Origin of the sequence: Thermoflexus sp., from assembly GCF_034432235.1 — a bacterium.
GTDB lineage: Bacteria > Chloroflexota > Anaerolineae > Thermoflexales > Thermoflexaceae > Thermoflexus.
Map to the genome: position 1 here is coordinate 1 of NZ_DAOUCJ010000086.1, position 49,722 is coordinate 49,722.

The 49,722-nt window shown below is 64.4% G+C and carries 46 protein-coding genes, 3 tRNA genes, 2 rRNA genes and 1 other RNA gene; 38 read left to right on the forward strand and 14 right to left on the reverse strand.

Annotation, left to right across the window (positions count from 1 at the left end):
• Nucleotides 1–173 (reverse strand): helix-turn-helix domain-containing protein (locus tag VAE54_RS14640; RefSeq protein ID WP_416223797.1); only part of this gene is annotated, 173 nt, incomplete at its 3' end.
• A gap of 447 nt (nt 174–620) precedes the next feature.
• Here VAE54_RS14640 and VAE54_RS10575 point away from each other — a divergent pair.
• The 3 genes from VAE54_RS10575 (at nt 621) to VAE54_RS10585 (ending at nt 3,836) form a co-directional block, all read left to right on the forward strand.
• Nucleotides 621–1,838, forward strand: a complete 1,218-nt coding sequence (locus VAE54_RS10575; protein WP_322801932.1) for an acyl-CoA dehydrogenase family protein — start codon at nt 621–623, stop codon at nt 1,836–1,838.
• Between the two features lie 163 nt (nt 1,839–2,001).
• Nucleotides 2,002–2,796, forward strand: coding sequence for an electron transfer flavoprotein subunit beta/FixA family protein (locus VAE54_RS10580; RefSeq protein WP_322801933.1), 795 nt, complete (start codon nt 2,002–2,004; stop codon nt 2,794–2,796).
• Between the two features lie 50 nt (nt 2,797–2,846).
• Nucleotides 2,847–3,836, forward strand: coding sequence for an electron transfer flavoprotein subunit alpha/FixB family protein (locus VAE54_RS10585; protein ID WP_322801934.1), 990 nt, complete (start codon nt 2,847–2,849; stop codon nt 3,834–3,836).
• Nucleotides 3,837–3,998: 162 nt separating this feature from the next.
• Here VAE54_RS10585 and VAE54_RS10590 read toward each other — a convergent pair whose 3' ends face one another.
• From VAE54_RS10590 to VAE54_RS10600, 3 genes are all read right to left on the reverse strand, one after another.
• Entirely contained in the window at nt 3,999–4,229 is a 231-nt protein-coding gene (locus VAE54_RS10590) for a hypothetical protein (RefSeq protein ID WP_322801935.1), read from the reverse strand.
• Nucleotides 4,230–4,320: 91 nt separating this feature from the next.
• Nucleotides 4,321–4,394 (reverse strand) — tRNA-Arg (locus VAE54_RS10595).
• A gap of 4 nt (nt 4,395–4,398) precedes the next feature.
• Nucleotides 4,399–4,474 (reverse strand) — tRNA-His (locus tag VAE54_RS10600).
• 121 nt (nt 4,475–4,595) lie between these two features.
• On the opposite strand from VAE54_RS10600, the gene VAE54_RS10605 reads away from it, so the two are divergent.
• From VAE54_RS10605 to VAE54_RS10655, 11 genes are all read left to right on the forward strand, one after another.
• The gene (locus VAE54_RS10605) at nt 4,596–5,417 is read left to right on the forward strand and encodes a class I SAM-dependent methyltransferase (RefSeq protein ID WP_322801936.1); all 822 of its coding nucleotides are present in this window, start codon (nt 4,596–4,598) and stop codon (nt 5,415–5,417) included.
• Nucleotides 5,418–5,596: 179 nt separating this feature from the next.
• Nucleotides 5,597–6,322: a polyprenol monophosphomannose synthase gene (locus tag VAE54_RS10610; RefSeq protein ID WP_322801937.1), complete on the forward strand. Its 726-nt coding sequence runs from the start codon at nt 5,597–5,599 to the stop codon at nt 6,320–6,322.
• A 105-nt stretch (nt 6,323–6,427) separates the two neighbouring features.
• Complete coding sequence (locus tag VAE54_RS10615; protein WP_322801938.1) at nt 6,428–7,342, forward strand: class I SAM-dependent methyltransferase; 915 nt, start codon at nt 6,428–6,430, stop codon at nt 7,340–7,342.
• 227 nt (nt 7,343–7,569) lie between these two features.
• Nucleotides 7,570–7,959: a glycine cleavage system protein GcvH gene (gene gcvH, locus VAE54_RS10620; RefSeq protein ID WP_322801939.1), complete on the forward strand. Its 390-nt coding sequence runs from the start codon at nt 7,570–7,572 to the stop codon at nt 7,957–7,959.
• A gap of 110 nt (nt 7,960–8,069) precedes the next feature.
• The gene (gene gcvPA, locus VAE54_RS10625; RefSeq protein ID WP_322801940.1) at nt 8,070–9,458 is read left to right on the forward strand and encodes an aminomethyl-transferring glycine dehydrogenase subunit GcvPA; all 1,389 of its coding nucleotides are present in this window, start codon (nt 8,070–8,072) and stop codon (nt 9,456–9,458) included.
• A 79-nt stretch (nt 9,459–9,537) separates the two neighbouring features.
• On the forward strand, nt 9,538–11,022 hold the full coding sequence (gene gcvPB / locus VAE54_RS10630) for an aminomethyl-transferring glycine dehydrogenase subunit GcvPB (RefSeq protein WP_322801941.1): 1,485 nt from the start codon (nt 9,538–9,540) through the stop codon (nt 11,020–11,022).
• A gap of 400 nt (nt 11,023–11,422) precedes the next feature.
• Nucleotides 11,423–12,992: ribosomal RNA gene (locus tag VAE54_RS10635) — 16S ribosomal RNA — on the forward strand.
• Between the two features lie 170 nt (nt 12,993–13,162).
• Nucleotides 13,163–13,279, forward strand: a 5S ribosomal RNA gene (rrf, locus tag VAE54_RS10640).
• 12 nt (nt 13,280–13,291) lie between these two features.
• Nucleotides 13,292–13,363: transfer RNA gene (locus tag VAE54_RS10645), tRNA-Met, on the forward strand.
• Nucleotides 13,364–13,564: 201 nt separating this feature from the next.
• On the forward strand, nt 13,565–14,641 hold the full coding sequence (locus tag VAE54_RS10650) for a sigma-70 family RNA polymerase sigma factor (RefSeq protein ID WP_322801942.1): 1,077 nt from the start codon (nt 13,565–13,567) through the stop codon (nt 14,639–14,641).
• 108 nt (nt 14,642–14,749) lie between these two features.
• Nucleotides 14,750–15,526 (forward strand): enoyl-CoA hydratase/isomerase family protein, encoded by a 777-nt coding sequence (locus VAE54_RS10655; protein ID WP_322801943.1) that lies wholly within the window; start codon nt 14,750–14,752, stop codon nt 15,524–15,526.
• 45 nt (nt 15,527–15,571) lie between these two features.
• Here VAE54_RS10655 and cas4 read toward each other — a convergent pair whose 3' ends face one another.
• Genes cas4 through VAE54_RS10670 form a run of 3 tightly spaced genes read right to left on the reverse strand, consistent with a single transcriptional unit; the run spans nt 15,572 to nt 16,853 of the window.
• Entirely contained in the window at nt 15,572–16,081 is a 510-nt protein-coding gene (cas4, locus tag VAE54_RS10660; protein WP_322801944.1) for a CRISPR-associated protein Cas4, read from the reverse strand.
• 43 nt (nt 16,082–16,124) lie between these two features.
• Nucleotides 16,125–16,385 (reverse strand): hypothetical protein, encoded by a 261-nt coding sequence (locus VAE54_RS10665; protein ID WP_322801945.1) that lies wholly within the window; start codon nt 16,383–16,385, stop codon nt 16,125–16,127.
• 57 nt (nt 16,386–16,442) lie between these two features.
• Entirely contained in the window at nt 16,443–16,853 is a 411-nt protein-coding gene (locus VAE54_RS10670; protein WP_322801946.1) for a DUF3054 domain-containing protein, read from the reverse strand.
• Nucleotides 16,854–17,016: 163 nt separating this feature from the next.
• Between VAE54_RS10670 and VAE54_RS10675 the strand changes: the two genes are divergently transcribed.
• A complete protein-coding gene (locus VAE54_RS10675) occupies nt 17,017–17,472 on the forward strand; it encodes a GatB/YqeY domain-containing protein (protein ID WP_322801947.1) in 456 nt (151 codons plus the stop codon).
• 120 nt (nt 17,473–17,592) lie between these two features.
• Here VAE54_RS10675 and VAE54_RS10680 read toward each other — a convergent pair whose 3' ends face one another.
• Complete coding sequence (locus tag VAE54_RS10680; protein WP_322801948.1) at nt 17,593–18,369, reverse strand: SIMPL domain-containing protein; 777 nt, start codon at nt 18,367–18,369, stop codon at nt 17,593–17,595.
• Nucleotides 18,370–18,680: 311 nt separating this feature from the next.
• Complete coding sequence (gene murJ, locus VAE54_RS10685; protein ID WP_322801949.1) at nt 18,681–20,279, reverse strand: murein biosynthesis integral membrane protein MurJ; 1,599 nt, start codon at nt 20,277–20,279, stop codon at nt 18,681–18,683.
• Nucleotides 20,280–20,661: 382 nt separating this feature from the next.
• Between murJ and VAE54_RS10690 the strand changes: the two genes are divergently transcribed.
• Complete coding sequence (locus VAE54_RS10690) at nt 20,662–21,588, forward strand: HAMP domain-containing sensor histidine kinase (protein ID WP_322801950.1); 927 nt, start codon at nt 20,662–20,664, stop codon at nt 21,586–21,588.
• Nucleotides 21,589–21,715: 127 nt separating this feature from the next.
• Here the strand turns inward: VAE54_RS10690 and speD are convergent, their stop codons facing one another.
• A complete protein-coding gene (speD, locus tag VAE54_RS10695; RefSeq protein ID WP_322801951.1) occupies nt 21,716–23,239 on the reverse strand; it encodes an adenosylmethionine decarboxylase in 1,524 nt (507 codons plus the stop codon).
• A gap of 135 nt (nt 23,240–23,374) precedes the next feature.
• On the opposite strand from speD, the gene VAE54_RS10700 reads away from it, so the two are divergent.
• Complete coding sequence (locus VAE54_RS10700) at nt 23,375–23,521, forward strand: hypothetical protein (RefSeq protein WP_322801952.1); 147 nt, start codon at nt 23,375–23,377, stop codon at nt 23,519–23,521.
• A gap of 58 nt (nt 23,522–23,579) precedes the next feature.
• On the opposite strand, the gene rlmB is transcribed toward VAE54_RS10700, so the two are convergent.
• Nucleotides 23,580–24,332 carry a 23S rRNA (guanosine(2251)-2'-O)-methyltransferase RlmB gene (rlmB, locus tag VAE54_RS10705; RefSeq protein WP_322801953.1) on the reverse strand — a complete coding sequence of 251 codons (753 nt, stop codon included), beginning with the start codon at nt 24,330–24,332 and terminating at the stop codon, nt 23,580–23,582.
• 84 nt (nt 24,333–24,416) lie between these two features.
• Complete coding sequence (locus VAE54_RS10710; protein ID WP_322801954.1) at nt 24,417–24,881, reverse strand: GNAT family N-acetyltransferase; 465 nt, start codon at nt 24,879–24,881, stop codon at nt 24,417–24,419.
• Nucleotides 24,882–25,141: 260 nt separating this feature from the next.
• Here VAE54_RS10710 and ffs point away from each other — a divergent pair.
• From ffs to VAE54_RS10725, 3 genes are all read left to right on the forward strand, one after another.
• Nucleotides 25,142–25,410, forward strand: an RNA gene (ffs, locus tag VAE54_RS10715) — signal recognition particle sRNA large type.
• A 105-nt stretch (nt 25,411–25,515) separates the two neighbouring features.
• On the forward strand, nt 25,516–26,955 hold the full coding sequence (locus VAE54_RS10720; RefSeq protein ID WP_322801955.1) for a ubiquitin-like domain-containing protein: 1,440 nt from the start codon (nt 25,516–25,518) through the stop codon (nt 26,953–26,955).
• 115 nt (nt 26,956–27,070) lie between these two features.
• A complete protein-coding gene (locus VAE54_RS10725; protein ID WP_322801956.1) occupies nt 27,071–28,228 on the forward strand; it encodes a pyridoxal phosphate-dependent aminotransferase in 1,158 nt (385 codons plus the stop codon).
• Nucleotides 28,229–28,309: 81 nt separating this feature from the next.
• Here VAE54_RS10725 and VAE54_RS10730 read toward each other — a convergent pair whose 3' ends face one another.
• On the reverse strand, nt 28,310–29,518 hold the full coding sequence (locus VAE54_RS10730) for an alanyl-tRNA editing protein (protein WP_322801957.1): 1,209 nt from the start codon (nt 29,516–29,518) through the stop codon (nt 28,310–28,312).
• 159 nt (nt 29,519–29,677) lie between these two features.
• On the opposite strand from VAE54_RS10730, the gene VAE54_RS10735 reads away from it, so the two are divergent.
• From VAE54_RS10735 to mutL, 14 genes are all read left to right on the forward strand, one after another.
• Complete coding sequence (locus VAE54_RS10735) at nt 29,678–30,034, forward strand: nitroreductase/quinone reductase family protein (RefSeq protein ID WP_322801958.1); 357 nt, start codon at nt 29,678–29,680, stop codon at nt 30,032–30,034.
• Between the two features lie 213 nt (nt 30,035–30,247).
• Nucleotides 30,248–32,800, forward strand: a complete 2,553-nt coding sequence (gene recG / locus VAE54_RS10740) for an ATP-dependent DNA helicase RecG (RefSeq protein WP_322801959.1) — start codon at nt 30,248–30,250, stop codon at nt 32,798–32,800.
• A 97-nt stretch (nt 32,801–32,897) separates the two neighbouring features.
• Nucleotides 32,898–33,416, forward strand: a complete 519-nt coding sequence (gene coaD, locus VAE54_RS10745) for a pantetheine-phosphate adenylyltransferase (protein ID WP_322801960.1) — start codon at nt 32,898–32,900, stop codon at nt 33,414–33,416.
• 126 nt (nt 33,417–33,542) lie between these two features.
• The gene (locus tag VAE54_RS10750) at nt 33,543–34,019 is read left to right on the forward strand and encodes a hypothetical protein (protein WP_322801961.1); all 477 of its coding nucleotides are present in this window, start codon (nt 33,543–33,545) and stop codon (nt 34,017–34,019) included.
• Nucleotides 33,979–34,632, forward strand: coding sequence for an RdgB/HAM1 family non-canonical purine NTP pyrophosphatase (gene rdgB, locus VAE54_RS10755; RefSeq protein ID WP_322801962.1), 654 nt, complete (start codon nt 33,979–33,981; stop codon nt 34,630–34,632). The genes VAE54_RS10750 and rdgB overlap by 41 nt, the downstream gene beginning before the upstream one ends.
• 458 nt (nt 34,633–35,090) lie before the next feature.
• Nucleotides 35,091–35,402: a hypothetical protein gene (locus VAE54_RS10760; protein ID WP_322801963.1), complete on the forward strand. Its 312-nt coding sequence runs from the start codon at nt 35,091–35,093 to the stop codon at nt 35,400–35,402.
• A 76-nt stretch (nt 35,403–35,478) separates the two neighbouring features.
• The gene (locus tag VAE54_RS10765; protein WP_322801964.1) at nt 35,479–37,170 is read left to right on the forward strand and encodes an aldehyde dehydrogenase family protein; all 1,692 of its coding nucleotides are present in this window, start codon (nt 35,479–35,481) and stop codon (nt 37,168–37,170) included.
• Nucleotides 37,171–37,279: 109 nt separating this feature from the next.
• Nucleotides 37,280–38,008, forward strand: coding sequence for an alpha/beta hydrolase family protein (locus VAE54_RS10770; RefSeq protein ID WP_322801965.1), 729 nt, complete (start codon nt 37,280–37,282; stop codon nt 38,006–38,008).
• Between the two features lie 7 nt (nt 38,009–38,015).
• Nucleotides 38,016–39,869 carry a histidine kinase N-terminal 7TM domain-containing protein gene (locus VAE54_RS10775; protein WP_322801966.1) on the forward strand — a complete coding sequence of 618 codons (1,854 nt, stop codon included), beginning with the start codon at nt 38,016–38,018 and terminating at the stop codon, nt 39,867–39,869.
• Nucleotides 39,870–40,005: 136 nt separating this feature from the next.
• Nucleotides 40,006–41,124 carry a glycosyltransferase family 1 protein gene (locus VAE54_RS10780; protein ID WP_322801967.1) on the forward strand — a complete coding sequence of 373 codons (1,119 nt, stop codon included), beginning with the start codon at nt 40,006–40,008 and terminating at the stop codon, nt 41,122–41,124.
• Between the two features lie 22 nt (nt 41,125–41,146).
• Nucleotides 41,147–42,388, forward strand: a complete 1,242-nt coding sequence (locus tag VAE54_RS10785) for a glycosyltransferase (RefSeq protein WP_322801968.1) — start codon at nt 41,147–41,149, stop codon at nt 42,386–42,388.
• Between the two features lie 58 nt (nt 42,389–42,446).
• Nucleotides 42,447–43,451: a metal-dependent hydrolase gene (locus VAE54_RS10790; RefSeq protein ID WP_322801969.1), complete on the forward strand. Its 1,005-nt coding sequence runs from the start codon at nt 42,447–42,449 to the stop codon at nt 43,449–43,451.
• Nucleotides 43,452–44,363: a patatin-like phospholipase family protein gene (locus tag VAE54_RS10795; protein WP_322801970.1), complete on the forward strand. Its 912-nt coding sequence runs from the start codon at nt 43,452–43,454 to the stop codon at nt 44,361–44,363.
• A gap of 217 nt (nt 44,364–44,580) precedes the next feature.
• Nucleotides 44,581–46,269 carry a DNA mismatch repair endonuclease MutL gene (mutL, locus tag VAE54_RS10800; RefSeq protein ID WP_322801971.1) on the forward strand — a complete coding sequence of 563 codons (1,689 nt, stop codon included), beginning with the start codon at nt 44,581–44,583 and terminating at the stop codon, nt 46,267–46,269.
• Between the two features lie 69 nt (nt 46,270–46,338).
• Here the strand turns inward: mutL and VAE54_RS10805 are convergent, their stop codons facing one another.
• Entirely contained in the window at nt 46,339–46,998 is a 660-nt protein-coding gene (locus VAE54_RS10805; protein ID WP_322801972.1) for a hypothetical protein, read from the reverse strand.
• Between the two features lie 223 nt (nt 46,999–47,221).
• Between VAE54_RS10805 and VAE54_RS10810 the strand changes: the two genes are divergently transcribed.
• The 4 genes from VAE54_RS10810 to VAE54_RS14645 all read left to right on the forward strand — a co-directional run.
• Entirely contained in the window at nt 47,222–47,776 is a 555-nt protein-coding gene (locus VAE54_RS10810; RefSeq protein ID WP_322801973.1) for a sigma-70 family RNA polymerase sigma factor, read from the forward strand.
• Nucleotides 47,776–48,804, forward strand: coding sequence for a hypothetical protein (locus VAE54_RS10815; protein ID WP_322801974.1), 1,029 nt, complete (start codon nt 47,776–47,778; stop codon nt 48,802–48,804). The genes VAE54_RS10810 and VAE54_RS10815 overlap by 1 nt, the downstream gene beginning before the upstream one ends.
• Before the next feature lie 130 nt (nt 48,805–48,934).
• A complete protein-coding gene (locus tag VAE54_RS10820; RefSeq protein ID WP_322801975.1) occupies nt 48,935–49,462 on the forward strand; it encodes an HIT domain-containing protein in 528 nt (175 codons plus the stop codon).
• A gap of 47 nt (nt 49,463–49,509) precedes the next feature.
• Nucleotides 49,510–49,722, forward strand: a 213-nt coding sequence (locus VAE54_RS14645) for a helix-turn-helix domain-containing protein (protein WP_416223796.1), incomplete at its 3' end; no start/stop codon positions are given.

Consider the following 49,722-nt stretch of genomic DNA (forward strand, 5'->3'; position numbering starts at 1 on the left):
TCCTTGTGGAGCCGAAGGGCAGAGGGGATCGGCTCTCCGCGTTCGATCGCTTCCAGGCAACGCGCCAGGCCCCAGTTGTAGGCAAAGCGAGCGGCCCCCACGTGCCGGGCCAGGGTCACCCGCTGCGCCCCGTTCGGATCCCGCTCGAAGCGAAACGCCTGCATCCCCCGCATCCCACCGCCTCCAGCCCTCGCCTGGCGCGGTTCCGCGCGGAGAGTTTCACGGTTGCAGCCGGTCGTCAGAACTTGCAATAAATCTAATAAAATGGGCAACTGCTGTCAACCCTGAGGGCCTGGATTCCATCTCGGATCCTCACGCCATGATTACGGAGCTTTTCAGAAAGGCAACTCCTGCTCACAATCCGGACGATTCGGCACACTGCTGATTTTGTGATGATCTTACCACAGGCGATGTGAATGTCAATAAATGCGTCTCCTCCCTTCCAAAGTCACTTCCCTTTTTTTAAAACAGCCCCACTATAGAGAAAGTCCCGTGTCCATCCCCCAGATAATCCCCAGGACTTCAATGGGACGCAGGGTGGGGGAATCCAACGTATAATTCACGGGAAGCGGATTCCGTTCGCCGAGCCCCAGATCTGCGCTCTTCCAGAGGAGGCCCCCATGGATTTCCGGTTGAGCGATGAGCATCGCATGGTGCAGCAGATGGTCCGCGAGTTCGCCGAGCGGGAGATCCGGCCGGTCATCAAGGAGCACGACCGGGCTCAGAAACCGATCCCATGGCTCTTCGAGCGGATGGCCGCCCTGGGGCTCCTGGGGATCTGCATCCCCGTGAAATACGGCGGCGCGGGGATGGACTACATCGCCCTGGGCCTGGCCTGCGAGGAGCTGGAGCGGATCGACAGCTCCCTCCGGGTGGTGATGTCCGTCCACGTGGCCCTCAATTCCCTCTCCCTCCTTCAGTGGGGAACAGAGGAACAGAAGCGACGATACCTGGTTCCTCAGGCGAGGGGAGAGAAGATCGCTGCTTACGCCCTCACCGAGCCCGGCGCCGGATCCGACGCGGCCGCCATCCGCACGACCGCAAAACGCCAGGGAGATGTCTACATCCTGAACGGGGAGAAAACCTGGATCAGCCTGGCGGATGTGGCGGATCACTTCCTGGTGATCGCCAAGACCGATCCGGAGAAAGGCCACCGGGGCATGTCGGCCTTCATTGTGGAACGCTCGTTCCCCGGTGTAAAAACCGGCACCATCCACGGCAAGCTGGGGGTCCGCGCGGGCAACACCGGATGGATCGTCCTGGAGAACACCCCGGTGCCGGTGGAGAACCGTTTGGGAGAGGAAGGGGAAGGCTTCTATATTGCCATGGCGGCCCTGGACAACGGGCGTTACACGGTGGCGGCGGGGGCCACCGGGCTGATCCGGGCTTGCCTGGAAGCCTCAGTGAAATACGCCAACGAGCGGATGACCTTTGGCCGCCGGATCGGGGAGCATCAGCTGGTCCAGGAGATGATCGCGAAGATGGCCGCCAATTATGAGATCGCCCGCCTGCTCTATCTGCGGGCCGGGTGGATGAAGAACATGGGGATGCGCAACACCCGGGAGACCAGCCTGGCCAAATGGTTCGCCACCGAGGCGGCCGTTCAGGCGGCTCTGGATGCGATCCAGATCCATGGAGCCTATGGCTACAGCGATGAGTATGATGTGGAGCGTTACCTGCGCAACGCGAAAGGGGAAGTGATCTACGAGGGCACCAGTCAGATCCACACGATCCTGCAGGCGGAATACGCCCTGGGCTATCGCAAGGATCGCCCCCTGCGCTGCGAGTTGCCGGCCTACGATCCGGAGATCTGGCGCGCCGAGCCGGCGATGGCCTGAACCTGTCCTGAACACCTCCTGCTCAGAATTCAGAATGGCGAGGAGTGACGCCGCTGCCTCTTCCTGAAGGCTTTCGGGAAAGGGATCCTCCCACCTCCTGGAATGGGAGCGCGACGGGGGATGTCCTGTAAGCGAACAAAGAATATCCCTGCCGGAGGGGACCATGCACATTGTGGTGCCCATCAAGCAAACCCCAGATACGACCGCCACGTTGACCGTCGACGCATCGGGACGGATATCCTGGGGCGATGCCCCGCTGATCGTGAATCCATGGGATGAATTCGCCATCGAGGAGTCCCTGCGGTTGAAGGAGAAGTTCGGAGGGAGGGTCACGGTCATCACGATGGGCCCGGAATCCGCGAAGGAGGCGCTGAAGCAGGCCGTGGCCATGGGATGCGATGAGGCCATTCTTCTTCACGATCCCGCCTTTGAGGGCTCCGATGCGGTGGTCACCGCCGCCATCCTGGCCGCGGCCATCCGCAAACTGGGTGCGGTAGACCTGGTCTTCATGGGCAAAGAGAGCGTGGACGGGAACTCCGCCCAGGTCCCGCCGGCCCTTGCCCGTCGCCTGGGCTGGCCATTGCTGGCCTATGTAGGGAAGATCCGTGAGATCGATCCGGCCGGGCGGACGATCGTGGTGGAGCGGATCCTGGAGGAGGGCCGCCAGGTGGTGCGGGCGCCGCTCCCGGCGGTTCTCAGCGCGATGCAGATGAACGAGCCGCGATATCCCTCCTTTATGGGGATCCGGAAAGCGGCCCGCATGTCGATCCCGGTCTGGACCGCAGCGGATCTGGGGCTGGCGCTGGAGCAGGTCGGCGCGTCCGCCTCGGCGGCCCGCTGGCCTGTCGTCTTCGCCCCGCCGAAGCAGGAGGTCCGGTGTGAGTTCATCCAGGGGGAGTCGCCCGAGGAGATCGCCCGCCTCCTGGTGGATCGGTTGCTGGCGGAGAAGGTCCTGTGAGCTTTCCCTTCGCATAGCTCCTGAGAGATCCCGGCTTACGGAGGATATCCATGAGCCATGTCTGGGTCTGGCTCGAGCAATTCCAGGGGAAGATCCCCTCGATCGTGTGGGAGACCATGGGAGTGGCCCGGCGGCTGGCGGATGCCCTGGGAACCGGAGTGACGGCTGTGTGGATCGGGGGGACGATCGCCGATCAGGCTGGGGAGGCCATTGCCATGGGCGCCGATGTGGTCCAGGTGATCGAACACCCGGCGCTGGCCGATTTCCGGTTCGAACCTTATCTGACTGTCCTGAGCCATTTGGTGAAGGAAGGGGCCCCTCAGGTTATCCTCATCGGTTCCACCGCCCGCGGCCGCGAGCTGGCCGGGGGGCTGGCGGCGGAACTGGGGACGGCGGCGCTGGTCGATGCGCTGGAGGTCTCTGTGGAAGATGGGCGTGTCATTGCGATCCGGCCGATCTATGAAGGCAAGCTGTTCGCCCGGACCTATGTCGAGCGCTCTCCCGCGATCGTAACCATCCGGGGGCGTGCCTTCCCCAAACCCGATCCCGATCCCGGTCGAAAAGGGGAGATCCGTCGGGTTTCCATCGAGCTGGATCCCCTGGCTTTCCCCACAGAGGTCCTGGAGTGGATCCAGGAAACAGAGGGGGAGATCAGCCTGAACGAGGCCCGTATTGTGGTGGGCGGCGGGCGCGGGGTTGGTGGGCCGGAGGGGTTTGAGCCCTTGCGGGAGCTGGCTCGCGCATTAGGGGCTGCCCTGGGAGCCACGCGGGCGGTGGTGGATGCGGGCTGGATCCCTTACAAGTACCAGGTAGGCCAGACCGGGAAGACGATCAGCCCGGATCTCTACATCGCGTGCGGGATCTCCGGTGCCATCCAGCATCTCTCTGGCCTGCGGGGGGTGAAGGTCATCGTAGCGATTAATAAGGATCCCGAGGCCCCGATCTTCAAGGTGGCCCGTTATGGTGTGGTGGACGATCTTTTCAAGATCGTCCCGGCCCTTACAGCGGAGCTCCGTCGTCGCGGGCTCGCGAAAGGGTGAGCCTTCTATCTCCTCGGATCACGGACCATTTTCCGCTCGCTCCTTGCGCTTCGGCGGGCGTGTTGGGCTGCCTGCCGTTTGATCTCCTGCCGCAGAGCCTTCGTGGGCGCGGGCCAACTATCTCCTCGGCCAGCGGCACGAGAGCGGATCGTCCAGCGGAGGCTATACATTGCGGGATGGCTTCGAGGGGGAGGGGGGGAGGCTGGCCGAGAAGCCCAGGACGGCTCCCAAGATCATGGCGGTTACAGCTTCCCACAGCGGAAGAGGGATTCCGGAAACCAGTGAGAACAACCAGGCGACAGCCAGCCCCAGGATCGCACCGCTGAGGATCAGCAACGGGCGGGCCCGGAGAGTAGAAGGAGTTGTCGGCGTTCGCTCGGAAGGCGGAGTCATCGGCAGCTCCCACGGTTTTGTCAGGCGGCCGACGACCGAAAAGCCGACTACAAAAAAACGGTGTGGGGAAAACCCCACACCGGCCGTGTAGCGCCCCCGGCGCGACTCGAACGCGCAACCACTGGATCCGAAGTCCAGCGCTCTATCCAATTGAGCTACGGGGGCCCTTTGGGGAGGGCGACGGGGTTCGAACCCGCGACCTCCTGATCCACAGTCAGGCGCTCTCACCGCTGAGCTACGCCCTCCACGCGCTTTTAATTTTACTGTGTTCTCCCCACCCTCGCAATCCGCCGGGTCCTGGGGAGTTGGATGATCGGCCGGACGGTGATGGATTGATCCCCATCATCCGAATTCGGAGTTTTCCCCATGGATCCTGGAAAGCAAGCGCAGGAGTTCTTCTCCCGTTATGCCCCAGCTTACACGGTTAGCCCTTCCCACCGGGCTGGCGAGGATTTGCACCGGTTGGTGGCCCTGCTGGCTCCAGCTGGTCGAGGGCGCCTCCTGGATGTCGCCACAGGTAGTGGTCATACCGCCCTCGCCATGGCCTCGTGGGTAGACGAAGCGGTAGGCCTGGATCTCACCCCGGCGATGGGAGCCGAGTTCATGCGCCAGGCCCGGGCCCATGGCTTCCTCGGGATGCGGTTCGTGGTTGGGGCGGTGGAGGCCCTTCCCTTTCCGGATGGCGCTTTCCAATGGGTCACGTGCCGCCGGGCCGCTCATCATTTCCCCGATCTCCCCCAGGCCCTGGCCGAGATGAAACGGGTCTTGGCGCCTAACGGACGGATCGGTATAGTGGATATGATTGCTCCGGCGGATCCGGAGGCAGCGCGCTTTCTGAATGAACTCGAACGGATCCGGGACCCTTCCCATCAACGGGCGCTTGGTCTGAAGGAGTGGAGGGAGCAAATGCAGGGGACAGGGCTATCGCTGATCGCTGTCGAAGTCGTCGAGGAAATCCAGTCCTGGGAGCAGTGGTGGTTCCCTGTCCCTCTCGACAGCGCGGCAGCAGAACGGGCCCTCGCATATGTCTCTCAGGCAGGCCCAGAAGCCGGGGAAGTCTTGCTTCCACATCCGAAAGGGGTGATGATCCGGAAGCGACGGGGAATCATGGTAGCGATCCGCCAGCCCTCATCGACATCCCTTCCGGGCTCGCCCGTAGATGTCGCAGATCCGCTCCAGGGGGCCTGAAAAGCGGAGGGCCAGTCCCCCCTCTCCCAATCGAAGGCGAACCCAGCGGCGCAAATCCCAAATCGGATCTCATGGTTGGCGTTCTCACGGGCTTTTGAGGTCCCCGGGATGCCTCCGGCACCCTGGGCTCTTGAACGGGAGTGCAATCGATTCATCGTCCAGGGGGAGCGGTTGCTTCCATGAATTTGCGTTGCCTGGTGATCATCCCGACTTACAATGAGCGGGAGAACATCGAAGGGCTCATCCGGGCGCTCCTGGCGCTTCCTCTTTCGCTGGATGTGTTGGTGGTGGATGACCATTCGCCGGATGGAACAGGGGAGCTGGTGGCGGCAATGGCCGCGGGGGATCCCCGCATCCATATTCTCCGCCGGCCCGCCAAGCTGGGGCTGGGGACCGCTTATGTGGCCGGGTTCCGGTTTGGGCTGGCCCATGGTTATGGGCGCATCCTGACGATGGATGCGGATTTCTCCCACGATCCGGCGTATGTGCCGGCGTTGATCGAGCGAAGCCAGGAGGCGGATTTGGTCATCGGCTCCCGATATGTTCCGGGCGGAGAGGTGGTGGACAGCCCGTGGTATCGGCGGCTGCTCAGCCGGGGGGCCAACCGGTTTGCCCGGACGCTACTGGGCTTAACCCCGAGGGATGTGACGGCGGGCTTTCGCTGTTATCGCCCGGCGGTTCTGGAGGCGATTGCTCCAGAAACCATCCGGGCGGAGGGGTATGCGTTCCTGATTGAGATCACCTATCGGGTGCAGCGGGCAGGCTTTCGGATCGCCGAGGTTCCCATCCGGTTTAGGGACCGCCGCTATGGGCGATCCAAGGTGTCGCGACAAGAGATCGCGCGGGCGCTGTGGACGGTTCTCCGGCTCGCGCAGGATCGGAAACGCGTTCGCCGGAAGCCATGAATGTCCGCCGGCCTGGGCGAGAGGGCGGGCCGTCTCATTCTCATGCGCTTGGGGGTGTGGTCGGACAGCTCGCTTTTCCCATCCTGGAATCCGGAGGCGGACGCCGTGGAGTTTGTCGTCTGCAACCTCTGCGGTTCCTCCCGGACTCGTCTGCGCTTTCCCAGCACCCTGTCGCGCCGTCGGGATCGAGCGCCGGATTTCCGCTGCACCAGCAACGGCTACGGGATCCATCCCCCGATCGTCCAATGCGTGGACTGTGGCCTGGTCTACGCCAATCCCCGTTATGCAGCGTCAGAGATCACGGAGACCTATCGGGCGATCGAAGATCCTCTTTATGTGCTGGAGCGGGAAGGACGAGTCCTTACATTTGAGCGTCATCTCCAGCCCATCGAACAGCTCGCCGGACCTGGGCATGGTCGGCGCTTGCTTGATGTGGGCTGCCATATCGGGATCTTCTTGGAGATCGCCCAGGCTCACGGCTGGGAGGCCTGGGGGGTGGAGCCCTCGCGCTGGGCGGTGGAGATCGCGCGGGCCAGAGGGCTTCGGGTAATTGAGGGGACGCTCCGGGAGGTGGGGTTCCCCAATGCCTGGTTCGATGTGGTCACGCTGTGGGATGTCATCGAGCATCTGGGCGATCCGATGGGCGAGCTTCGCGAAATCTATCGGATCCTGAAACCCGATGGCTGGGTGGTGATCCATACGATGGATATTGAGAGCCCCTTCGCTCGGCTCCTGGGCGCGCGCTGGCCATGGCTGATGGAGATGCATCTTTACTACTTCTCCCGACGCACGCTGCGGAGCATGCTGGAGCGCGTTGGGTTTCGAGTTCATCATATGGCGGCGGAGGGACGATATCTGCGCCTGGGATATCTGGCCACACGGGTCCGTGCGCTCTTTCCCCGCCTGGGCGCGCTTCTGGTCTGGCTGGTCCAGCGAGCCCATTTAGCCGCGCGGGCCGTTTATATCGATCTGGGGGATCTGTTCACCGCTTATGCTCAGAAGCCTGAGTCCCCCCAATGATCCCGCCTTGTTCATCGAGATCCCGAGGGCCCCAACGAATAATGAACCCATCGGAGAGCGCACCGATATCGCCGTAAGCTATATCACCACATTATGGAAAGCAGCGGTTGCCCTCCTGGGTCAGGCCGCTTACAATGAGACAGGAATAGCGCTCTGTATTCCCTCAAATTGTCCCTTGCGATTGGCATGCCACGCAAAGGTCGGATCTCTGACCGAAGGGGGTCGCTATGCACATCCCGCCCGATCTGCGCTACACGGAATCCGACGAATGGGTTCGCCTGGAAGGCGAGGAAGCGGTGTGCGGCGTCACCGATTACGCCCAGAGCCAGCTCTCCGATGTCGTTTACGTGGAGCTGCCCGAGGTGGGTCGCACATTTCAGAAAGGCGAGGTCTTCGGGGCGATCGAGTCGGTGAAGGCGGCGGCCGATCTCTATATGCCGATGAGCGGAACCATCACAGCGGTGAACACCGACTTGGTTCAAAACCCGGAGTGGGTGAATCAGGACCCCTATGGGCGGGCCTGGCTGATCCGATTCCGGCCCAGCAACCCCGCGGAGTATGAAACCCTGATGGACGCCGAGGCATATCGGGCCCATTGCGAGGCCCGCGCACATTGAGAGACGATCGCCTGAGCCATGTGCCGTTTCCCTTTCCCTGCGAACAGAACGGGCAGGGGATGGAGAACGGGTTTGCCGGAGAAGAACGGGCTCTGCTCTCGGAGGTGCCCATGCGCTTTGTTCCGCACACGGAGGAAGAGCGTCGCGAGATGCTCCGGGCCATCGGCGTGGAGCGGATTGAGGATCTCTTCGCCGATGTGCCGGAAGCTTATCGCTTTCCCCCTTTGAACCTCCCTGAGCCCCTGACGGAGCTGGAAGTTCGCTGGGAGCTGGAGGCCCTGGCGGAAGCCAACATCCACACCGGTCAATATGCGTGCTTCCTCGGCGCCGGGGCTTACCGGCACTTCATCCCGGCGGTTATCGATGAGTTGTTGCGCCGCGGGGAGTTCTATACCGCTTACACTCCTTACCAGCCGGAGGTCAGCCAGGGCACCCTCCAGGCGATGTTCGAGTTCCAGTCCATGATCTGCGCCCTTACTGGAATGGAGGTGGCCAACGCCAGCCATTACGACGGCTCCTCCGCCCTCGCGGAAGCGGTGCTGATGGCCTTGCGGCTGACCCGGGGGGAGCGGCCGAAGGTGCTTTTGTTCCCCACCATCCATCCAGAATACCGGGCGGTGGTCCACACGTATGTCCAGCACCTGGACGTCCGCCTGGAGGGAGAAAGCGGATGGACCCTTGACCAGTTGCGGAGGCCGATTCTCCTTGTGGAAGAGCTGGAAGCCCGCCTGGACGCGGAGACAGCGGCCCTGGTGATCCCTTACCCCGATTTCCTGGGTCGGGTGCTCCCCCCTTCGCGCCTGCGGGAGACGGCGGATCGGGTCCACCAGGCCGGCGCGTTGCTGATCGCCGTGGTTAACCCTATCGCCCTGGCTCTCTTCGAGCCCCCAGGGAGCTGGGGGGCGGATATCGTGGTGGGCGAGGGGCAGCCCCTGGGGATCCCCCTGAGCTTCGGGGGTCCCTATCTGGGGATCATGGCCACCCGTATGGCGTTCGTGCGTCAGCTGCCCGGCCGCATCGTGGGAGAGACGGTGGATCTGGAGGGCCGCCGGGGATATGTCTTGACCCTCTCCACCCGTGAGCAGCATATCCGCCGGGAGAAGGCCACCAGCAACATCACCACGAACGTCGGCCTGATGGCCCTGGCGGCCACGATCTATCTTTCCGTGATGGGCAAGCACGGGCTCCGTCAGGTCGCCTCGCTCTGCTATCATAAGGCCCACTACCTGGCGGAACGGATCGCCTCTCTTCCGGGCTACGAGGTCTGGCGCGAGCATCCATTCTTCCACGAGTTTGTGGTTCGAACCCCGCGCCCGGTTGCCGAGATCAACCGGATCCTTTACGAGGATTATCAGATCCTGGGCGGCTATGATCTGGGCCAGGCGGATCCTGTGCTGGCTGGCCATATGTTGCTGTGCGTCACAGAGATGAACACGCGGGAGGAGATCGACGCGCTGGTGGAGGCCCTGGGCGAAATCGGGCCGGCCTATGAGGGCTGAGAACAGGAATCGGGGATGAGCCGTTTCCCCGTCACCTGATCTCCCAGATCCTGTTCCAACTCCAGGCTGGAGGTGTGAGATGCAGGAGCCTCTGATCTTTGAATACTCCGTTCCCGGTCGGCGGGGCGTGGAGATGCCCGAGCCGGACGTCCCGGAGGCTCCTTTCCCGGAAGGCTTTCTTCGAGAGGATCTTCCCCTTCCGGAGGTAAGCGAGATCGATGTGGTCCGTCATTTCCTCCGCCTCTCCCAGATGAACTACGGGGTGGACAAAGGCTTCTACCCCCTGGGCTCCTGCACGATGAAATACAACCCCAAGATCAACGAAGAGATGGCCCGGCTTCCCGGCTTCGCCCAGCTTCATCCTTATCAGGATCTCGACACAGTGCAGGGAGCACTGGCCCTGATGTATCACCTCCAGGAATTTCTGAAGGAGATCGGAGGATTCGCCGCAGTCTCCCTTCAACCAGCGGCGGGCTCCCAGGGCGAGCTGGCAGGCATCTTAATGATCCGGGCGTATCACCGGGACCGCGGGGAAGGGAAGAAGCGGATCAAGATGCTGATCCCGGATTCCGCCCATGGCACAAACCCGGCCTCCTCGGCCATGGCCGGCCTGCAGGTGGTCAACATCCCGTCGGACCGGCGGGGAAACATCGATCTGGATGCTCTGCGCCGGGAATGCGACGAGACCGTGGCGGGCCTGATGATCACCAATCCCAACACCCTGGGGCTCTTCGACGAGAACCTGATGGAAGCCATTGAGCTCGTCCACCGCTGCGGAGGGCTGATCTACGGCGATGGGGCGAACATGAATGCCCTGATGGGGATCTGTAAGCCCGGCGAGATGGGCTTCGATGTCATGCATTACAACCTGCATAAGACGTTCAGCACCCCCCACGGCGGCGGGGGTCCGGGGGCAGGACCGGTGGGGGCCAGCGAGCGGCTGGCTCCGTATCTGCCCGGGCCCATTGTGGCCATCGACCGGGAGCGGACTGTGCGCCCGGACGAGCCGGTCTACACGCTGGTGTGGCCGGAGCGCAGCATCGGCCGGGTGCGGGCCTTCTATGGCCATTTCGGGGTCTTCGTCCGGGCTTACACCTATATCCGGATGCATGGCCCCCGCTTGCGGGAGGTCTCTGAGGCGGCGGTCCTGAACGCCAATTACCTGCTGGCGCGGCTGCGGAGCGTTTACCCGGTGCCCTATGATCGTTTGTGCAAGCATGAATTCGTGATCATGGGGAAGGTGCCGGGCACGCCTATCCGGGCCCTGGATATCTCCAAGCGTTTGATGGATTATGGCTTCCATCCGCCGACGAATTATTTCCCGCTGATCGTGCCGGAAGCTTTGATGATCGAACCGACGGAAACCGAAAGCAAGGCCACCCTGGATGCCTTCGCGGAGGCGATGCGGCGGATTGCGGAGGAGGCGCGGCAGGATCCGCAGCGGGTGCAGCAGGCGCCTCATACCACTCCAGTGCGCCGCCTGGATGAGGCGCGAGCCGCCCGCCAGCTCATCCTGCGCTATCTCCCGGCTTCCGAGCCCCGTCCCACCCTCGCTCAGGCGTAGTCCGCTCGCAGGCTGCGGATGGAGCGGGGGATGCCCGATCCCACCCAGGGTTTCGTCTGATGTTGACAGGGAGGAGAGGATCCGGTATATTAAGGAAGGGATGGTTTGGGGTGACCGGGATCCTGGGGTGATCTCCCCTGGGAGTCTTGACAAACCCGGGGGGTTGTGCTATAAAATAAGGTGCGTTTGGATCCTGGACAGGCGAAAGCTGGCGGGGCGCATGGCCGGTGGACGTTGACGCAGGCCCGCCCCACCGTTATGGGGACTGATTCCCATAGCGGCTTGTGTTGTCTTCCGCACCTTAACAACTGAATTGTGGCAGGAAGTCCGGGGACGTCTGGCAGAAGTCTTGCGGTCGGACCTTACACCCCGGGAGGTCAACCTCCTGGGGATAGGAGAGCCGACGGAGAGTTTGATCCTGGCTCAGGGTGAACGCTGGCGGCGTGCCTAACACATGCAAGTCGAGCGGGGAGGGGGTAGGCGCAAGCCGAGCCCTCCTAGCGGCAAACGGGTGAGTAACACGTGGGTGACCTGCCCCGGCGTGGGGGATAACCCTCCGAAAGGGGGGCTAATACCGCATACGCTCGGCGGGGGCGGCCCGTCGAGGAAAGGCCCGGGGAGGAGACGAACCGGGTCGCGCCGGGAGGGGCCCGCGGCCCATCAGGTAGTTGGTGGGGTAATGGCCCACCAAGCCGATGACGGGTAGCCGGCCTGAGAGGGTGACCGGCCACACGGGCACTGAGACACGGGCCCGACTCCTACGGGAGGCAGCAGTGGGGAATCTTGGGCAATGGGCGAAAGCCTGACCCAGCGACGCCGCGTGCGGGAAGAAGCCCTTCGGGGTGTAAACCGCTTTTGCCGGGGACGAGAAAGGACGGTACCCGGCGAATAAGGCCCGGCCAACTACGTGCCAGCAGCCGCGGTAATACGTAGGGGCCGAGCGTTACCCGGATTTACTGGGCGTAAAGCGCGCGTAGGCGGGGCTCTAAGTCGGGCGTGAAAGCCCCGGGCTCAACTCGGGGAGGCCGCTCGATACTGGAGCCCTTGAGGGCGGGAGAGGGTGGTGGAATTCCCGGTGTAGCGGTGAAATGCGTAGATATCGGGAGGAACACCAGTGGGGAAGCCGGCCACCTGGCCCGTCCCTGACGCTGAGGCGCGAAAGCGTGGGGAGCGAACCGGATTAGATACCCGGGTAGTCCACGCCCTAAACGATGCGCACTAGGTATGGGGGGCTGACCACGCTCTCCGTGCCGAAGCTAACGCGTTAAGTGCGCCGCCTGGGTAGTACGGCCGCAAGGCTGAAACTCAAAGGAATTGGCGGGGGCCCGCACAAGCAGCGGAGCGTGTGGTTTAATTCGATGCAAAACGAAGAACCTTACCCGGGCTTGACATGCCGGTGGTACCGACCCGAAAGGGAAGGGACCCCGCAAGGGGAGCCGGCACAGGTGCTGCATGGCTGTCGTCAGCTCGTGCCGTGAGGTGTCGGGTTAAGTCCCGCAACGAGCGCAACCCCTGCCCCTAGTTACACGTGTCTAGGGGGACTGCCGGCGACAAGCCGGAGGAAGGTGGGGATGACGTCAAGTCAGCATGGCCTTGATGCCCGGGGCTACACACACGCTACAATGCCCGGTACAATGGGTTGCCAACCCGCGAGGGGGAGCCAATCCCATCAAAGCCGGGCTCAGTTGGGATTGCAGGCTGCAACCCGCCTGCATGAACGCGGAGTTGCTAGTAACCGCCGGTCAGCCATACGGCGGTGAATACGTTCCCGGGCCTTGCACACACCGCCCGTCACGTCATGGGAGTCGGCAACGCCTGAAGCCGGTGGCCCAACCCTCCCCCACTCAGGGCCTCTCCCTGGAGGGACCTTGAGTGGGGGAGGGAGGGAGCCGTCGAAGGCGGGGCCGGCGACTGGGACGAAGTCGTAACAAGGTAGCCGTAGCGGAAGCTGCGGCTGGATCACCTCCTTTCTAGGGAGTGTTGGTCGAGGGCGATCTCCCGGCGTGAGCCGGATGCCCTTCGACCCACCCCATGGTGGTCCGTCAGAGGCGTTGCCTCTGGCGTCCCAACGCCGGACGCCCGGCCCTTCCTGCCACAATTCAGTTGTTAAGGTGCGTCATGCGTGGAGTCCTCCCATTCCCCTGGTGACTGGAGCGGCGGGGAAACACCCGGTCCCATCCCGAACCCGGAAGTTAAGCCCGCCAGCGCCGATGGTACTGGAGGGGCGACCCTCTGGGAGAGTAGGCCGTTGCCAGGGGAATGGTTGCGCCGCGGGGTGGAGCAGCGGTAGCTCGCCAGGCTCATAACCTGGAGGTCGCGGGTTCGAATCCCGCCCCCGCAACTGTCTGGATACGGCACGGTGTGATTTCACGCTGTGCCCTCATCTGTGGGTTCCGCCAGATCCTCCTCCTGCACCCCTGTGGGAAGGGCGGACGGTAAAGCGGCCGCTCGCCCCTTTTTCTCTTTACGTTCCCACTGTGCCTGTAGGGGATATCGGTGCATGGGATTCCCAATGGGTCTTGGCGACCCGAAGGAGGTTGCCATGGAGCGTCGAAACCGCCCCATCCTCCCGGACGAGGAGGAGGAGCTGGAAAACGAGGAGCTCTGGGCCGAGCCCTGGGAGGAGGAGGCCCCTCTGGAGGAGCTCGACCTGGAGCCTGAACTGGATGAGGAAACGTCCCTCCCGGTCCTGGGCGAACTGGCGGAGGATCGGGATCTGATCTCCCTTTACTTCCGGGAGGTCACCGATCATCCCCTGCTCACCGCCGAGGAGGAAAAGGAGCTGGCCACGCGGATGGCCCGCGGGCGAGAGGCCGCTCGTCGCCTGGCCCGCGATGGAAATCTTCCGCCCGAGGTCCGCCAGCGTCTGGAGCGGCTGGTGGAGGAAGGCCGCCAGGCTCGCGAGAAGCTGATCACCTCGAACTTCCGGCTGGTGATCAGTGTGGCCAAGAAGTATCAGGGCCTCGGGGTACCCCTGCTGGATCTGATCCAGGAGGGGAACCTGGGCCTGATGAAGGCCGTGGAGCGCTTCGATCCCAAGCGGGGCCGTCGCTTCTCGACCTATGCCACGTGGTGGATCCGCCAGGCGATCACCCGGGCGCTGGCGATGCAGGCCCGCACGATCCGCCTGCCGATCCATGCTCAGGAGCAGCTGCGAAAGGCCCAGCGGATCGCCCATCAGATCGAGCAGGAGGCTGGCCGGCCAGCCACCCCAGAGGAGGTTGCAGAGCGGCTGGGTATGGAGACCGACAAGGTGGAGTGGCTCTGGAATGCCGCCCGGCCGTTGCTCTCTCTGGAAGAGCCCATGGATGACGAGGGGGAGACCACGCTGGAAGGGGCGATCCGGGATGTGGAGAGCCCGGCTCCTGATGAGGTGGTGGCGGATCAGCTGTTGCGGGAGCAAATCGAAGAGTTGCTCAATGAGTTGCCCAGCCGCCACGCCCGGGTTCTCCGGTTGCGATATGGATTCGAAGATGGGCGATCCTACACCCTGGAGGAGGTTGCCCAACGGTTCGGGCTAAGCCGGGAGCGGATCCGCCAGATCGAGGCGGAGGCTCTGCGCTATCTGCGCAAGCAGCTCAAGGTGCGCCAGATGAGGGAGTTCCTGAAGGCTGCTTGAGCACCCTCGTAAACAAAGGATCAAGAGGCCGGCACCCGATGCGTCGCCGGCCTCTTGTTGTTGAATGGAGCTGTCTTTCCCATATCTCTGTCAGGAGGAAGCCTGCCCATGTTACGAGTGGAACGCCAGGGGGAGCTCGCGATCTGGATTGTGGATCGCCCCCCGCGACGGAACGCGATGGATTGGGCTACCATGCAGGCCTTCGCCCGGGCGGTGGAGGAGGCAGTTCGGGATCCTGCGCTGCGGGTGGTGATCCTCACCGGTGCGGAAAGGACTTTCCTCTCCGGAGCGGATCTGTATGAGATGGCGCATTATCGCACTGAGGCGGATGGATATCGGTTGGGGCAGGTTATGGGCGAGGCGTTGCGCCAGCTGGAAGAGGCCCCATGGATCAGCATCGCGGCCATCAATGGGCCCGCGCGGGGCGGCGGCGTGGAAGTGGCGCTGGCCTGCGATCTGCGGGTGATGGCTGAGGACGCCGATCTGGCTTTCGTGCAGGTCACCTGGGCCCTCACTCCCGGATGGGGTGGAGGGCAGCGTTTGCGGCGGCGGATTGGGCCCGGCCGGGCGCTGGAGCTCCTCCTGACCGCACGGCAGATCCGCGCGGAGGAGGCGTTCCGCCTGGGGCTGGTCGAGCGCTTGGCCCCCGCTGGTCAGGCGCTTGCGGAAGCCCTCGCTCTGGCCCGGGAGATCCTGCGCTGGGATCCTGGGGCCGTGCAGGCGATCAAGGCGGTGATCCGGGATGGGGATGTGCTCCCCTTTCATGAAGCCCTTCGGCTCGAGCGCGAGCGCTTCGCTCGTCTCTGGGCAGCTCCTGCCCACTGGGCTGCCTTGGAACGCTTTCTACAACGGAATCAACAGCCGGATCCGGGCCGGGCGGTTTGAAAATTCCCGGAGGGGTTATCGAGGCTGGCTATCCCTTATCCTCCCTCAATCGATGGCCTCTTCGCAGATCATCCGGAACCCGCATGCGCGACAGCGGGCCGGCGATTGGTGCTGGCGGTGCGCTTCCCCGCGCCTCAGATCCTGCCGCATGGAGGCCAGAATCCTCAGGAGCTTTTCCCGGAGCTCGGAGGTGTATTCCACCCGGAACGATCGATCCCGATAGCGGATCCACCCATATGGCGGGCGGATATCCAGCGCTTCTTCCACCAGCAGGCAATAGGCGATTAGCTGCATCACGTGGGAGGGATAGGGATGCTGTGGGGCTGAGGTGGCTTTCACTTCCACCGGAATGATCGTTTTCCCCTGTCGGATCAGGTAATCCGGTCTGCCGATCAGACCATAACGAGGGGCAAAGAGCGGAGGGGAAGCTCTGGCGCTGGACATGTCCTCCTCCAGAACCTCGCCGCGCGGAAGGCCGGCCCGTTGCTGGAGAAGCCATCCGAGGCCTCCGATGGCCAGCGCCAGCAGCAGAAGGAGAACACCGGTCATCAGCATCCTGGACCCCTCGTTCCGCGCAGCGCGCGGGAGCATCGCAGCCCTATAATGCCCGTAAGGCGCCGACCTCCTGAACGTCCACCGGCACGCCATCGATCTCTGGAGGAATGCGATCCTCCGGCGCCAGCGCCTCCATCGGGACCTTGCGGCGGACGGAGACCACGAGGCAGAGCTCATCGGTGGAGCGACCGCCCCGCTGGCGATAGCCAATCCCCACGGCCACCACGTTCGCCTTGCGCAGCAGCTCGGCCTCTCGCCGTCGCTTCACTTCCTGAATCCGAGCCAGTGTCTCTGCTGAACTCATCCCGGCGCTCCGGTTTGATTTCCTGAGGGCTTTGGGGTTTTCCCTCCCGTAGAGAGGCTACTTTTCGGCAAGCCGTGTTCCTTGTTTGCGCAGGATCCACAGCTGCAGAAGCCCTCGCCAGAGGACAAGCAGGAATCCATTGCCGAGCAGGGTGATGGCGGCGAAGGGGATCGGGGCCGGACGGCCCAGGGCCAGGCTCCGGAGGATCAGGCCCAGGATCCCTGCTCCCAGCCAGGCCAATCCGGTCTGCAGCGCCACATGCCCCGGTGAGCGCATGGGATCTATGCGATCCAGACGGGCCGCCCACGCCACTATCGCCCAGGCGAGGAAAAAGGGGGTCGCCGTCCGCGCGATGCCCCAGAGCACTGGGCCCTCGTTGAGCAGGCCATGGCTGGCCCGCCCGAGGGCCGCAAAGAGCAGGAACACCAGGAGATCGCCACCCCATAGGATCCATCGCGGCGTGTTCATCGAAGGCTCCAAATGAAAGGGATGCTCTTGCATTCATTATACCCAGGGTTTCCAGGGGTCATGGGGCCTCGGCCCAGCTTCTGAAAACCATCGGACTTGCTGTGCGATCCGCGATGAGCCAGACTGGAGTGAGGCATTCAGAGACCAGAGAAGGAGGGAGTCGATGGGTTTAAAGGAGCGGCTCCAGGAGGACCTGAAGGAAGCGATGCGTGCGGGGGATGAGCCCCGAAAGACAGCCATCCGTATGGCGTTGCTGGCCATCCGCATGGCGGAGGTGGAAGCTGCCCGTCCCCTCAGCGAGGATGAGATCCTGCGGGTGCTTCAGAACGAGGTCAAACGGCGTCGCGAGACACTGGATGAGCTGGAGAAGGCCAACCGGCCGGATCGACTCGCCGCGGAGCGAGCCGAGCTCGAGGCATTGCTGACTTATCTTCCACAACCGCTGACCCGGGAGGAAATCGAGGCGATGGCGCGCGAGGTGATCGCCGAGATCGGCGCTGCTTCGCCGGCTCAGCTGGGAGAGGTGATGAAGCGCTTAATGCCCAGGGTCCGTGGTCGAGCGGATGGCCGGGAAGTGCAGGAGATCGTGCGCCGCCTCCTGACGGAAGCATCCTTATAATGGAGGGATTGCCTTTGTTAACCCCGGCTTCTGGAGGAGGTCCGGGCGGCGCACGCTGTCGAAGATGGCCTGCACCGCCCGGCCCGAAGGGGTGTGGGAGGAGAGGCGGGGATACGGACGTTATCGCAGCTCCCAGGTCACCTGGATCTGAACCGTGATCTCCAGTTCCCCCGCAGCCACGGGGACCGCCGTTGCCTCGGCGAAGGCGGCAGTCCGGGCCATGGGGACCGGCTGCGGGATTGCGGTTTCGGTGATGCTCACGACGCGGCCCAGCTGGGCCCCCAGGGCGCTGGCCAGAGCCTGCGCCCGGGCCTTGGCGTCCTCCGCTGCCAGCCGCCGGGCCTCCATTGCCAGGCGGTTCGGATCCCCGATCCGGAAGGCGATCGTGTCAACCCGGTTGGCCCCCGCGGCGACAGCCGCATCCACCCCCTGGCCCACCCGATCCAGATCCCGAAAGATGACCGTATATACATGGGTCACATGGTAAACTGGGGGGCCCGTCCGTCGGCCGGTCTGAGGATCACGGGGTTCCTCGATCTGGATCTGGAAGGAAGCGGTCTGGATATCCGCTTCCGCCACTCCTTGTTCTTTCAGCGCGGCCAGCACGGCCGAGGCGCGGCGGTTGTTCTCATTCAGGGCGACGGCGAGCGCCTCGCCCTCAGTTTTCACCCCCAGCGTTACCACCGCCTGATCCGGCCGCGCCCGCACTGTTCCGATCCCGATCACAGTGAGCCCGGGGGGAGCTCCGTTCGAGACCGTCAAGGCCCCCGCGTGGGCATCAGGCCCTAATAGAGCTCCAGTACCGGAGGGTGTGGAGGCAGAGCGACACGCGCTGGTCAGCATCAGCCCGATCACCCCTCCCAGCCGGAAGAGCCAGTGCCAGCGCAAGCTTTTCATAATACAGCCTCCTGGAGGATGGGTTTTCTCGTTTCCGCCCAGAAGGGAACCCCTCCCCGATCCCGTGATCCGTCCGCGGTCCCCTCATGGGCTGATTCCGATAGATAAGACGTCCGGCATAGGGGAAGGGTTCCAGTCGAAGCCAGCCGATGGAAGTGGGGGAGACTGGAGTTGCGGGGGGTATTTCTCCCCCTCCCAGGAGCCCGTGAGGGCTCACATCCGGCCCTCCCCTGAACAGGGCCCCATGGGTTGTTTCCCCATCATCCGCAACAAAGCGCCTGAGTGTGTTTGGCCTCCTCTATAGCCGAGATCTACGGGCGGGTCCAGGATCCACGGGGGGCGGAGAGCCAGGCGAGCCCTCCCAGGGTCAGACCGTAGATCAATAGACCGAAGCCGCCAGTTAGGAGCAGGCGGGCTGCTTCCTCCAGATGGGTAGAGGAAGGGATAAAAGAAAACATTTGAGGCCATACGACCATGATCCCCAGGGCCATGACGGCGGAGGCGATCAGGACGCGCAATACCCATCGACCCAGGCCGTAGGGGCGCATGGGCCCTACCTGGCGAACCAAGAACACGCTCATCAGCAGCGCGTGGGCCGCCCATTGCACCGAATTGGCCACCGCCAGATCGGTCACCTGAAGGGGACGAAAGAGGGTAGGGGCCAGAGCGGCCGCCAGGTAGATCCCCACGTTGCAGATCAAACCCACCATGGCGGGGGTGAGAGTATCTTGGCGGGCGTAGAAGGCGAAAACCAGCGGCTGATCGATGGCAGCGAAGACGAGGCCAGGAAGATATCCGCGCAACACCCCGGCGACCACCGCCGTATCTGTCGCGGTGAAACGGCCGTGCTGGAAGAGGAGATCGATCACCGGATCCGCCAGCACATACAAGCCGAAGGCGGCGGGGATGATCAGGACGATCACCATGCGCAACCCGGCCATTAGGGTGGTCCGAAAGGGCTCCAGGCTTTCCTTCCCCTGGCGGGCCTCCACGCTCAGGCGGGAGAGGCGGGGGAGGATGGCCACGGAGATAGCCGTCACAACTAAGCCGAGGGGGAACTGAATCAGTGTGGTCGCGTAGCGCATCCAGGCGATGCTGTTCGGGCCCGTGTGGGAAGCCAGATTATAACTCAGCAGGATGGCGATCTGATTGACAGCCAGGCCGAAGACCACGGGGGAATAGAGCTGAAGGATGCGCAGCAAGGCCGGGTGATACCACGACAGCTGAGGCCACAGGCCATACAGGGCGGGAAGCTGTAACAGAACCTGGAAGATAGATCCCGCCACCATGCCCAGAGCCAGAGCGGTAACCCCCAGTCGTTCTCCCAGCAGAAGCGCTACGGCGACCATGGCGCCATTGAAGACTGCGGCGGTGAAAGCGGGGAGGGTAAACCGCTGGAACGTCTGAAGGAGCCCGCTGATCACCCCCGCGGTCGCGATCCACCAGACGGCCAGGATCGTCCAGCGGAGAAGCGCTGCGGTAAGGTTAAGCAGCTCGGGGTCCAGGCCACCCGCCAACAACCAGGCCGCCGGCTCTGCTGCAAGCTCCACGAAGAGCACCGCGAGGCCCATCAGCAGCCAAACCCAGACGAGGACCGCGCCGGCCAGCCGCCGGAGCTCTGGAAGCCGATCCGCGTATTCCCGGAACACCGGGACCAAGGCAGAGCTCACCATCCCACCGACCAGCAGATCGTAGAGCTGAATCGGGACCACCGCCGCGGCCTCGAAGGCGCTCAATGGTCCGGTGGATCCGAACAGCTCGCTCTTGACCGTCTCCCGGAGCAGTCCGATCAGACGACTGGTGATGTTGCCGGCTGCGATGATCATGGCATCGCGGGCCAGGTGGAAGGTTTCGACTTCTTCCCCGGAGATCGAACGGATCAGCTTTTGAAATCGCTCCCGGTGGTTCATCGCTCGGTTTTCCCTCGAGGATGTCTTCCGTATACGCAATGCCCCCTGCAGGGGATCATGAGGGTCTCGTTCCATATGAGAGGATGATCTCTATGTAGCACGGCTGAGAAACAAAGCAATTTTGACCCAGGACCCCATAGGCTGTCCATCCGGGTCGCCTTGGGCGTTCCAGCGAACGCCCGTTTCCGGTGTCGCTCCCCAGATACAGGCTATCGGGATCCTCCACCTTCAGATGGAAGCCGCCGGAGACAAACCGCGCTCCCCCCAATCTCCAGGTGGATCCCACGAGCCAGCGGGCGCGATGTTCCATTCCGGGCTTGGATGTTTCTTTCTAAAGATAGGTTAAAATGGAGAGGGGGATCTTTTTAAGCGGGAGCGATCGATGGGCCATCCGCATCTGACACCGGACGAATGGCTCTCTCGCCTGGAGCATCAGGTGCTCTCCGCGTTTCGAGAGCTTCGAGGGCTCTACGAACAGGAGCGGGCCAAGCGAGAGGAGCTGGAGCGTGCTTATCGGCGATTAAGGGATCTGGACGAGCTCAAGACCTCCTTTATTGCTCGGGCGGGTGCGGAGCTCCGCCAGCCGCTGGGCTTGGTGATCGGCTTTCTGGAGGCGGCTCTGGGGCATCTGAAAACCCAGGGTGATGCCGAGTCTGCCCGGATGGTCCAGGCAGCTCTACGGGGAGCCTATCGCCTGCTGGATTATGTGGCTCCGCTGGCTGCTTTCGCCGAGCTTCATCGGCGGCCGGCCGCCTTCGTGGAGCCCATTCCCCTGAGTCGGCTGATCCAGGATCTCATCCGGGCCCATGAGCCGAGGATGTCTGAAAAAGGCATCGCACTATACGTTCATTTGCCCCCCGAGGCGGCTCAAGCGGCGGTGGATGGGACTTATGGCTCTTACATTCTGCGTACCCTTCTGGATTTCCTGCTGGCCATCCGCCCGGAAGGGGGAGGGATGGAGATCCGGGGGGATGTGAAGGAGCCCGTTCTGCTGGTTGAGATCCTGGACACCCATCTGAGCCTCTCTCAGGAGCTCCTGGCCTGGCTGAACGAGGGGGCTGTGGAAGGCCTTTATCCTCAACAAGCTCGCTCCCATATTCATCCCTCGGCGCTGGGCCTGGTGATCGCCAAGCGTGCGGCTCAGGCGCTGGGCGGGGATCTGTTTATTCGCAGCGAAGGGGAGTCTGGCACGGCATTCAGCGTGCTTCTTCCGGCACGTCCGCTGGATATTGAGGATCAAATCTCCTTGTTGAGCCACGCGATGGATCACCTGCCCCATCCGGTAGGGAGGGAGGAGGGCAATGATTGAGGAAAGCGGACTGCGGATTCGCGTCGTCCGATCCCAGAGAATATGGCGCAGATTTTATGCGACGGGTTTTGGAGGAGCGGGGCGGGCGGCAAGGCCGCCCGCCCCCGAGCTTGGGTCCTGCCTTCCTTCAAATCGTTAGGGGAAGCGATGGGGAGCCCAGGGAAGCCGCCTCGGTTTCCGGGCGCATGGCCGGGAGGACCATCAGCGGCCCCAGGCCGCGCTCCAGCGTGATCTGGGCGGACTCGGCAGGCTGCAGGTAGTCCTTGAGCACCTCGATGATCACCTCCGGGTCCGCCTCCCCGCAGGTGAACACATCCACCGCCACGTAAGCATACTCCGGCCAGGCGTGCAGAGAGATGTGGGACTCCGCCAGCAGCACCAGGGCCGAGAAGCCGTCCGGGACGAAGCGGTGGATCTTCATGTTCAGCAGGGTGGCGCCGGCCCGACGCACGGCGAGCTCCAGAACCTGCTTGAGGTTCCGCAAAGGCTCCCGGTTCTGGCACTTCCAGAACTCCGCGATCACGTGCCGCCCCAGGGTCAGCTGGGTTGGGAAAGGGGTGGGGGCAGCGGTCATCACCGAAGCCGTGATCGCCGTGTCCACATCCGGGCTGCGCCACACTTTATCGATCGCATCCTCATCCTCGTAAAGTTCCCGCCCCCCTTCGATCACATAGTCCTCCGGCGGCTGGAATTCGGGCAGAGTTTCCACCCGGAAGAACGTCGAGCGATACCAGGGCACCGGCGAAGGGCGGGCAAAGGGCGGGAGATCCGGAATAGGCTGCTCTCCGGGCTCCTCCCAGTTGGCATAGAGGCTGAAGTCTGGGAGGATGTGAGTGAACGTGATGGCGTGCCGGTTCAGGAGCTCCCGCTGCCAGATGTGCCACTTGCTAATGTTCGACTCGATGCGGGTGATGCCGAAGTAACCCGCGCGGCCTTCCCCCTTCTTCAGGCACATGAACCCCTTCTCCAGGAACAGCAGAAGGCCATGCTCCGTCTCCGTCGGATCGGTGAGGAAGGTGTCGAATTGTCCCAGGAGCTCCGGGGGAAGGCGGTCCGTCAGGCTGCGGCAGTAGACGGTGATGTTCAGGCCGGCGCGGCGGGCGGCCTGCTCAATGAAGGCGCACAGGCGCTGATCGATCTCAATGACCACGACCGAGCGGGGTAACCCGGTCAGGGCCAGGGCGAGACTGGCCAGGTCATCATCTCCCAACACCACCACATCTTTGCCCTCCACATCCCCCTGGGCGACCATCAGGGCGACTCGCCGCATCACGGAATCGATCGTCTGGTAGCCCTGATCGTAAGCCGCCAGAGGCTCGGGGCGCCCCCTGGCCAGTTCCTCATAACGACGGGTTACTTCCTGGAAAAAGCCCAGATCAATCCCGGTTCCCTGGCAAGCAAGGCACCGGATGTCTGGAGCCGCTGTCACGTTCAACTCTCGGGCCAGGCGCTGGCCCTGTTCGGTCAATTGCAGGCGCTTCCCATCGAAGACAAGGGCTCCGGCATCCAGCAGCTGCTGGATGCCTTCGACCACACGTGGAAAGGGGAGCCCGGCGGTGCCGGCCGCCTGCCAGGGATCCCCCTCCCGCAGGATCGCGCGCAGGAGCCGGGCCAGCTCCGAGCGCCCCAGGGTCAGGATCTCCCCCGCCATCGTTCACCTCCTTTCCCCGGAATGTGATCGGCGCCCTCCGGCGCCGGAAGGGAAACGGCTCCGCACGCACCGTCCCCTACAAAGCAAATAGGCAGCACGGGTTCCGCACCCGGCATCATCGGAGGCACCCGACGTATGCCAAAAGCCGGAACGGCTGCCTATTTGGTTTGCAAGCCCGGCGGCTCGAAGATGGCCGCTTACGCAGAGAAGGATGGCGAATGGCTTCTGGAGCTTGCGAAAGACGTCAACCGCAAGGGCATATTCTATCAGGGAATTTCTTAATCCACAAGTGGGAGGAAGAAAGCAAGCAGAGCCCGGGGGGACATCGGTGGGCGGCAGGCTACTGGAAGCCCCGTCGTCGGGCGATTTCGTAAAGAGCGACGGCGCCGGCGGTGGCGGCATTCAGCGAGGCAACCCGGCCGCGCATCGGGAGGTAGATCAGGAAATCACAGGCACGCCGGATCAGTGGGCGGATGCCGGACTCTTCATTGCCTACTACCAGAGCGATCGGGCCGCTGAGATCGGCCTGGTCATAACGGATGGCCCGGGGATCCTGCTGGAGACCTACGATCCACAATCCCCGTTCTTTTAATCGCTCCAGCGCCCGCGCCAGGTTGGTCACCTGGACCACGCGCAGGTGTTCCACGGCGCCGGCGGAGGCGTTCACCACGGCGGGGGTTACGTGGGCGCTGCGGTGCTCGGGGAACAAAACGGCATGCACCCCTACGGCTTCGGCGGTTCGCAACAAGGTGCCGAAGTTCTGGGGATCCTGGAGGCAATCCAAGGCCAGCCAGAAGGGTGGATCGGGCCGGCGGGCGCTTTCGGCCCACGCCTGCTCCAGGTCCGTGTAGGGATACGGATCGGCCTCGGCCACGACCCCCTGATGGCTGTCGGTGATGGCGTCGAGGCGGGCGCGGGGCACCTGCAGGATGGGGATCCCGCGCTCCGCCGCCATGGCGCGGATCTCCTCCAGGATCGGCCGGGGCTGGAGGCCTTCGGCGATCAACAGCCGGTAGATGCGCCGCCGCCCGGCCCGCAGGGCCTCATGCACGGCGTGGCGCCCGTAGAGAAACTCGCGCTGGATTTCCTCCATCCTTTTCATCTCACCCCAAGGGCTTTTCGAAGATCTTACCCATCCCGACAGGAGGTGGGGGGACACCCCCGCAGCCCCCCGATCTCACCCCTCGTCTGGCCGATCCGTGCTGGCCCTCGCTGGTTCCCATCGCATGACCACCACGGATCGCCGGAGCCATCGAGCCAGCCGATCGACCCAGCGGAAGAAGGGGGGCATCTCTGGGCGTGAAACCCTCTGGAAGCCGAAACGCTGGTAGAAACCTTCCAGCTCCGTCCGACATATGAGGTAAAGGGGTCCGGGCTCCTGGGCCAGTAGCGCGCGCACCATCATGCTCCCCAGGCCCCGGCCTCGCCACGCGGGATCGACCACCAAGGAGGCCAGCTCTCGACTGCCATCCCGATGCTGCCGGATCTGGACGGCTCCCACGACGCGCCCGGCGACCTCCACAACCCAGAAGCGGGACCAGTGCAGGCCCAGGGGGTTCAGGCGGGCCTGGTGGACCATCCGTCGGATGACCGCCTGATCCTCCGGTCGCCCGGGGCGCAGACGCGCCTCCTCGGCTTTCATGGTTTTCCTCCCCTTAGGAAGCTGTTCGGTTTCCTGCCCGCATTTTATCTTGATCTCTCGATCCCTGGGGTTCCCCATGGGATCGTGTTGCTTCCTCAGGTGGCGCTTTCGCGGGATGGGGGCGATTTCCCGCGCCTCTTAAAAGGGAGAGGGGAACCCCCGCGGCTCCGGGCGGTGGGAGGGCGAAATGGGAGGCCGGGGGGGGTGGCCTTGGGTCGGCTTGACACGGGGGTGGGAATCCGATACGCTAAAACTGGCGGCCGTGCTCAGGCGGGGAGGTGGCGGTTCCCTGAACCCGAAATCCGCCAGACGCGGGGCTGACATCCCCTTCGAGGGTTAGCGCGGCCCCTCCCGAGGATCCCTCCCGGTGATGAAGGTCCGGTCCTGCGCGGCGGACCCCGGTGAACCCCGCCAGGCCCGGAAGGGAGCAACGGTAAGCCGTCCCGGTTCGCGCGCCGCAGGGGTGCCGGGCCGGAGCCGTCCGAGGGATCGCCGGTGGGGAGAGGCGGGCTCGACAAGGGGCGCACGGCCGCTTTTTTCATAACAGGCGATGGGTTCCCCGGGCAGCCTGAAGGACAGCCGGGATGGAACCCATTCCACCGATCCGGGGTTTTCAGGTTCCGCGCTCGCTGCAATGAACCGATGGACCTTCCTCAAATGGATCGCCTGGCTTGGGCTGGGCGCTTTTTGCCTCTGGGGTTACTGGCGCTCGCAGCAGACTGTAACCATTGTCCTCGATGGTCGGATCCTCTCCATTAGAACCCATCAACGAACGGTGGGAGATGTGCTCCGGGAGGCGGGCCTGACGGTGCGTCCGGAGGATAGGGTTTCCCCGCCCCTGACCCACCCGATCCAGCCTCCGGCGACGATCTCGATCCGACGGGCCAGACCGGTTCGCATTTTGATCGAGGGACGGGGTGTGGAGCCGTCCCGTCGGATCGACATTTACACCCTCCATTCGGATCCCCGTGCGATTCTGGCGGAAGCCGGGATCGCCCTGGGGCCAGGGGATGCCCTGTGGGTTGATGGCCGGCGAGGGGAGGTGGACCCCCCGGCGCTCGACGGCGGGGAACCTCCCCGCGAGATCCGGGTCGTGCGGTCCGCTCCACTGGTGGTGCGTCTGGAAAATGGAAAGCGGCAGGTGATCTGGTCGACCGCGCCAACGGTGGGGGCGGCCCTGCGGGAGGCCGGGATGCTTCTGGATCCGGCGGACCGACTGCTGCCCGGACCGGAAACGCCGCTAAATGGTGGCATGCAGATTTCGTTGTTCCGGGCCCGTCCTATCACGGTGGAGGCGGACGGACACATCCAGGTGATCTCCACCACTGCGCGCACGGTCCGGGAGTTGTTGTGGGAGCTGGGCATCTCGTTGCATGGCCAGGATCGGGTGGTTCCAGGGGAAGAAAGCCGTCTCCAGGGCGGAGAGACCGTTCGGGTCATCCGGGTGGCGGAAAGCTTCGAGATCGAGGAAACTTCTCTTCCTTTTCAGACCGTATGGGAGCCGGATCCCAATCTGGAGCTGGATACCTGGGTTCAGAGATCCCCTGGCCGAAACGGCGTGCTTCAGCGGCGGATCCGGGTGCGTTATGAGAACGGACAGGAGGTGGCGCGGGAAGTTGTCGATGAAACCATGATCCGGCCTCCAGAGCCCCGGGTATGGGTCTATGGGACGAAGATCGTGGTGCGTGCGCTGGAGACGCCGGATGGGCCGATCGAATACTGGCGGCGGATCCGCATGCTGGCCACCTCCTACAGTCGCTCCACGGCGGGGGTTCATCCATCTGCGGCGTATTTTGGTCGCACCCGGACCGGGCTGCCCATGCAGCGGGGGATTGTGGCGGTGGATCCCCGGGTGATCCGACTGGGGTGGAAAGTGTATGTGCCAGGTTATGGGGTGGGTCTGGCCGCCGATACCGGCGGGGGGATCATCGGCCGTCGTATCGATCTGGGGTATAACGATGAGGATCTGGTGCTCTGGTATCGCTGGGTGGACGTCTACCTTCTGACTCCGGTTCCTCCTCCGGGGTCGATCCCTTACATCCTGCCGGACTGGCCGGCCCCGCCCTCGCCTTGATTCCCATAGGGAAGCAGGGATATGGAGCGGGAAACCGGCGATCCCTGGAGCATCGGGTTGTTTTAGCGAGGGATGGGCAGAGCGATCCCCTAAACCATCATCGGGAGGGGCCTGGATGTCTCGCGTGGCCGAGCGGGTGAAGCATTTCACGGAATCCGTCATCCGGGAGATGACCCGATGGGCGCAGCACTATGGGGCCATTAACCTGGCCCAGGGATTCCCCGATTTCCCCGCCCCTGAAGCGCTGAAGGAGGCGGCTGTTCAGGCGATCCGGGAGGACTATAACCAGTATGCGATCACCTGGGGAAGCCCGCGATTGCGGGCAGCCATCGCAGAGAAATATCGACGTTTTTATGGAATGGAGCTCGATCCGGAGCGTCATATCACGGTGTGTTGTGGGGCCACTGAATGCATGATCGCCACCCTGCTGGCTCTTTTAAATCCCGGGGACGAGGTCATCATCTTCGAGCCCTTTTATGAGAACTACGGTCCGGATACCTGGATCAGCGCGGCGAAGCCGGTCTATGTCCCCCTGCGCCCGCCGTCATGGACCTTCGACCCGGATGAATTGCGCCGTGCCTTTTCCAACCGGACCCGGGCGATCATCCTCAACACGCCCCACAATCCGACAGGCCATGTCTTCTCCGAGGAGGAGCTCCGCTGGATCGCGGAGCTGTGCCAGCGTTACGGCGCTTACGCCATCACGGATGAGATCTATGAGCACATTGTTTACGATGGGCACCGCCATATCCCGATCGCCACACTGCCCGGGATGTGGGAGCGAACGGTTACCATCAGCGGGATGTCGAAGTCTTACGCGGTGACCGGGTGGCGCATCGGGTGGTGTATTGCCCCTGAGGATCTCACCGACGCGATCCGCAAGGTCCATGATTTCCTCACGGTCGGCGCTCCCGCTCCGCTCCAGGAAGCCAGTGCGGTGGCCCTCCGGTTCCCGATGGATTACTATGAGCAGTTGCGGGCGGATTACGACCGGCGCCGCCATCTGCTGGTGGAGGCGCTGGAGGAGCTGAGGTTCGAGGTGTGGTGGCCCCAGGGGGCATATTATGTGATGACGGACTTCCGGGCTCTCGGGATGGAGGATGATACCGCCTTCGCGATGCGCCTGGTCCGGGAGGTGGGGGTGGCGGTGGTGCCCGGCTCCAGCTTCTACGCCCATCCGGACCGCGGGCGCACGCAGGTTCGGTTCGCCTTCTGCAAGCGGGAGGAGACCCTGCGCGAGGCGGTGGCCCGCCTCCGTCGGTTGAGGGCATAGATTCGGCCATCGGGTCCGTGATCCGGTGGCCCGACAGGCCCTCGCTCCCTCGCCTGAGCTTTCCTTGAAAGATCAGCTTATTCAGTCCGAAGTGCCCCAGTTCCTGATGGCTTCGCTCAGCGCCCGATGGAGGGCCGGCAGGTCCACCCGGGGAAGGGGAGCCTGGGCGTAATCCGGGCGGCCGCCCCCTCCTTCCCGGCCCAGCCGGCGGAGGATGCGCTGGAGGACTTCCCGGGCGTCCACGGGAACTCCGGGGCCGCAGGCGACGATCAGAAGGCCATCCGCGCCCCCGGAGGCCAGGATGACCAGGCGGGGATGTCCTTCCTTCAGCCGTCGGGCCAGACGGGAGAGGAGGCTGGAAGGCAACTGAGGCCACAGATGCACGAGGATCTCCCCGAAAGGGGCCGGCCGAACCCTCTGCTCCAGGCTGGGGAGGGCGAGCTCCAGATAGCGCTCCTGAAGCGTTCCCAGCGCCTTGCGGGTTTCTTTCAGTTCCGCCTGCAGCGTTCGAATGGCCTCCGGCAGCATCGCCTCGCCCACGCTGAGGGATCCCGCGGATTCCAGCAGGAGACGATGTTTCCTCGCGTAATCTCGCAGCGCCCGCCAGCCACAGAGGAAGCTCACCCGGGTTACATCCCCCCGCCGTTCCCGCTTCACGATCTTGATGGGCCCCACTTCCCCCGTGCGCCGCACATGGGTCCCCCCGCATGCGCTCCGATCGAAATCGGCGATTTCGACGATCCGAATTCGGCCCCCCTTTTTCGGAGGACGGCGCATGCTCAGTTCTTTCGTCTCCTCCGCCTCCACGAACCACGTCCGCACCTCGCGATCCTCCAGGGCCACCCGGTTCGCCAGCTCTTCCACCGCTTCGATGGCCGCTGGCGGGAATCCGATCTGATCCAGATCGATGGTGACCAGCTCCTCTCCCATGTGGAAGGATACCGTTTGCGCCCCGGTGATCCGCAGGAACGCCTGGGAGAGGATGTGCTGGCCGGTGTGCTGTTGCATATGATCGAAGCGGCGTTCCCAGTCGATGCGACCTTCCACCTCCCGCGCCTCCAGCGGGTGAGCCAGGATGTGAAGGATGGCCCCATCGGTTTCCCGCTCCACCACCTCCAGCACCGGGATCCCGTTCAGGGTCCCCCGATCACAGGGCTGCCCTCCGCCGGTCGGGTAAAATGCTGTCCGATCCAGGATGACGGCCGGCTGACCGTTATGCGCCGTGCATGCGATCACCGTGGCGGTGAACTGGTGCATGTAGGGGTCCAGCCAGTAGAGCCGTTCGGTCATGGAAAGCCTCCGCTTTCCAGCTCAACCTGTCCTGCGGGAGGGAGTCAGGGCCTGGCTTCTCGCGGGCCTGACATCGCTTGGTTCCCGTGCATCGCAAGCACAACCCACGTTTGCATTATACTGAATCCAGCAGGATGATCGCTCAAGCCTGAGGCGCCCATGTCCCATCATCCCCTGGGGGATATGGAGGTGATCGATCTGATCACCCGGGGTCGGCGAACCGGGCGGCCCCATCGGATGGAGTTGTGGTTTGTTTATCGGGATGGGGCGGTTTACCTGATGGCCCACGCCCGAGCCCACGGGCAGGGGACGGACTGGTATCAGAACTTGCGGGCGGACCCCCATGGGGTGATCGAGGCGGAGGGAGGGCGCTGGGAAGGGATAGCGGAACCGTTACCGCCGGAATGGCTTCCCACCGTGATCGAGTGGTTCCGTGGGAAATACGGGGCGGCAACGGTTCGCCATTGGTATGAGGGCACTCCTCGCCTGCCGGTGCGGGTGCGGCTGCCGTCGTGAAGGGCTCGCACGGCCCGCTCCTCCTGGACAGGCGGAGGGGTTTCTCTGGGGGCTTTCCGGGCCGACCTGGCTCCAGAGGATATTCTCTCCCCTTTCCCGTGGCCCTTCGAGCCGCGGGAGAGGATATGCCGCCTTCCGGAATCCTGGCCCGGCTGCGCAGGCTCCATGGAAAGCTGGAAGCCCGTTTCACTCTACGCGGGAAGAGGGAGTGCGATGGCTTCGCCTTTCACGCAGCTTCAAAAGATCCTGAAACATGAAAGTCAGGATGGCTGCCGGAACCGGATTGTGATCGGAGGGATCGGCCGGTTCGCGGATCACTGGTATCGCCAGGCCCGCGCTTCCCTGAAGGAACACGATCCGGACCTTCTCCTCCTTCTGGAAGCGATCTATGCGGATCTCCGCCGGTATGAGGCCGCGAGCATCGAAGAACGCCGGCTTTTAATCGAGGGGATCGAGGCCCGGATTCAGGAAGCTCTGCGGCGCGAATGGGAGCTGCGAGCCTCCCCGCCGGCGCTGGCTGCGAAAGGCGAACCGGCCGCGCCTCCGTCTCCGGAACCCCTGATGGCTCCTCCGGCGGAGAAACCCCGGGAGGAGCCGGCGAGGCCCACGCCGCCTTCCCGGATGGAGCCAGGCGCGCCCGCCCGCGCCCGTTCGCGGGGAGCTTCTCCGGTTTCCCCGAAGCGGGCGGCGAAGGTGGAGGCCCTGGGGCTGGACGCGCCGGTTCACCGGATCCATGGGGTGGGCCGCGAGCGGGCGCAGCGCCTGGCGCGCCTGGGGGTGCAGACCATCCGGGATCTGCTCTATCTGCTTCCCCGCCGGTATGTGGATTTCCGGGCCCTAAAGCCCATCCATCGCCTCCGGATTGGGGAAGAGGTGACCGTGATCGGCGAGGTGATGGATATTGGGAGCAAGCAGACCGGGAACGGCCTCACGGTCATCAAGGCGCTGCTCACCGATGGATCCGGTGTCATCGAGTGCACCTGGTTCAACCAGCCCTATCTCCTGGATCGCATCAAGCCGGGTCAGTTCATCGTGGTGAGCGGGCGGGTGGACGAATTCCTCGGCCGCCCCGTGTTCCGTTCCCCGGAGTGGGAGCCCGCGGATCGGGAGCTGCTGCACACCGCTCGCATCGTTCCCATCTATCCGCTCACAGAAGGCCTGACCCAGCGCATGATGCGGTCGATCCTCAAGCGGGTGGTGGATTACTGGGCGGACCGGGTGGAGGATCCGATTCCGGCCTGGATCCGGGAGGCTTATGGTTTCCCGGATCTCCCCACCGCGTTGAAGCAGGTTCACTTCCCGGAGGACTGGGAGCCGCTGGAGAAGGCGCGCCGGCGGCTGGCCTTCGATGAAGTGTTCTATCTGCAAATCGGCCTTCTGGAAGTCCGCCGGCGATGGCGCAGTGTCCCCGGACGGGCGCTGGAATTCGATGAGGCAGCCCTCGAACGGGCGGTGGCCGCGCTTCCTTTCCACCTCACCGGCGCGCAGCGTCGCGCTCTGGATCAGATCCTGACCGACATACGGTCTGGGGTGCCGATGAACCGTCTGCTTCAGGGCGAGGTGGGTTCCGGGAAGACGGTGGTGGCCGCTCTGGCCGCCTACGCGGTGTTCCTGGCGGGCGCCCAGAGCGCGATCATGGCCCCCACGGAGATCCTGGCGGAGCAGCATTACCGGACACTGATCGCTCTGGCGGAGCGCTGGGCGGGCGCCGGGCTTCCCACCCCTACCATCCGTCTGCTCACTTCGGGGGTGAGCGGAGCGGAGCGGGCTCAGATTTACAGCGAGCTGGCGGAAGGGACGTGTCACCTGGTGGTGGGAACCCACGCGCTGATCCAGGAGGAGGTGGCGTTCCAGGATCTGGCGTTCGTGGTCATCGATGAGCAGCAACGCTTTGGGGTGATGCAGCGGGCGGCCTTGCGGGGCAAAGGTTACAACCCCCATGTGCTGGTGATGACCGCCACGCCCATCCCCCGCACCCTGGCCCTCACCCTCTACGGCGACCTGGACCTCTCGGTGCTGGACGAAATGCCGCCGGGCCGACGGCCGGTGCTGACCCGCTGGTTGATGCCCGAGGAGCGGGAGCGGGCTTATGCCTTTATCCGCCGTCAGGTCGAGCAGGGCCGCCAGGCGTATATCATTTGTCCCCTGGTGGAGGGCTCCGATAAAATCGAGGCGAAGGCGGCCGTGGAAGAATACGAGCGATTACAACGGGAGATCTTCCCCGATCTCCGGCTGGGCCTGATCCACGGGCGGATGAAATCCGAGGAGAAAGAGGCGATCATGAACGCCTTCGCCCGTGGGGAGATCCAGATCCTCGTGGCGACGCCCGTGGTGGAGGTGGGCGTGGATGTGCCCAATGCCACGGTGATCCTGATCGAAGGGGCGGACCGGTTCGGGCTGGCTCAGCTCCATCAATTCCGGGGCCGGGTCGGGCGGAGCAGCCATCAATCGTATTGTCTGCTGCTGGCGGAATCCCCCTCCGAGAGCGCTGTGGAACGCCTGCGGGCCATCGAAACGATTTACGATGGCTTCCAGCTCGCCCAGAAAGACCTGGAGATGCGGGGGCCTGGCGATTTCCTGGGCACGCGCCAGAGCGGGTTCCCGGAGATGCGCCTGGCCGATCTGACCGATCTGCGCCTGCTGGAGATCGCCCGCGAAGCGGCGGAGCGCCTGGCCGAGCGGGATCCTGACCTTCAGGCTCCGGAGCACCGTCGCCTGGCGGAAGCAGTCTCGCGTTTCTGGCAGGGTCCTGTGGAGCCCAGTTAACACGGCAATTCGGGTTGTGGTTCGATCTGGAACCCTGGAAAAGCTTTGGGCAGATTTGGGTGCGAAAGCATACCGGGCCTGCCCACGGGAGCCGGCGATGACCCGAGCACTGTATCCCGCATCTTTCGACCCGATCCATTACGGGCACATCGATATCGCCACCCGGGCGGCGGCGATCTTCGATGAGCTGGTGGTGGGCGTCTACGATCGCCCCAGCAAGAGCCTGCTCTTCTCCCTGGAGGAGCGTCTGGCCCTGGTGCGGGAGGCCCTGCAGCATCTCCCCAATGTCACGGTCACCGCTTACAGCGGCCTGACGGTCGATTTCGCCCGGCGGATCGGCGCGCGGGTGATCGTGCGGGGGCTTCGAGTGATCTCGGATTTCGAGCTGGAGCTCCAGATGGCTCTGACCAACAAACAGCTGGCCCCGGAGATCGAGGTGGTGTGTCTGATGACCAGCCGGGACTACGCCTTCATCAGCTCCAGCATCGTCCGCGAGATCGCCCTGCTGGGTGGGGATGTTTCGGCTATGGTCCCGCCCCACGTCGCCCGCGCCCTGGCGGCGAAGGCGGCCGAACGCGCCGGGGAGATGGTGCCCATCATCTCCATTCGAGAGTAGCGATGGGGCCCGGTTGGAAGTTGGGGCGCGGGCTGACCCGGGCTCCAGGAAGGGCGGATGAAAGATGGAGGTTGGGGAGCGCTCGCAAGCGTCTCTCAACTGGATCAAAGCCCGGAGGGGTTGGGCATGGATATCCTGCATCTGATCGATCAATTGGAGCAGCTGGTTCTCCGCAGTCGTCCTCTTCCCTTCCTGAGATGGGTGGTGATCGAAGAGCGGCGGCTTCTGGACCTGATCGATCAGATGCGGGTCGCTATTCCACAGGAGATCAAGCAGGCCCGACGGATCGCTCAGGAGCGGGAGCGGATCATCGCCCAGGCGAAGGAGGAGGCCGAGCGCATCGTCGGGCTGGCCCAGGAGCAGGCCAGCGAGCTCATCGCTCAGCACCAGGTCGTTCAGGCGGCCGAGCAACGGGCCGCCGTGATCATCGAGCGGGCGCAGCGCGAGGCGGAACGCCTGAAGGCGGATGCAGATGACTACGCGCTGACCCGGCTTCTCGAACTGGAGGAAACCCTCTCCCGGCTGCTTCAGATCGTTCGCAACGGGATCGAGAAGCTCCAGAATGAGCATTCGGATGACCCCCCTCAATCCCCGGAATCCTGAACGGTTACTCCTGATTGCGACCCACAATCCCGGGAAGCGCCGGGAGCTGATTGCTCTCCTGTCTGATCTCCCGGTGAAGCTGGTGGATCTACGCGACGTTGGGATTGCCGAAGCGGCCGTGGAACCCTATGAGCGCCTGGAGGATAACGCCCGCTGGAAGGCGATGTTCTATGCGGAGCGCAGCGGGCTGTGGACCCTGGCGGATGACTCGGGGCTGGAGATCGATGCCCTGGGGGGTGCGCCTGGCGCTCACTCCGCCCGGTTCGCCGGGCCCGAGGCGGATGACCGGGCTCGCATTCAGAAGGTCCTCGAGCTCATGGCGGGCGTCCCATGGCCCCAGCGGACGGCGCGGTTTCGCTGCGTGATCGCCCTGGCCCGGCCCGGGGAACCGCCGGTGCTGGTGGAGGGATGCCTGGAGGGCTACATCGCATGGGAGCCCCGGGGGACCTATGGGTTCGGTTACGATCCGATTTTCTACATCCCGGAGCTCGGGAAAACGATGGCGGAGCTTCCCCCCGCCATGAAGAACCAGATCAGCCACCGGGCTCGCGCAGCCCGGAAGGCCCGGGAGATCTTGGGGCAATGGCTGGCCAGGGAGGCGGCCAAAAAGTAAGAGAGCGGAGGCGGAGGCCTCCATGGGGATCCGTCAGCCCCAAAAGACCTCCAATGGGCAAGGAATTCTTCTTTGAGAGAAAAGCGATCGTCGTCCGAGACGCAAGCTTCACCATGGGGCCGCCGGCTCTGAGCGTCCGGTGGCGCGCGGCGGAAAGGGAACCCCTTCGGGCCGTGGGGGCCTCTCCCCAATGGCTTGTTCATTACGGGAAGGGGGGCGCCACGCCGCTCAGGGTGGGGGCAGGGCAAACGGCTTCGCTGTCCTCCGCGCCCGAAACCCCGCCGGTCCGGGTTATAATTCAGTAGGAGCGTCCCAACGGGCCCTCCCCGAAGGGGCTTCAGGAGCTGGGCAGAGGGCTAAAGATGAGGATGAGGAGGGAGGAGCCCGCCTTCCCAGGCAGAGCTGAGCGGCGTAAGTCCGAATTAAAACATAGAAGCTACAGAAGGGGCATTGACCCCATGGAGACCCCCAAACCGATCGTGGAGCTTCGATTCGCCTGGCGTTCGGTCCATGGGTCGTATGTGACCGCGCGCTTTCAGGCGGTGGTTGAGGGAGAGGACCCGATTATGCGTCGGTTCTTCTGTCGTCTGGTGACGCTGCGGGAGGTGCAGGTCCCGGAGGGTCTGGACGATCCGTTGCTGACGGAAGAACGGCTGCGCGCCCTGGAGGGGAAGCGGGTGAAAGTTCCCGAAGAGGCCCTGCACGGGCGGACGCTCACTTTGAAGCGGGAAACCCTGACCGGGGGCTTGCGGATCCCCTATTTTCAGTGAGGCAGCGGGTCGTTCGTGTCGATCAGGATATGCGGGAGCCCATCGATCGATGGCGAGAACCGTGAGGAGGTTCGGCATGCCAGCGAAAAAGAAAACGGTGAAACAAGCGGCGAAAAAGGCGGCCCCGAAGAAGGTGGCCCGCAAAGCGCCCGCTCGAGCGACCCCACGTCGGAAAACCGCTCCCACGGCGGAAGCGCCCGCCCAACCCTTCAAGATCACCTACGCCACCCTTGCGGTTCCCAGCGAGGAGCTCCATATCCGCTATGAGGTCGCCCTCGGGAAGGTCTGGGAGAGCCTGGGGGGAACGTTCCCGATGGTGATCGGTGGTCGGCCTCGCTATGCGGAGCGCACCTTTGAGGATCGCTCCCCGATCAACACGGACTGGCTCCTCGGGGTTTTCCAGCGAGGGACACCTGAGGATGTGAACGATGCCGTTGCGGCCGCGAAAGCGGCCTTCCCCACGTGGAGTCGTCTTCCCTGGACGGAGCGGGTGAAGATCCTGCGCCGGGCGGCCGATCTCATCAGCGAACGGGCCTTTGAGATCGCCGCCCTGATGAGCCTGGAGGTGGGGAAGAACCGCCTGGAAGCCCTGGGGGATGTGGAGGAAACCGCCGATCTGATCCGCTACTACTGCGACCAGATGGAGGCCAACGACGGCTATATCCGGCCCATGAAGCAGGAATCCCCCAAGCATCACAACCGCAGCGTGCTCAAGCCCTATGGGGTGTGGGCGGTGATTTCCCCCTTCAACTTCCCGCTGGCTCTGGCGGGCGGCCCCTCGGGGGCGGCGCTGCTGGCGGGAAACACCGTCGTCTTCAAGCCGGCTTCGGACACCCCCTATGTGGGCTATAAGCTTTATGAGATCTTCCGAGATGCGGGGGTTCCGGACGGCGCCTTCAATTACATCACGGGTGGAGGAAGCGAGGTCGGAGATCCCCTGGTTCTCCATCCGGATGTAGCGGGCATCACTTTCACTGGCAGCTATGAGGTGGGGATGTCCATTTACCGGAAGGTGGCGGCCTCCGCGAAGTATCCCAGGCCCATCATCCTGGAGATGGGCGGCAAGAACCCGGTGATCATCAGCCGCCATGCGGATCTGGATCGGGCGGCGCTGGGATGCATGCGCTCCGCCTTCGGCCTTCAGGGCCAGAAGTGCTCGGCCGCCTCGCGGATCTATGTGGAACGCCCGGTGCGGGATGCGTTCCTGGAGAAATTCCTGGATCTCACCAGCAAGATCCGGATCGGCGACCCGACGCAACGGGATGTCTTCCTGGGTCCGGTGATCAACCGCACCGCCTATGAGAAGTTCCAGCGATATATGGAGATCCTCCGCCGTGACGGGGTGGTGCTGTTCGGAGGCAACGTCCTGACGGATGGCGAGTTCGCCAAGGGATACTTCGTGGAACCCACGGTGGTCGATGGCCTCCCGCCGGATCATCCCCTCCTTAAGGAGGAGATGTTCCTGCCGATCACCTGCGTCGTGACCGTGGATTCCCTGGAGGAGGCCATGCGCTATGCCAACGCGGTGGATTACGGCCTGACCGCTGGCTTTTACAGCAACGATCCGGAGGAGATCCAGTGGTTCTTCGATCACATCGAGGCCGGTGTGACCTATGTGAACCGGGCGGCGGGAGCGACCACCGGCGCATGGCCGGGCTATCAGCCCTTCGGCGGCTGGAAGGCCAGCGGCTCCACCGGCCGGGGTTCCGGCGGGCCCTATTATCTGATTCAGTATATGCGGGAGCAGAGCCAGACGGTGATCGATTAACCCGTAGGCGGGATGGGTGGGGTGAGGGGGCAGACGGCGCCGTCGCTCATCCCACCCTTCTCGACTCCATCCGCGGGTGGGGAATGACCCGATCCTCAAGCGGCGGCCCATGCTGATCGGCGTGACTTTCGAAAGCGATGGCTATCGGTTGCTGGGCCGTTTCTATCAGGCGGATGGGCCGGGGCCTCATCCGACCCTGGTGATGGCCCATGGGATCGCTGGCGTCGAGCTTAACCTGGACTTGGCGGATGCCCTGCGGGACGCAGGGTGGAACGTGCTGAGTTTCCACTACCGGGGCTGCTGGGGCAGTGAAGGCCCATATCGGATGGCCACCCTGGTGGAGGATGTGCGCGCCGCGATCGGGTGGGCGCTGGCGCAGCCGACGGTCGACCCCCATCGTCTGGTTTTGCTGGGCTATAGCATGGGGGGATGGGCCGCTGTGCTGACCGCTGTTCAGGACCCCCGGGTTTACGCCCTGATCACCCTTTCTACGGTCAGCGACCTGCGGACCTGGGCCCCGGGGGATGGGATGCTCGTTGACTGGGTCCGCTTCATGAACGGGATGACGGTCGAGATCCTGCGGGAGGAGCTAAGGGCTCAGGCCGAAAGGCCGCAACCTGTGGATGTGGTGGATCAGCTGTCCCCGCGGCCCTTGCTCATTATGCATGGGACAGCGGACCCGGTGGTGCATCATCGCCAGAGCCTAATGCTTCACCACCGGGCAGGATTGAACACCGATCTCGCCCTCATCGATGGGGGAGACCACCGCTACACCGGGCGGCGCCGGGTGATGATCCAGCGCATCCAGCGCTGGCTGGAGACCATCCGTCGATCATAGGGAGCCGATGGATCCGCTGGAGCTATTGCTTCAAATCAACTTTGTCATCGTCGCGTCCCTGCTGATCGCGTCGTTCTCCCTCCTGATCTATCTGCTGGCCTACTACTTCCGAAGCCGGAGCGCACGGGGAGCAGCCTGGCTGCTGGCTTCCGTGATTGCCGTCTACCTGGGCGATCTGGTTCTCTTCTTCGTCGGAGATCCCCATTCCGCGGAGCGCTGGCTGCGGCTGCAGTGGCTGGGCATCGCCATCGCCCCGGCCGCTTATGCCCATCTGACCGATGCCCTGCTGGAGCGAACCGGCTCGTTTTCCCCATGGCGCCGATGGGCGGTGCGCGGCGCTTACGGCCTGGGGATCACCTGGTTCCTGCTGGCCCTCTGGACCGACCTGCTGGTCCATGACGGGACCGCGGATGGCCACGCCTTCCACCTGTGGGCGGGTCCGCTTTTCCCCCTGTTCCTGGTTTACTTCATCGGCGGAGTGATGTGGGGAATCGTCAATGTCTGGCGGGCGCGCTGGCGGACGCTCATCTCCACCCACCGGCGGCGGATGACGTATCTGGCGGTGACCATGATCGCCCCCGCCATCGGGGTCTTCCCTTACCTGCTTCTGGTGGGGCGCACGCTCCCCTCGTTCCCCGTTGTCTTCTGGGGACTGGTCGGTCTCAGCAACCTGATCATCGGGACCATGCTGTTCGGCATGGCGTATGCGGTCGCCTATCTGGACGTGCTGGTCCCGGATCGGGTGATCAAGCAGCGGTGGATCACTTATCTCCTCCGAGGGCCGGTCCTGGCGACCTTTGTGGTGCTGGTGATGTTCGGGCTGAGCCGGCTGAGCCATGTCCTGGGCCTGCCGCTCCCCCTCCTGCTGCCCCTGGCTGCCGCATGGGCCATCGTGAGTTATGAGATCCTCAGCGACGCGATCCGACCCCTCTTTGAGTGGCTCTTCCTTCGGCGGGATGTCTCGGAACTCATTCGCATGCGCCGCCTGAGCGATGCGATGATCACCGCCCGGGATCTCCGGCAGTTCCTGGAGGGGATCCTCGCCCTGATGTGCGAAGCCCTCCGTTCCCCCACCGGGTTTGTGGTACGGATCACGCCGAATGGGATTGAGCCCGTCGCTGCTTTCGGATCGATCGAACAGGCCTCCATAGAGGAAACGCTCTCGGTCGTCGAGGGATCCGCCGATGGCCCGATTGTGGCCGATGGCTTCTGGATCTGGCCGTTGCGGAGCCGGGGCGAACCCGTCCTCCTGGGCGCGATCGCGGTCGCTCAGCCGACTGGGGAGGTGACGCTGGAGCTTCTCCAGGACACCATCCGCGGATGGGTGGCCCGTGCGGCCGCGGCCCTGGAGGATCGGATCCTCCAGGAGCGGGCGTTGAGCGCGCTGGAACAGGTTACCGAGGAAGTCCGCCGCCTGCGCCAGCCGGAGCAGGCGCCTTCCCCCATGCCCCTGGTGGAGCATCCGGAATTCACCCACTGGGTGAAAGAGGCGCTGGCGCATTACTGGGGCGGGCCGCGGCTGCTCCAGAGCCCCCTGTTGCAGCTTCGCATCGTCCAGCAGGCGATGGAAACCTATGATGGCAATCCGATCCGCGCGCTGCGGGCGGTGCTGATGGAGGCGATCGAGCAGCTGCGGCCGGATGGGGAACGAAAGCTGACCGCGCCGGAGTGGCTGCTTTACAATCTGCTGGAGATGCGCTTCATCCAGGGCCGCAAGGTCCGGGAGATCGCCCAGCGCCTGGCCCTCAGCGAATCGGACCTTTACCGCAAGCAGCGGGCCGCGATTGAGGCGGTGGCCATGGTCCTCGCCGAAATGGAGAGGCGGGCCATGCGCGCTCAGGAAGAGGCCCGTTCTTCTTAACCCGACAATGGCCCCCTGGTGGGGGCTTTCAGGGCTGGGGCCGTCTCGCCTTCCCGATGGAGGCCCAACAGCGGATTCCAAGAAGGATCAGGAATCCATTGATGAACCTCCGCGATTCAGGAGGGTAGAGCATCCGATGATACGGATTGGACTGGATGCCCGGTTGCTGGCGTATCGGCGGGAGGGCATCGCCCGATACATCCTGGAGTTGGCCACTCGCCTTCCCCATGTCATCGATGATCCAGAGGTCCGCCTGGTGATCTTTCAGAGCCGCAAGGATCTCCACACCCGCATCGTCGGCCCGCAGGTGCGGACCGCTTATGTCTGGACGCCTCCGCATCATCGCTGGGAGCAGCGGCTATGGCCGCTGGAGATCGCCCTCCGGCGCGTTGCCCTCCTCCACAGCCCCGATTTCATCCCTCCTTTCGCCGGCTCTTTTCGAAGGGTGATCACTATCCATGATCTGCACTTCCTGAAATATCCGGATTTCATGACCATGGAGAGCCGGCGTTACTATGCCGGGCAGATCGAGCAGGCGGTGCGTGTGGCGGATCACATCATCACCGTCTCCCAAACGACCCGGGCGGACCTCTTGGCCTACTTTGGGTTGCCCTCTGACCGCGTCTCGGTGGTCTACGAAGCGGCCAGCGCGGTCTACCGGCCTCTGCCTCCGGAGGCCGTGCGGGAGGCGCTGGAGCGCCTGGGCCTGGAGCCGGGATATATCCTGTTTGTGGGGACCTGGGAGCCGCGGAAGAACCTCCCGATGTTGCTGCGGGCCTACGCCCGGCTGCTGGATCGCCGTCCGGAGGCCCCGCCGCTGGTCATGGCCGGGCGTCGGGGCTGGCTCTACCAGGAGATCCTGGAGTGGCCCCATCGCCTTCATATCGCGGATCGGTTGCGCTGGATCGAGGGGCCGGATGATCCGACGCTGGCGGCCCTCTATAATGGGGCGATCTTCCTGGTTTTCCCCTCCCTCTACGAGGGCTTCGGTCTTCCGGCCGTGGAGGCGATGGCTTGTGGGACGCCGGTGATCGTCAGCGATCGGGGCGCCCTGCCCGAAGTGGTTGGCGACGCCGGGATGATCCTCCCCGCTGAGGATGAATCCCGCTGGGCCGAGATGATGGAGGCGCTCCTGGAGGATCCCGCGGCCCGCGAGCGGATGCGGCGGAAGGGCCTGGAGCGGGCGGCGGCTTTCTCATGGGAGCGCGCGGCGGTGGAAACCTGGGAGATCTACCGACGGGTCCTGGGCCGATGACATCCTTCCTCAGGCGCGGGAGATGCCGCCGATCATCCTCTTTCTGATCCCTGAGCTCCCCGACCCTCCGAACAAAGGGGGATCCATCCGGGCTTTCCATGTGCTGCGGCGCCTGGCCCGGCTGGCGCCTGTAGGGGTTCTGGCGCTCGCCGAGCGGGCCGGCGAGCCCCCGGCGATCTGGCGATCCATGGCCCATGAGGTGTTCCTCTTCCCATGGCGCCCGCGATCCCTCTGGACCCGCCTCGGCCAGCTCCTCCTTTCCTCCCGACCGGACCTCGCCTTTCGGTACCGGGTTCCTGCTCTGGCAAGGGCATTGCAGCGCCTGCTCGCGCAACGTTCGGTTTGCGCGATCCATATCGAGGGCCTGGAGATGGCCTGGGCGGTGGAGGACCTTCTGGACGGTCCCCGGGGCGCCCGGCCGGCCCTGGTCCTGGACGAATTGAACGCGGAGTATCGTCTGCAGGAACGGTTGTTCCAGGCGGATCGAGGGGATCCCCGGCGCTGGCCTGGCGCGTTTTACTCCGGGCTCCAGGCGCGCCGGTTGCGGCGTTACGAATCCGGCATCGTGCGCCGGGTGGATTGGGTGGTCGCGGTCTCGGAACCGGATGCTCGGGATCTGGAGGCCCTGGGGACCGCCCGCCCGCCGGTGGTGGCGCCGAATGGGGTCGACACGGCGTTCTTCCATCCGGAGGCCGTAGCGCCGTTCCCCCTCGGGGAGCCGGCTTTCGTGTTCACCGGATCGATGGATTATCGCCCGAACATCGATGCCGCCTGCTGGCTGGCTCAGGCGATCTGGCCGGCCGTGCGATCTGCCCTTCCAGAGGCCCGGCTTTACCTGGTGGGTCGCCGGCCTTCTCGGGCGGTGCGCCGGCTCCAGGCGATCCCCGGCGTTCACGTGGTGGGCGAGGTTCCCGATGTGCGCCCTTATCTGGCCGGGGCGACGGTCTATGTGGCGCCCTTGCGGGCGGGGGGTGGAACGCGCTTGAAAATCCTGGAGGCGATGGCTATGGGGAAAGCTATCGTCAGCACGCCGATGGGCTGTGATGGGCTGGCCGTCGCCGATGGAGAGCATGTGTGGCTGGCCGATGGGGAAGCGTTCGCCGCGGCCATGATCGCCCTGGCCCGGGATCCATCCCAACGGAGGGCGCTGGGGGAAGCCGCGCGCCGCCTCGCCGTGGCCCGTTACGATTGGGAACAAACCCTCGCCCCTCTGGAGACCCTCTACCGGACGGAGATCCTGCGGCATGTCCCCCGAAGGGAATGATTCATCCGGATCGGGGATTGCCCCTTCGGCTATCATCATAACGGGGATATGAAGGTGGATGGGGGCGGAAGCGCTCCTGGAATTCCCGGCATGCATCTTCCTTCCGGATATCGCCATGAAAGGCTTCGCGCACTTCATCTCGGGCGTCGCGCTGGCGACGTTCTTTCCGGAGGTGGTGCGGGATGCGGCGCATGGCGCGATCGGTCCGGCGCTGGCAGGGATCGCCGCGATGCTGCCGGATACGCTGGATTTCCGCTTCGCCCGCTGGCTGGAGCAGCCGGATCGCGCGGTGGACCCTGACCCGGATCCCCCCGATCCCGGTGAGATCGCGCGGATGGTGAAAGAGGCGGTGGAGCAAGCCTGGGAAGAGAGGCGCCCGGTTCGCCTCATGCTGCACACCCTGCGCCTGGGGCCGGACGCCTGGCGGCGTTACCGGGTGCGCTTCGATCTCGGGAGGCCAGCGGTCGAGGTCACCATTGGCCCCATGGTGAGCACAGGGGGCCACCTGATCACCCCGGAGGGATCCTCCGCTTCTCCCCTCCGTCTCCCGCTTCATATCCCCATTCGTTACGATTACGATCCGGAAATCGTGGTGGATGTCTTCTCCGGCCCCTCCCTGGCCTTCGTGCCGGAGGGGAACGCGGTGCGGATCCTGTTCCTGCCCTGGCATCGCGCGTGGAGCCACTCGCTGGTCCTGGCGGTCCTCCTGGGGATCACGGCCGGGCTGGTGGGGGGCGCAGGGATCGGGTGGGTCATGGGGCTCGGATATGCGCTGCATATCCTCGAGGATCAGCTGGGATGGATGGGGAGCAACCTCCTCTGGCCGTTCACCCGCCGCCGCATGCCTGGCTTGAGATGGATGCGGAGCGTGGACCCCTGGCCGAATTTCGCCGTCGTGTGGCTCTCATTGATTCTCATCCTGTGGAACCTGGATCGCTTCTCCGCGTCTCCGCTTCTGCCGGCGTGGTTTCCCCTTCTGGCCCTCCCGGTGCCGCTGTTCCTCTGGCTGGCCAGCCGTCATCCGATATGGCGGGAAGGGTGGGATGAGGAGGATCCGGATTAGGTGGAGGCAGAGCCTTACATCTATGGGGGGTGGACCATGGGAAAGCGCGCGCTGGTGCTGTCGGGAGGGGGTGGACGGGGTGCTTATGAGGTGGGGGCGATCCGGGCGCTGTATCGGGCCGGGTGGATCCCGGAGATCTTTGTGGGCACGTCCATCGGTGCGGTGAACGCGGCCGCCCTCGCGGCGGGCTGGACCGCCGAGCGGCTGGTGGATTTCTGGATGCGCCTGCGAACCCCTCACGTTCATCGGCTTCACGGGCGGATCTGGCGGAGCCTGTTCACCACCGCTCCCCTGCGGGCGACGCTCCTCCGCCATCTGGACTTCGACCGCCTGAATGATCCGGACAACCCGCGGGTGTTGCTGGTGCTGGCCACGGATCTCTGCCGGGGATGCCCCGTGGTCTTCGCGAACCGGCCGGTTCCCAAGGCAAGGCGCGTTCGAATCGGGCCCGAACACCTGCTGGCCAGCTGCAGCATCCCCTATGTTTACCCAGCGACCCCGGTGGAGGGCAGCCTGTTCTGGGACGGAGCGGTGATGGCCAACACGCCGTTGAACGCCGCGATCGAAGCCGGGGCGGATGAGATCGTGGCCGTTCTGCTGGCGCCGATGCCCGGGAAGGCGGGCGGCTGGCCCCTTCCCCGCCATCCCCTCCAGGCCCTGGCCCTGGTGCTGGATCTGGCGCTCCTGGCGACGTTTGAAAACGATTACCGGCAGCTGGAAGCCATCAACCGGGCCGTGCGACAGGGCCGTCCCCTCAAGCCGGGCCATCGGGAGATCCACTGCCACGTGATCGCGCCAGCGGCCCCCCTTCCCCTCTCCCGCATCCTCCGTTACGACCAGCCGGGAACCCAGGCCCTGATCGCTCAGGGGGAAGCTGACGCCCAGCGGATCCTTGAAGCGCTGGGCTGGTGAGCCTCGCGTTTTCCACGTCGTGCAGTCTGCTTGAGGGCCCGCTGGATCCCTATGGCGGCCAGAAAGAGACCCCTGAGGCGAAGCCTCCGCCGCTGCCAGAGGTTCTTTGAGTAAGCCAACGAAGGGGTGGAAGTTGTCCTTCCGTTCAAGGGGATGCAAAATAGGAAGCACACCGCTGGCCTCTTTCGCGGGTCAGGATGGTTTCGGGAGCGCGCGGATGCCGATTCGGATCCTGGATCCCGGGCTGGTGGCGCAGATCGCAGCGGGAGAGGTGATCGAGCGCCCGGCCTCGGTGGTGAAAGAGCTGGTGGAGAACGCCCTGGACGCCGGTGCCTCCTGGATCGAGGTGGAAACCGAAGGCGGGGGGCGTCGACGGATCCGGGTGGCCGATAATGGGAGTGGGATCCCCATGGCAGAGGTCCCCCTGGCTTTCGCGCGGCACGCCACCAGCAAGCTCTCCTCATCGGAGGATCTGTTCCGGGTGACCACCCTGGGTTTCCGTGGAGAGGCCCTCGCGGCCATCGCCGCGGTTGCTCGTGTGACCTGTCGAACGCGTTCTCCCGAGGAGGCGCTGGGCACGGAGCTCCATATCGAAGGGGGGAAAATCCTGGCGCAGCGCCCCATCGCCCGCCCTCCGGGGACGGAGATGGTGGTGGAGGATCTGTTCTTCAACACCCCGGCGCGGCTGAAATTCCTGAAAGGGGAAGGGGCGGAGCGGCGGCAGATCGATCTCTGGATCACGCGCTACGCCCTGGCGTATCCCCACGTTCACTTTATCTTGCGCCACAGTGGTCGAGAGATCTTCTCGCTGCCGGCCGTTCGGGAACCCCGCCATCGCCTGACAGCGCTCTATGGGGTGGAGCTGGGAGACGTCCTGCTGGAAGTGGCAGAGGAGGCCGATGGGGTCCGGGTGTATGGCTGGATCAGCCCGCCCGGCGTGGATCGGCCGGATCGCCAGGAGCTGGCCTTCTTCGTGAACGGACGGTGGGTGCAGGATCGCAGGCTGCCGGCGGCGGTCCTGCAGGCCTATCATACCCTGCTCCCGGGCGGCCGCTATCCCTGGGCTTTCCTGTGGGTGGAGCTGCCGCCGGACCAGGTGGATGTGAATGTCCATCCCGCCAAGATCGAGGTCCGCTTTCGGGATCCGGATGGGGTGTTCCGCATCATTCAGCGGGCAGTGCATCGCACCCTGCGGGAGTCCACGCCCGTGCCTGTTTTCCAGAGGGCCGAAACCTTCAAGGGAGCCCCCGCGTTTCCCGCGCAGCCGGTCTCCATGGGCGCAAGAGATCTCGCGGGAGCCCCGATCGAGGAAAGCGCCTCCTCGGGTCTCCCCCCGCTCCGGGTCATCGGACAGATCCAGGCAAGCTACATTGTTGCTGAAGGTCCGGATGGGCTGTATCTTCTGGATCAGCACGCGGCTCACGAACGGGTGCTCTACGAAGCCCTTCAGGCCCAGCGGCAGGAAGGACCGCTCCCGGCTCAGCCCCTGCTGGAGCCGGTGCTGATCGACGTATTGCCGGAGGAAATGAGCCTCCTCGAGGAGAACCGGGGCCTCCTGGAGGGGCTGGGGTTTCATATCGAGCCCTTCGGCCCGCGCAGCGTCCGCGTGCAGTCCGTGCCGGCGGTCCTCGCCACCGAAGCTATCCTCTCTGTCTTCCAGGAACTCCTGCTGGATCTTCAGGAATCCCGTCGTCCCATGGAGGGGGCTCTGGAGGCCCGGCTGATCCGAAGCATTTGTAAGCGCGCGGCCGTGAAAGCCGGTCAGATCCTGAGCATGGAGCAGATGCAACATCTGGTTCGGGGGCTGGAGCGGTGCGCCATGCCGTGGACCTGCCCCCACGGGCGGCCGACGCTCCTGCGGTTCCCCATTGGACAGCTGGCCCGGCAGTTTGGCCGGGAGGAGTAGTTCGGTGGGGGCCCTGGACCCCTTCCCACATCCAGGGCCCCCTGCGCGTTTCGCTCTCATAAGGCAGGCTTACCTGCGCCCTCGGCCGATCCCACGGGGCGGCTCGTTGTCCGTATCCTTGTTTTTCTGTTTGAGAAGACCCGGCGGGAACCCGGGAGCACTATGAGTGGATAAAGCGGGCGTTGGGGAAGGGGATGGTGTGGCGAAGGGCCCGTGTTTGGCCGATCGCATGATGGCGCCCAGACCTCGACCGCCCGGATGCAGGTTGTAGAGACGATAGGCATGGCCCCATCCGATCTGACGGCCCAGCATCAGCGCCTGTGCCAGGGTCAGATCGTTGGTAGGATCCCGATCCGTTCGAGAGGCCAGGACCAGCTGCAGCGCCCGGGCGATCTCGCCGTAACCGAAGCCCTGGGCGTGAAGCGCCATCAGATCGGCGGCGGAGATCGTCACGGTGATCCCCGCCTGAGAGAATGTCTGGCTGATCCATCGCGCCAGGGCCAGGGCCACGGGATGAACCCGGGTGGCCGGAAGCGTGGGCGTGAGGGTTGGAGAGGGCGTCGGTGTCCGGATGGGTGTGGGCGTCGAAGTCGGCGTCGCGGTCGGCGTGGGGGTGGGTTCCTCCTCCAGGGGTGTGGCCCCCACTCCCCGCGCGATCGCCCACCCCAATCCCAGGGCCAGCGCGATCCCTAACGAAACACCAACCACAGTAGCGAAAATCCGTCGCATGGTGAACGCCTCCTGTTCAGGAATGGGAAGGGATCCGGTTCAACGAAGGAAGGGGATCAGGATTCTTCGCTGTGGATGGGGACCATCACACCGGATCCCGGTCCTGCCCATAAGAGGTCAGATGGATCCAACAATTTGGCTCATAACATGAACCGCTGAAACCATCCAGGAAGATACGCGTGACATTTTTTACTTTCTATGCGGTTTCATAGGAGGATGGGGGATGGGCTTACTCACCCCTCATCCCGAGGAGAAACGCTGGATCGCCCGGGCGCGGAAGGGGGACCCGGAGGCGGTGGCGGCCCTTTACCAGCATTACGCCGATGGGATCTACCGCTATCTTCTCTATCGCGTCGGCGATGCGGAGCTGGCGGAGGATCTCACCGCGGATGTGTTCCTGAAGATGATTGAGGACCTGCCGCGGTATGAGGAGCGAGGCCTTCCTTTCGGCGCCTGGCTGTTCCGGATCGCCCGGGCGCGTCTCATCGACCACTGGCGGCGGCAGCATCGGCGTCCGACGGTGGCCCTGGATAACACGGAAACCGGGCCGCAGCCGATCCAGGATATCCCGGAGGATGAGATCGCCACATCGGAGATGATCGAGCGCGCCCTGCGCGTGCTCACCGAGGAGCAGCGGGAGGTGGTGGTCCTGCGGTTCCTGGTCGGGATGAGCCTGGAGGAGGTGGCACGGGCGATGGGGAAATCCGTTGGGGCGGTGAAGGCCCTGCAGCACCGTGCGTTGGCCGCGTTAGCCCGATATCTGGAGAAGATGCGGTGATGACTTTCCATGAGAACAGCCGCGAAGCCGAGATCCTGGAGCGTTGCCTGCGCCGTCTGGAGCAGGGGGCGGATCTGGAGGCATGCCTGAAGGAGGTTCCGGAGGCTCTTCCACTGCGCCCGCTTCTGGAGGCTGCCCTCTGGCTCCAGCGGGGGCAGGCGGCCTCCCTACCTGCGGCTGCCCGCCAGCGGCTGATCCGACAAGGGCAATCCTATGCCGCCCAACGGGCGGCCCATCCCCAGGCTTCCGGGCGGGCCTTCCGATGGGCATGGGCCATGGCCGTCGTCCTTGGGTTGCTCCTGGGGCTCCTGGGTATAGGAGGAGCAGCGGAGGCCAGCCTGCCCGGCGAGCCCCTCTACCCGGTCAAGCGGGCGGTAGAAGGTCTGGTGACCATGGGGATGTCCCCCGCGGGGAAGGCCCTCTACCTGGCCGAGCGCCGCTGGTCAGAGTTCGAGGTGGCTGCCTCGCGGGGCCGCTGGCTCCCGGACCTCGCGGAGGAGAGCCTGGGTTATCTGGAGGAAGCCCTCCGTGTCGGAGCAGGGCGTCCGGTCGGAGGAGAAACGCGGCTGCGCGCCCTGTATGAGCGCCAGGGTGTCCTTCTGGAGCAAGCGGCGCAGGACGCTCCACCGGACATCCGAGCTCGCCTGGCTCAGGCGCGCCAGCGCTGGGCGGATCTGGCGATGGCTCTTGGTTATCCCGGGGAAGGGATCCCTACGCCCTCCGGCGTCGTTGAGACGCCGCTCCCGCCCGCGCCCACCGCGGAGATCCTGCGGGAGCGGGCGCGCACGCCGCCCGGCTTGGAGAAGCAGGCCACGCCGCCTGCCCTGCATACGCCACCGGGTCTGGAGAAGAGGGAAACACCGCGCCCGGAGCGTACGCCCCCTGGGCAACAGAAGAAAGGCACTCCTCCTCCCGAGCGCACGCCCCCTGGGCAAGAAAAACAGGCCACTCCTCGTCCTCCCCGGGATTCAGATGCCTCTTCCTCTGGCGGTCAGGGTTCAAAGGACTCCTCGAAAGGGCGACGGTGACGCTTTCTCCAGCTGTCGGATGCCGTTCTCAGCACCGCTCCCCAAGCCCCGGCCGGAAGGCCGGGGCTTCGTTGTCCATCCCGGATGAATCCGATAAAATGAGGGCGAACCTATCCCGAGCGGAGCGGCGATGGAACGGCTGTGGACCCCGTGGCGGATGGCATATCTGAAAGGGGAGGGCGAGACAGCGCAGGGTTGTGTCTTTTGCCGGAAGGTTGACCGCTCTGATGAGACGGAACATATCCTCCTGCGTGGACGCACGGCATACATCACGCTGAATCGTTACCCTTACAACAACGGCCACCTGATGGTCATCCCTTACGCTCATGTGCCCAGCTTGGAGGATCTGGATCCTCCGACGATGTTGGAGATCATGCAGTTGATCGCCCTCTCTTTGAGGATCCTGCGTGAAGCGTATCGGCCGGAGGGTTTCAACATCGGGGTCAACATCGGTCGGCCGGCCGGCGCTGGGGTGGTAGACCATGTCCATATCCACATTGTCCCCCGCTGGACCGGAGATACGAATTTCATGCCGGTGATTGGAAACACCCGTGTGCTTCCCGAATGGCTGGATGATACCTATCGCCGCCTCCGGCCTCTGTTCGAAGAGCTGGCTCCTCTCCTCTACGGATCCCCCGAATCGTCCTCATCAACATGAGAGGTGTCACGGGGGTTGACAGCAGTTGCCCATTTTATTAGCATTTATTGCCCGTTCTGACGACTGACTGCAACCGTGAAACTCTCCGCGCGGAACCGGGCCAGGCGAGGGCTGGAGGATGGGATGCGGGGGATGCAGACGTTTCGCTTCGAGCGGGATCCCAACGGGGCGCAGCGGGTGGCCCTGGCCAAACACGGGGGAACGCCCGTTTTGCCTACAATTGGGGTCTGTCCCGCTGCCTGGAGGCGCTGGAGCAGGGC

Bases quoted from the DNA above. Each gene is read 5' to 3' on its own strand.
- VAE54_RS10725 (WP_322801956.1), top strand. From the start codon at position 27,071: ATGTCTCGCGTGGCCGAGCGGGTGAAGCATTTCACGGAATCCGTCATC.
- VAE54_RS10775 (WP_322801966.1), top strand. From the start codon at position 38,016: ATGGATCCGCTGGAGCTATTGCTTCAAATCAACTTTGTCATCGTCGCG.
- VAE54_RS10810 (WP_322801973.1), top strand. From the start codon at position 47,222: ATGGGCTTACTCACCCCTCATCCCGAGGAGAAACGCTGGATCGCCCGG.
- VAE54_RS10590 (WP_322801935.1), bottom strand. From the start codon at position 4,229: ATGACTCCGCCTTCCGAGCGAACGCCGACAACTCCTTCTACTCTCCGG.
- VAE54_RS10750 (WP_322801961.1), top strand. From the start codon at position 33,543: ATGGATATCCTGCATCTGATCGATCAATTGGAGCAGCTGGTTCTCCGC.
- VAE54_RS10765 (WP_322801964.1), top strand. From the start codon at position 35,479: ATGCCAGCGAAAAAGAAAACGGTGAAACAAGCGGCGAAAAAGGCGGCC.
- VAE54_RS10710 (WP_322801954.1), bottom strand. From the start codon at position 24,881: ATGAAAGCCGAGGAGGCGCGTCTGCGCCCCGGGCGACCGGAGGATCAG.
- VAE54_RS10650 (WP_322801942.1), top strand. From the start codon at position 13,565: ATGGAGCGTCGAAACCGCCCCATCCTCCCGGACGAGGAGGAGGAGCTG.
- cas4 (WP_322801944.1), bottom strand. From the start codon at position 16,081: ATGCTGATGACCGGTGTTCTCCTTCTGCTGCTGGCGCTGGCCATCGGA.
- VAE54_RS10735 (WP_322801958.1), top strand. From the start codon at position 29,678: ATGTCCCATCATCCCCTGGGGGATATGGAGGTGATCGATCTGATCACC.
- VAE54_RS10790 (WP_322801969.1), top strand. From the start codon at position 42,447: ATGGGGGCGGAAGCGCTCCTGGAATTCCCGGCATGCATCTTCCTTCCG.
- VAE54_RS10585 (WP_322801934.1), top strand. From the start codon at position 2,847: ATGAGCCATGTCTGGGTCTGGCTCGAGCAATTCCAGGGGAAGATCCCC.
- VAE54_RS10785 (WP_322801968.1), top strand. From the start codon at position 41,147: ATGCCGCCGATCATCCTCTTTCTGATCCCTGAGCTCCCCGACCCTCCG.
- VAE54_RS10720 (WP_322801955.1), top strand. From the start codon at position 25,516: ATGAACCGATGGACCTTCCTCAAATGGATCGCCTGGCTTGGGCTGGGC.
- mutL (WP_322801971.1), top strand. From the start codon at position 44,581: ATGCCGATTCGGATCCTGGATCCCGGGCTGGTGGCGCAGATCGCAGCG.
- VAE54_RS10575 (WP_322801932.1), top strand. From the start codon at position 621: ATGGATTTCCGGTTGAGCGATGAGCATCGCATGGTGCAGCAGATGGTC.
- recG (WP_322801959.1), top strand. From the start codon at position 30,248: ATGGCTTCGCCTTTCACGCAGCTTCAAAAGATCCTGAAACATGAAAGT.
- gcvPA (WP_322801940.1), top strand. From the start codon at position 8,070: ATGCGCTTTGTTCCGCACACGGAGGAAGAGCGTCGCGAGATGCTCCGG.
- coaD (WP_322801960.1), top strand. From the start codon at position 32,898: ATGACCCGAGCACTGTATCCCGCATCTTTCGACCCGATCCATTACGGG.
- VAE54_RS10760 (WP_322801963.1), top strand. From the start codon at position 35,091: ATGGAGACCCCCAAACCGATCGTGGAGCTTCGATTCGCCTGGCGTTCG.
- gcvH (WP_322801939.1), top strand. From the start codon at position 7,570: ATGCACATCCCGCCCGATCTGCGCTACACGGAATCCGACGAATGGGTT.
- VAE54_RS10610 (WP_322801937.1), top strand. From the start codon at position 5,597: ATGAATTTGCGTTGCCTGGTGATCATCCCGACTTACAATGAGCGGGAG.
- VAE54_RS10680 (WP_322801948.1), bottom strand. From the start codon at position 18,369: ATGAAAAGCTTGCGCTGGCACTGGCTCTTCCGGCTGGGAGGGGTGATC.
- gcvPB (WP_322801941.1), top strand. From the start codon at position 9,538: ATGCAGGAGCCTCTGATCTTTGAATACTCCGTTCCCGGTCGGCGGGGC.
- rlmB (WP_322801953.1), bottom strand. From the start codon at position 24,332: ATGGAGGAAATCCAGCGCGAGTTTCTCTACGGGCGCCACGCCGTGCAT.
- murJ (WP_322801949.1), bottom strand. From the start codon at position 20,279: ATGAACCACCGGGAGCGATTTCAAAAGCTGATCCGTTCGATCTCCGGG.
- VAE54_RS10665 (WP_322801945.1), bottom strand. From the start codon at position 16,385: ATGAGTTCAGCAGAGACACTGGCTCGGATTCAGGAAGTGAAGCGACGG.
- VAE54_RS10700 (WP_322801952.1), top strand. From the start codon at position 23,375: ATGCCAAAAGCCGGAACGGCTGCCTATTTGGTTTGCAAGCCCGGCGGC.
- speD (WP_322801951.1), bottom strand. From the start codon at position 23,239: ATGGCGGGGGAGATCCTGACCCTGGGGCGCTCGGAGCTGGCCCGGCTC.
- VAE54_RS10675 (WP_322801947.1), top strand. From the start codon at position 17,017: ATGGGTTTAAAGGAGCGGCTCCAGGAGGACCTGAAGGAAGCGATGCGT.
- VAE54_RS10805 (WP_322801972.1), bottom strand. From the start codon at position 46,998: ATGCGACGGATTTTCGCTACTGTGGTTGGTGTTTCGTTAGGGATCGCG.
- VAE54_RS10580 (WP_322801933.1), top strand. From the start codon at position 2,002: ATGCACATTGTGGTGCCCATCAAGCAAACCCCAGATACGACCGCCACG.
- VAE54_RS10780 (WP_322801967.1), top strand. From the start codon at position 40,006: ATGATACGGATTGGACTGGATGCCCGGTTGCTGGCGTATCGGCGGGAG.
- rdgB (WP_322801962.1), top strand. From the start codon at position 33,979: ATGAGCATTCGGATGACCCCCCTCAATCCCCGGAATCCTGAACGGTTA.
- VAE54_RS10820 (WP_322801975.1), top strand. From the start codon at position 48,935: ATGGAACGGCTGTGGACCCCGTGGCGGATGGCATATCTGAAAGGGGAG.
- VAE54_RS10815 (WP_322801974.1), top strand. From the start codon at position 47,776: ATGACTTTCCATGAGAACAGCCGCGAAGCCGAGATCCTGGAGCGTTGC.
- VAE54_RS10655 (WP_322801943.1), top strand. From the start codon at position 14,750: ATGTTACGAGTGGAACGCCAGGGGGAGCTCGCGATCTGGATTGTGGAT.
- VAE54_RS10690 (WP_322801950.1), top strand. From the start codon at position 20,662: ATGGGCCATCCGCATCTGACACCGGACGAATGGCTCTCTCGCCTGGAG.
- VAE54_RS10670 (WP_322801946.1), bottom strand. From the start codon at position 16,853: ATGAACACGCCGCGATGGATCCTATGGGGTGGCGATCTCCTGGTGTTC.
- VAE54_RS10730 (WP_322801957.1), bottom strand. From the start codon at position 29,518: ATGACCGAACGGCTCTACTGGCTGGACCCCTACATGCACCAGTTCACC.
- VAE54_RS10605 (WP_322801936.1), top strand. From the start codon at position 4,596: ATGGATCCTGGAAAGCAAGCGCAGGAGTTCTTCTCCCGTTATGCCCCA.
- VAE54_RS10770 (WP_322801965.1), top strand. From the start codon at position 37,280: ATGCTGATCGGCGTGACTTTCGAAAGCGATGGCTATCGGTTGCTGGGC.